At 72.7% G+C, this 54,960-nt stretch carries 51 protein-coding genes and 5 pseudogenes; 23 read left to right on the top strand and 33 right to left on the bottom strand.

Going from position 1 to position 54,960, the window contains the following annotated elements; genetic code table 11:
• The first annotated feature begins 325 nt into the window (after nucleotides 1-325).
• A complete protein-coding gene (locus ACGFYV_RS01985; protein ID WP_393876391.1) occupies nucleotides 326-868 on the top strand; it encodes a hypothetical protein in 543 nt (180 codons plus the stop codon).
• A gap of 276 nt (nucleotides 869-1,144) precedes the next feature.
• Here the strand turns inward: ACGFYV_RS01985 and ACGFYV_RS01980 are convergent.
• A pseudogene (locus ACGFYV_RS01980) lies at nucleotides 1,145-1,345 on the bottom strand (NAD-binding protein); the annotation flags it as partial.
• Between ACGFYV_RS01980 and ACGFYV_RS01975 the strand changes: the two are divergent.
• Nucleotides 1,338-1,727 (top strand): hypothetical protein, encoded by a 390-nt coding sequence (locus tag ACGFYV_RS01975; protein WP_393876357.1) that lies wholly within the window; start codon nucleotides 1,338-1,340, stop codon nucleotides 1,725-1,727. The pseudogene ACGFYV_RS01980 and the gene ACGFYV_RS01975 overlap by 8 nt on opposite strands.
• Before the next feature lie 167 nt (nucleotides 1,728-1,894).
• On the opposite strand, the gene ACGFYV_RS01970 is transcribed toward ACGFYV_RS01975, so the two are convergent.
• Nucleotides 1,895-2,218: a bifunctional 3-phenylpropionate/cinnamic acid dioxygenase ferredoxin subunit gene (locus ACGFYV_RS01970; protein ID WP_393876356.1), complete on the bottom strand. Its 324-nt coding sequence runs from the start codon at nucleotides 2,216-2,218 to the stop codon at nucleotides 1,895-1,897.
• A 328-nt stretch (nucleotides 2,219-2,546) separates the two neighbouring features.
• On the opposite strand from ACGFYV_RS01970, the gene ACGFYV_RS01965 reads away from it, so the two are divergent.
• Both ACGFYV_RS01965 and ACGFYV_RS01960 read left to right on the top strand, forming a co-directional pair.
• Nucleotides 2,547-3,386: an IclR family transcriptional regulator gene (locus ACGFYV_RS01965; RefSeq protein WP_393876355.1), complete on the top strand. Its 840-nt coding sequence runs from the start codon at nucleotides 2,547-2,549 to the stop codon at nucleotides 3,384-3,386.
• Between the two features lie 284 nt (nucleotides 3,387-3,670).
• Nucleotides 3,671-3,930: pseudogene (locus ACGFYV_RS01960) on the top strand (alcohol dehydrogenase catalytic domain-containing protein); the annotation flags it as partial.
• A 199-nt stretch (nucleotides 3,931-4,129) separates the two neighbouring features.
• Here ACGFYV_RS01960 and ACGFYV_RS01955 read toward each other — a convergent pair.
• From ACGFYV_RS01955 to ACGFYV_RS01940, 4 genes are all read right to left on the bottom strand, one after another.
• On the bottom strand, nucleotides 4,130-4,339 hold the full coding sequence (locus ACGFYV_RS01955) for a hypothetical protein (RefSeq protein WP_393876394.1): 210 nt from the start codon (nucleotides 4,337-4,339) through the stop codon (nucleotides 4,130-4,132).
• Nucleotides 4,340-4,420: 81 nt separating this feature from the next.
• Nucleotides 4,421-4,852 carry a hypothetical protein gene (locus tag ACGFYV_RS01950; RefSeq protein WP_393876393.1) on the bottom strand — a complete coding sequence of 144 codons (432 nt, stop codon included), beginning with the start codon at nucleotides 4,850-4,852 and terminating at the stop codon, nucleotides 4,421-4,423.
• A gap of 100 nt (nucleotides 4,853-4,952) precedes the next feature.
• A complete protein-coding gene (locus ACGFYV_RS01945; RefSeq protein ID WP_393876354.1) occupies nucleotides 4,953-5,252 on the bottom strand; it encodes an IS30 family transposase in 300 nt (99 codons plus the stop codon).
• Between the two features lie 151 nt (nucleotides 5,253-5,403).
• Entirely contained in the window at nucleotides 5,404-6,132 is a 729-nt protein-coding gene (locus tag ACGFYV_RS01940) for an IS30 family transposase (protein WP_393876353.1), read from the bottom strand.
• A gap of 196 nt (nucleotides 6,133-6,328) precedes the next feature.
• On the opposite strand from ACGFYV_RS01940, the pseudogene ACGFYV_RS01935 reads away from it, so the two are divergent.
• A pseudogene (locus tag ACGFYV_RS01935) lies at nucleotides 6,329-6,472 on the top strand (recombinase family protein); the annotation flags it as partial.
• Nucleotides 6,473-6,498: 26 nt separating this feature from the next.
• Here the strand turns inward: ACGFYV_RS01935 and ACGFYV_RS01930 are convergent.
• The gene (locus ACGFYV_RS01930; RefSeq protein ID WP_393876392.1) at nucleotides 6,499-6,900 is read right to left on the bottom strand and encodes a hypothetical protein; all 402 of its coding nucleotides are present in this window, start codon (nucleotides 6,898-6,900) and stop codon (nucleotides 6,499-6,501) included.
• Nucleotides 6,901-7,003: 103 nt separating this feature from the next.
• Here ACGFYV_RS01930 and ACGFYV_RS01925 point away from each other — a divergent pair, with 103 nt between their 5' ends.
• Complete coding sequence (locus ACGFYV_RS01925; RefSeq protein ID WP_393876352.1) at nucleotides 7,004-7,135, top strand: hypothetical protein; 132 nt, start codon at nucleotides 7,004-7,006, stop codon at nucleotides 7,133-7,135.
• A 47-nt stretch (nucleotides 7,136-7,182) separates the two neighbouring features.
• The gene (locus ACGFYV_RS01920; RefSeq protein WP_393876351.1) at nucleotides 7,183-7,323 is read left to right on the top strand and encodes a hypothetical protein; all 141 of its coding nucleotides are present in this window, start codon (nucleotides 7,183-7,185) and stop codon (nucleotides 7,321-7,323) included.
• Here the strand turns inward: ACGFYV_RS01920 and ACGFYV_RS01915 are convergent.
• A complete protein-coding gene (locus ACGFYV_RS01915) occupies nucleotides 7,313-7,726 on the bottom strand; it encodes a PQQ-binding-like beta-propeller repeat protein (RefSeq protein WP_393876390.1) in 414 nt (137 codons plus the stop codon). The two genes, ACGFYV_RS01920 and ACGFYV_RS01915, sit on opposite strands and share 11 nt — an antisense overlap.
• Nucleotides 7,718-8,371: pseudogene (locus tag ACGFYV_RS01910) on the bottom strand (PQQ-binding-like beta-propeller repeat protein); the annotation flags it as partial. The gene ACGFYV_RS01915 and the pseudogene ACGFYV_RS01910, both read right to left, overlap by 9 nt.
• An 803-nt stretch (nucleotides 8,372-9,174) precedes the next feature.
• Between ACGFYV_RS01910 and ACGFYV_RS01905 the strand changes: the two are divergent.
• Entirely contained in the window at nucleotides 9,175-9,435 is a 261-nt protein-coding gene (locus ACGFYV_RS01905) for a hypothetical protein (protein WP_393876350.1), read from the top strand.
• A gap of 6 nt (nucleotides 9,436-9,441) precedes the next feature.
• Here the strand turns inward: ACGFYV_RS01905 and ACGFYV_RS01900 are convergent, their stop codons facing one another.
• The 5 genes from ACGFYV_RS01900 to ACGFYV_RS01880 form a co-directional block, all read right to left on the bottom strand.
• Entirely contained in the window at nucleotides 9,442-9,588 is a 147-nt protein-coding gene (locus ACGFYV_RS01900; protein WP_393876349.1) for a hypothetical protein, read from the bottom strand.
• A gap of 67 nt (nucleotides 9,589-9,655) precedes the next feature.
• A complete protein-coding gene (locus ACGFYV_RS01895) occupies nucleotides 9,656-14,593 on the bottom strand; it encodes a hypothetical protein (RefSeq protein ID WP_393876348.1) in 4,938 nt (1,645 codons plus the stop codon).
• Nucleotides 14,594-14,665: 72 nt separating this feature from the next.
• On the bottom strand, nucleotides 14,666-15,544 hold the full coding sequence (locus ACGFYV_RS01890) for a hypothetical protein (protein WP_393876347.1): 879 nt from the start codon (nucleotides 15,542-15,544) through the stop codon (nucleotides 14,666-14,668).
• Nucleotides 15,545-15,677: 133 nt separating this feature from the next.
• On the bottom strand, nucleotides 15,678-17,207 hold the full coding sequence (locus tag ACGFYV_RS01885) for a hypothetical protein (protein ID WP_393876346.1): 1,530 nt from the start codon (nucleotides 17,205-17,207) through the stop codon (nucleotides 15,678-15,680).
• A gap of 264 nt (nucleotides 17,208-17,471) precedes the next feature.
• Entirely contained in the window at nucleotides 17,472-18,191 is a 720-nt protein-coding gene (locus ACGFYV_RS01880; protein ID WP_393876345.1) for a GntR family transcriptional regulator, read from the bottom strand.
• A 208-nt stretch (nucleotides 18,192-18,399) separates the two neighbouring features.
• On the opposite strand from ACGFYV_RS01880, the gene ACGFYV_RS01875 reads away from it, so the two are divergent.
• The 5 genes from ACGFYV_RS01875 (at nucleotide 18,400) to ACGFYV_RS01855 (ending at nucleotide 23,106) form a co-directional block, all read left to right on the top strand.
• Entirely contained in the window at nucleotides 18,400-19,719 is a 1,320-nt protein-coding gene (locus ACGFYV_RS01875; protein WP_393876344.1) for an MFS transporter, read from the top strand.
• Nucleotides 19,716-20,555 (top strand): putative hydro-lyase, encoded by an 840-nt coding sequence (locus ACGFYV_RS01870; protein WP_393876343.1) that lies wholly within the window; start codon nucleotides 19,716-19,718, stop codon nucleotides 20,553-20,555. The genes ACGFYV_RS01875 and ACGFYV_RS01870 overlap by 4 nt, the downstream gene beginning before the upstream one ends.
• Nucleotides 20,556-20,675: 120 nt before the next feature.
• Nucleotides 20,676-21,434, top strand: coding sequence for a LamB/YcsF family protein (locus tag ACGFYV_RS01865; RefSeq protein ID WP_393876342.1), 759 nt, complete (start codon nucleotides 20,676-20,678; stop codon nucleotides 21,432-21,434).
• A 188-nt stretch (nucleotides 21,435-21,622) separates the two neighbouring features.
• On the top strand, nucleotides 21,623-22,240 hold the full coding sequence (locus ACGFYV_RS01860; protein WP_393876389.1) for an allophanate hydrolase subunit 1: 618 nt from the start codon (nucleotides 21,623-21,625) through the stop codon (nucleotides 22,238-22,240).
• Nucleotides 22,237-23,106, top strand: a complete 870-nt coding sequence (locus tag ACGFYV_RS01855) for a biotin-dependent carboxyltransferase family protein (RefSeq protein WP_393876341.1) — start codon at nucleotides 22,237-22,239, stop codon at nucleotides 23,104-23,106. Before ACGFYV_RS01860 ends, ACGFYV_RS01855 begins: the two co-directional genes overlap by 4 nt.
• On the opposite strand, the gene ACGFYV_RS01850 is transcribed toward ACGFYV_RS01855, so the two are convergent.
• The 5 genes from ACGFYV_RS01850 to ACGFYV_RS01830 all read right to left on the bottom strand — a co-directional run bounded on the left by ACGFYV_RS01850 (nucleotide 23,007) and on the right by ACGFYV_RS01830 (nucleotide 28,540).
• On the bottom strand, nucleotides 23,007-23,975 hold the full coding sequence (locus ACGFYV_RS01850) for an SGNH/GDSL hydrolase family protein (RefSeq protein WP_393876340.1): 969 nt from the start codon (nucleotides 23,973-23,975) through the stop codon (nucleotides 23,007-23,009). The genes ACGFYV_RS01855 and ACGFYV_RS01850 overlap by 100 nt on opposite strands.
• A complete protein-coding gene (locus ACGFYV_RS01845; RefSeq protein ID WP_393876339.1) occupies nucleotides 23,972-25,153 on the bottom strand; it encodes a glycosyltransferase in 1,182 nt (393 codons plus the stop codon). Before ACGFYV_RS01845 ends, ACGFYV_RS01850 begins: the two co-directional genes overlap by 4 nt.
• Nucleotides 25,150-26,280, bottom strand: coding sequence for a glycosyltransferase family 4 protein (locus ACGFYV_RS01840; protein WP_393876338.1), 1,131 nt, complete (start codon nucleotides 26,278-26,280; stop codon nucleotides 25,150-25,152). The genes ACGFYV_RS01845 and ACGFYV_RS01840 overlap by 4 nt, the downstream gene beginning before the upstream one ends.
• A 149-nt stretch (nucleotides 26,281-26,429) precedes the next feature.
• Nucleotides 26,430-27,848: a HEAT repeat domain-containing protein gene (locus tag ACGFYV_RS01835; protein ID WP_393876337.1), complete on the bottom strand. Its 1,419-nt coding sequence runs from the start codon at nucleotides 27,846-27,848 to the stop codon at nucleotides 26,430-26,432.
• Nucleotides 27,849-28,147: 299 nt separating this feature from the next.
• Nucleotides 28,148-28,540, bottom strand: coding sequence for an ankyrin repeat domain-containing protein (locus ACGFYV_RS01830; RefSeq protein ID WP_393876336.1), 393 nt, complete (start codon nucleotides 28,538-28,540; stop codon nucleotides 28,148-28,150).
• A 263-nt stretch (nucleotides 28,541-28,803) separates the two neighbouring features.
• On the opposite strand from ACGFYV_RS01830, the gene ACGFYV_RS01825 reads away from it, so the two are divergent.
• Together ACGFYV_RS01825 and ACGFYV_RS01820 are read left to right on the top strand one after the other, a co-directional pair.
• Nucleotides 28,804-28,998 carry a hypothetical protein gene (locus ACGFYV_RS01825; protein WP_393876335.1) on the top strand — a complete coding sequence of 65 codons (195 nt, stop codon included), beginning with the start codon at nucleotides 28,804-28,806 and terminating at the stop codon, nucleotides 28,996-28,998.
• A 91-nt stretch (nucleotides 28,999-29,089) separates the two neighbouring features.
• Nucleotides 29,090-30,649, top strand: a complete 1,560-nt coding sequence (locus ACGFYV_RS01820) for an ABC transporter ATP-binding protein (RefSeq protein ID WP_393876388.1) — start codon at nucleotides 29,090-29,092, stop codon at nucleotides 30,647-30,649.
• A gap of 194 nt (nucleotides 30,650-30,843) precedes the next feature.
• On the opposite strand, the gene ACGFYV_RS01815 is transcribed toward ACGFYV_RS01820, so the two are convergent.
• A complete protein-coding gene (locus tag ACGFYV_RS01815; RefSeq protein ID WP_393876334.1) occupies nucleotides 30,844-32,352 on the bottom strand; it encodes a PLP-dependent aminotransferase family protein in 1,509 nt (502 codons plus the stop codon).
• Nucleotides 32,353-32,586: 234 nt separating this feature from the next.
• Here ACGFYV_RS01815 and ACGFYV_RS01810 point away from each other — a divergent pair, with 234 nt between their 5' ends.
• The 4 genes from ACGFYV_RS01810 (at nucleotide 32,587) to ACGFYV_RS01795 (ending at nucleotide 36,087) form a co-directional block, all read left to right on the top strand.
• The gene (locus ACGFYV_RS01810; protein WP_393876387.1) at nucleotides 32,587-33,276 is read left to right on the top strand and encodes a YitT family protein; all 690 of its coding nucleotides are present in this window, start codon (nucleotides 32,587-32,589) and stop codon (nucleotides 33,274-33,276) included.
• 5 nt (nucleotides 33,277-33,281) lie between these two features.
• On the top strand, nucleotides 33,282-34,049 hold the full coding sequence (locus ACGFYV_RS01805) for a glycerophosphodiester phosphodiesterase (protein WP_393876386.1): 768 nt from the start codon (nucleotides 33,282-33,284) through the stop codon (nucleotides 34,047-34,049).
• 61 nt (nucleotides 34,050-34,110) lie between these two features.
• Nucleotides 34,111-35,457 (top strand): MFS transporter, encoded by a 1,347-nt coding sequence (locus ACGFYV_RS01800; protein WP_393876333.1) that lies wholly within the window; start codon nucleotides 34,111-34,113, stop codon nucleotides 35,455-35,457.
• Between the two features lie 255 nt (nucleotides 35,458-35,712).
• Nucleotides 35,713-36,087: an RNA polymerase-binding protein RbpA gene (locus ACGFYV_RS01795; RefSeq protein WP_003977404.1), complete on the top strand. Its 375-nt coding sequence runs from the start codon at nucleotides 35,713-35,715 to the stop codon at nucleotides 36,085-36,087.
• A gap of 237 nt (nucleotides 36,088-36,324) precedes the next feature.
• Here ACGFYV_RS01795 and fxsA read toward each other — a convergent pair whose 3' ends face one another.
• The 4 genes from fxsA to ACGFYV_RS01775 form a co-directional block, all read right to left on the bottom strand.
• Nucleotides 36,325-36,879 carry an FxsA family membrane protein gene (gene fxsA, locus ACGFYV_RS01790; protein WP_393876332.1) on the bottom strand — a complete coding sequence of 185 codons (555 nt, stop codon included), beginning with the start codon at nucleotides 36,877-36,879 and terminating at the stop codon, nucleotides 36,325-36,327.
• Nucleotides 36,880-36,924: 45 nt separating this feature from the next.
• Complete coding sequence (locus tag ACGFYV_RS01785) at nucleotides 36,925-37,719, bottom strand: polyprenol monophosphomannose synthase (protein WP_393876331.1); 795 nt, start codon at nucleotides 37,717-37,719, stop codon at nucleotides 36,925-36,927.
• A gap of 544 nt (nucleotides 37,720-38,263) precedes the next feature.
• Nucleotides 38,264-39,877, bottom strand: a complete 1,614-nt coding sequence (locus ACGFYV_RS01780) for an amidohydrolase (protein WP_393876330.1) — start codon at nucleotides 39,875-39,877, stop codon at nucleotides 38,264-38,266.
• 110 nt (nucleotides 39,878-39,987) lie between these two features.
• The gene (locus ACGFYV_RS01775) at nucleotides 39,988-40,428 is read right to left on the bottom strand and encodes an Lrp/AsnC family transcriptional regulator (protein WP_393876329.1); all 441 of its coding nucleotides are present in this window, start codon (nucleotides 40,426-40,428) and stop codon (nucleotides 39,988-39,990) included.
• Nucleotides 40,429-40,756: 328 nt separating this feature from the next.
• Between ACGFYV_RS01775 and ACGFYV_RS01770 the strand changes: the two genes are divergently transcribed.
• The gene (locus ACGFYV_RS01770; protein ID WP_393876328.1) at nucleotides 40,757-41,206 is read left to right on the top strand and encodes a hypothetical protein; all 450 of its coding nucleotides are present in this window, start codon (nucleotides 40,757-40,759) and stop codon (nucleotides 41,204-41,206) included.
• 22 nt (nucleotides 41,207-41,228) lie between these two features.
• Here ACGFYV_RS01770 and ACGFYV_RS01765 read toward each other — a convergent pair whose 3' ends face one another.
• A complete protein-coding gene (locus ACGFYV_RS01765; protein ID WP_393876327.1) occupies nucleotides 41,229-42,191 on the bottom strand; it encodes a phosphotransferase family protein in 963 nt (320 codons plus the stop codon).
• 181 nt (nucleotides 42,192-42,372) lie between these two features.
• Nucleotides 42,373-43,469 (bottom strand): annotated as a pseudogene (locus ACGFYV_RS01760) (hypothetical protein).
• Nucleotides 43,470-43,605: 136 nt separating this feature from the next.
• On the opposite strand from ACGFYV_RS01760, the gene ACGFYV_RS01755 reads away from it, so the two are divergent.
• A complete protein-coding gene (locus tag ACGFYV_RS01755; protein ID WP_393876326.1) occupies nucleotides 43,606-43,848 on the top strand; it encodes a hypothetical protein in 243 nt (80 codons plus the stop codon).
• Here the strand turns inward: ACGFYV_RS01755 and ACGFYV_RS01750 are convergent.
• The 4 genes from ACGFYV_RS01750 to ACGFYV_RS01735 form a co-directional block, all read right to left on the bottom strand.
• Entirely contained in the window at nucleotides 43,811-44,983 is a 1,173-nt protein-coding gene (locus ACGFYV_RS01750) for an acyl-CoA dehydrogenase family protein (protein WP_393876325.1), read from the bottom strand. The genes ACGFYV_RS01755 and ACGFYV_RS01750 overlap by 38 nt on opposite strands.
• 913 nt (nucleotides 44,984-45,896) lie before the next feature.
• Complete coding sequence (locus tag ACGFYV_RS01745) at nucleotides 45,897-46,589, bottom strand: TetR/AcrR family transcriptional regulator (RefSeq protein ID WP_393876324.1); 693 nt, start codon at nucleotides 46,587-46,589, stop codon at nucleotides 45,897-45,899.
• 80 nt (nucleotides 46,590-46,669) lie between these two features.
• Nucleotides 46,670-46,840, bottom strand: a complete 171-nt coding sequence (locus ACGFYV_RS01740; RefSeq protein ID WP_393876323.1) for an SCO1431 family membrane protein — start codon at nucleotides 46,838-46,840, stop codon at nucleotides 46,670-46,672.
• Between the two features lie 99 nt (nucleotides 46,841-46,939).
• Nucleotides 46,940-48,304, bottom strand: a complete 1,365-nt coding sequence (locus ACGFYV_RS01735) for a peptidase C39 family protein (RefSeq protein WP_393876322.1) — start codon at nucleotides 48,302-48,304, stop codon at nucleotides 46,940-46,942.
• 323 nt (nucleotides 48,305-48,627) lie between these two features.
• Here ACGFYV_RS01735 and ACGFYV_RS01730 point away from each other — a divergent pair, with 323 nt between their 5' ends.
• Both ACGFYV_RS01730 and ACGFYV_RS01725 read left to right on the top strand, forming a co-directional pair.
• Complete coding sequence (locus ACGFYV_RS01730; protein ID WP_393876385.1) at nucleotides 48,628-49,248, top strand: hypothetical protein; 621 nt, start codon at nucleotides 48,628-48,630, stop codon at nucleotides 49,246-49,248.
• 439 nt (nucleotides 49,249-49,687) lie between these two features.
• Nucleotides 49,688-51,556: an AAA family ATPase gene (locus tag ACGFYV_RS01725; protein WP_393876321.1), complete on the top strand. Its 1,869-nt coding sequence runs from the start codon at nucleotides 49,688-49,690 to the stop codon at nucleotides 51,554-51,556.
• A gap of 286 nt (nucleotides 51,557-51,842) precedes the next feature.
• Here the strand turns inward: ACGFYV_RS01725 and ACGFYV_RS01720 are convergent, their stop codons facing one another.
• The 3 genes from ACGFYV_RS01720 to ACGFYV_RS01710 all read right to left on the bottom strand — a co-directional run bounded on the left by ACGFYV_RS01720 (nucleotide 51,843) and on the right by ACGFYV_RS01710 (nucleotide 54,936).
• Entirely contained in the window at nucleotides 51,843-52,937 is a 1,095-nt protein-coding gene (locus tag ACGFYV_RS01720; RefSeq protein ID WP_393876320.1) for a hemolysin family protein, read from the bottom strand.
• Entirely contained in the window at nucleotides 52,934-54,268 is a 1,335-nt protein-coding gene (locus ACGFYV_RS01715; RefSeq protein ID WP_393876319.1) for a hemolysin family protein, read from the bottom strand. Before ACGFYV_RS01715 ends, ACGFYV_RS01720 begins: the two co-directional genes overlap by 4 nt.
• A gap of 206 nt (nucleotides 54,269-54,474) precedes the next feature.
• Nucleotides 54,475-54,936: a PH domain-containing protein gene (locus ACGFYV_RS01710; RefSeq protein ID WP_393876384.1), complete on the bottom strand. Its 462-nt coding sequence runs from the start codon at nucleotides 54,934-54,936 to the stop codon at nucleotides 54,475-54,477.
• Nucleotides 54,937-54,960: the final 24 nt, after the last annotated feature.

The raw sequence follows: 54,960 nt of genomic DNA, 5'->3' as shown, positions 1-54,960 counted from the left end.
TGTCCGGAGATTGAACTCCCGCATCAGCGAAAGGACATGGCGACTTGTCCGGAGATGATGGGAGATCGCCGCCACGGCACGCGGGTCCCCGGGAACACCGACCGAAGCGGTACGGACAGTCGATCGACCGAAATTTTTCGCAGGACGGGAATCTTCGGGGCGAGTCGTTCGTCCCTCTCCATAGGTAATGGGGGGCGGAATCGGCCACAGGCGCCGCATTCCGCGTCCCGGCCGCGTAAATGAGCGCAAGCCGGGCAGCCACTGGGGGTCGGTGCCTTCGGGCACCGGGGCGAGCGGTCTGCCTGCGGTGGGGAGTGACACGGTGATGGGCACGGCGGAGCGGCGCGAGGCGCCCGAGGAGAGCATGTACCCGCGCTCGGCGGTGTGGCGGGAGCGGGAGGCGCCCATGGGCGGCATTCCGGCGAGCCGGCAGGCCGGGGAGCACGCGTCGCGGTCCACTGACGCGCGGACGTCGCCGTACCGGCCGCTGTGGGTCGAGGAGCCCGCACGGCGGCACCCGATGCCCGACCCGGTGCGCACGGCGGCGGTGCGGGCGGTGCTGATCGTCGCGGTGACGCTGATCCAGGCCATGGTGGCGTTCCTGTGCACACTGGCCGGGTCCTGGCTCGCGTTCCCGATGATGATCAGCAGTCTTGCCGCCACGGTGGTGGCCACCTGGGTGGTGGTCGATGTCTGGGTGACCCGCCAGGTGTGGAACCAGCGCAACGGCGTGGTCTCCGAGCCGAGCAGCACGGCCCGGTCGCTCCGCCGGGAGCGCCGTGCCGCCCGGCGACGGGAGCGGTCCGCCCAGCGGGATCAGGAGCGGATACCCCAGCCCGGCGACACCGGGCAGTTGTCCCACTCCTGAACCTCGCATCCTGATCTCACAGCACAGCCGGCTCCGCCTTCCTCTGTTCCCGCCCGAGTTCCCGCCGGGCGCGCATGAAGGCGCGGGGGCGGTCCACGGAGAGCACGGCGACCGTACGGCCGTCGCGCCCGTAGTCGGGCCAGGAAACCGTCCTCGCCGGGGGCGCAGGTGGTGAAGTGACCCTCCGTCACCTGGACGGTGTCGCCGTCGCGGTGCAACGACGTCGGCCGGCGGGGTGCGGCCGTCGGCGAGGTCGACGGCGCTGACCGAAACGGCGCCACGCAGGCCTGCCACACCGGTGCCGGTGACCAGATCGATTCCGCCGCAGCGGTGCAGAGCGGCGCACACGGAGGCCATCCGCGCACCGAGTTGGGGAACCAGCGGGAGCCGGGCGGCTTCGACGACCGTGACGTCGTGGCCGAGTTCGGCGCACGAGGAGGCGGTCTCGGCGCCGATGAAGCCGCCTCCGATGACCACGACCCGGCGTGGACTCCGGGTGAGGTCGGTGCGCAGGGCGCGGGGCGTCGTCCAGGGTGCGCAGCGTGTGGACCCCGGCGAGGGCGGCGCCGGGCAGGCGGCGGGCGGCGCCGGGCAGGCGGCGGGCCGTGGAGCCGGTCGCGATGACGGGGCCGTCGGTGGGCACCGTACGGCCGTCGTCCAGGAGCAGGGTGCTGCCGCGGGTGTCGAGACCGCGGGCGCGGACACCGAGCAGCCACTCGGCGTCGAGTCCGGCTGTCTCGTCGGCGTCGGTGAGGGCGATCCCGTCCTCGTCGGCGCGGCCGGTCAGGAAGTCAGCGTGGCGAAGTCCTGCGGCGACGGAGGGGGCCGGTACGGGGGCGAGCGCCACGGGCACGGTTAAAGGAGCTGCCGGTGCGAAGGCGGCCGGCACGGCGAGAGGAGCGGTAGCCGCGCAGACGGGCGAGGCCTGCGGGGCGGACGGCGAGACCCGCGCGCAGGAGGGCGGAGCCGACACGGCGGGAGGAGAGAGCAGTACGGTGGTGGGCCCGTGCCGGTCGGTGAGGGTGGTCATGCGGCCGTGTCCTCCTCCGCGGTGAGGTGGACGTGGATGACGCCTTCGTCGACGGTGACACGGTGAGTGCGCACGGGGCGCCGGGCCGGGGGACAGGTCGGTTCGCCGCTGCGCGGGTCGAAGGACGCGGCGTGCAGCGGGAATTCGACCGAGCAGCCCTCCAGCCAGCCCTCGGAGAGGGAGGCGTCCTGGTGGGTACAGGTGTCGTCGATGGCGTACAACTCGCCGTCGTCGGTGCGGAACACAGCGATCGGCGGTGTGGTCCCGACGCGGACGGACTCCCCCTCGGGGAGGTCTTCGAGGCGGCAGACGGGAATCACGGGCCCCTCTCGGTCCGGGACACGGGGTCCGGGACCTGCTCGATGCAGGCAGGAGGGATTCAGGCAGTAGGGATGCAGGCGGAAGCGGTGCGGGCTGGGGTCCGGACCGTCGCCCGGTCCGGGCGGTACGGCGGTGCGGGAGTGGCGGACCGAGACGGTCCGGGCGGTCGGGGACCCTTCCGGGATCCCGACGCTTGGGTAACATGATGTTTCGCATGGTGCACTATCCAGCGCTATGCGCAACAGAATCCGCGCGGGACGCCCGTCGCGTCAAGGGCCTCCCGCAGATGCGGCCCGAACCGGGCCGACAGGTGGTGAGAGTCGAGTCATGACCGGCACGCAGAAGCGGCCTGACCGCGGCGAGGAGACCACGCAGGACCCGAGAACCACGGAGAGGCGGAACGGCCGCGGCGCGGCCAGCGCGGTGCAGTCGGTGGACCGCGCCGTGAGCGTCCTGGAGATCCTCGCGCGGCACGGCGAGGCGGGCGTCACCGAGATCGCCGAGGAGCTGGACGTGCACAAGTCCACGGCGTTCCGGCTGCTCGGTGTCCTGGAGAACCGCGGCCTGGTGGCCCAGGCCAAGGACCGCGGCAAGTACTACCTGGGTGCCGGCGTCCTGCGCCTGGCGGGAGCGGCGGCCGTCCGGCTGGACATCTCCCAGGAAGGCGTCCCGATCTGCCGCGAGGTCGCGGACGAGCTGGGCGAGACGGTGAACATCGCCGTGCACGACGACGACGCGGCGGTCAACATCATGCAGGCGAGGGGCACCGCCTCGGTGACCGCGCAGAACTGGCTGGGCAGACGCACCCCGCTGCACGCCACCTCCAGCGGCAAGGTGCTGTTCGCCCACCTGCCGCCGACCCTGCGCGAGGGTCTTCTGGCCAGGCCGTTGCCACGGTTCACGGACCACACGCTGACCGGTGCCGCGATGCTGCGGGCCGAGCTGGAGACGGTGATCGAGCAGGGCTACGCCACCACGGTCGAGGAGCTGGAGCTGGGGCTCGCCGCCGTGGCGGCGCCCGTCCGCGCGCACGACGGCAAGGTCATCGCGGCGATCAGCGTGTCGGGGCCGGTGTACCGGCTGAATTCCGACCGTCTGCCGGAGGTGGCGAAGCGGACGGTGGCGGCCGGCGCCGAGCTGTCGCGTCGCATGGGTTACGGCTTCTGAGGGAGCGGCGAGGAGATGTCCGCGAGGGCCGCACCGGCGCGTGAGGGCGTCGGACGAGCAGACGCCAGGCTGACGCCGACCAGATCCCGCACGGAGCGGGCGGGGCGGACGGGGCGGACGGGGCGGACGGGGCGGACGCAGGACGAGAGCTTTCGCGTCGCGGATTCCCTTTGCCTCAGGTTGGCGCGCACCCCGTTGACGGCTCCGTGACGGCGTTCTCAGTACGTTCCCCATCGCGCAACCCATCGCGTAACACGCAACGCACAACAGCAGAAGAGCTTGTCGTGTCACACGAGGCCCGTGCCGTAGTCGCCGTGTGCCACACGGACCTCCACTACGGGGAAGGTGCGATCAACGACGACTCCCGTTCCCGCTGGGCCACGAGGCCGCGGGGACGGTCGAGTCCGTCGGAGCCGGTGTCACCGATCTGCGGCCGGGTGACTACGTGGTCCTGGCCTGGCGGGCACCCTGCGGCAGTTGCCGCTCCTGTCGCCGCGGCCGGCCCTGGTACTGCTTCGACTCGCGCAACACCGCCCAGCCGATGCCCCCATGTTCGACCACACGATCTTCGAGGACAGCCTGGTGTTCGTGGACTTCTGCGAGGCGATAGCCAAGGCCACCAACCCTCTCTCCTCACCCGCGCCGAGCGCACCGCCGCGCCCCGCCGCACCCCGCCGCACCCCGCCGCACCCGCCCGGCCATGCCTCCACCGTACGCCGGCCGCCACCGGCCGCCCGGCGGGGCTACGCGGACTTGTCGATCTCGGCCCGCAGCCAGGCGGCGAGGGCGCGGGCCTCCTCCGCCTGGGCGGCGGCTTCGGGGCGGCCCTCCTCGACGGCGATCCGGTCGAGCAGGGCCGCCTTACGCTCGGTCAGCCGGAGACGGGCAACGGGGTCCGGGCCCTTGGACATGTCCCGGTACAGGTACTTGAGGCCGTCAAGGAGCTGGCTCATCTCGTCCAGCAGCGAGAGCGTGGGCAGGCCGCAGGTAACGGCGTGCTCGCCCCGGCCCCGCTCCTTCGCCCACTCGTCCAGCTACCGCCCGGCGTCGATCGGCGCGTACGCGGCCTCGTGCAGCCGCAGGAAGTCGGTGGGGACCCGGGCGCCGGGCGGGATCGGGTTGAACGGCTCGTGCAGGGCGTCCTTCCACTCCTGCTCGGCCTCGCGGTACCGCTCGTGCGCGGACTGCCGCTTGTTGCCCATCTGCTCGGCGATGGCCTCCCAGCTGGTGCCCTTCGCCCGCTCGAAGAGCACAGCGCGGGTCAGCACTTCCTGCGCCTGGTGCACCAGGCCGAGTGCGTCGCCGACCTCCTCGCCCGGCTCGGCGCAGTCGTCGCTCCCGGTCGGCACGCCGGCCTCGGCCCGGTCGGCGAGTTCACGCAGTTCGTACGAGAGAACGAGGCGGGCGAAAGCCTTCGGGCTGTACGCGTACCGCTCGGTCTCGGGATCGTGCTCAACATCCGCCATGTCGTCATGGCTATGCCTGACAAGCTGTGAATGTCAGGTAGAACCTGACACCTTCGGGGAGAGCCTCCCGAGTCCTGTCTGTCGCCAAACGGTGGCGAGCTCAAGCGGTCAGCGCATCACCGCTGTTCAGGAGGTCAGCGTAGACCTCTGCCGGAGTCCGGTAGCCATGGGTCTTCCGCGGACGATGGTTGAGCTCTTGGGCGATGGCATCCAGGTCGGCTTGGCTGAAGGTGCGGAGGTCTGCGCCCTTCGGGAGGTACTGCCGAAGCAGCCGGTTCGTGTTCTCGTTTGTGCCGCGCTGCCACGGGCTCCGCGGCTCGCAGAGGTAGACCGGCATCCCGGTATCGGCGGTGATGGCCTGGTGCTCGGCCATCTCCCGGCCCCGGTCCCAGGTGAGCATCCGCCGCAGTTGGGGCGGGATACCGAAAGGAGACTCCTGGTGAGGTGCGGAGTGACCTGCTCAGCCTTGATGCCATCCGGCAGCGCAACGATGGCCGTGTAGCGGCTGGTGCGCTCGACGAGCGTGGCGACCGCCGAGGGCCGGGTGCCCATCACGAGATCGCCCCCCAATGGCCGGGAACCGTGCGGTCCTCGACCTCGGCGGGACGGGCGCTGATGGAGACCATGCCGCGGATGATGCCCCGCCCGGTGGGCCGACGGGCGATCTTCGGGCGGTGCATGGGCCTGGCTGACCGCAGCCGCTGAGTCAGGCTCCGATCGATCGCCTGGCGCCGACGCGGGTCGTAGAGCGAGAGGTAGATCGCTTCATGTGAGATCTGCGTGGAGGCGTCACCGGGGAACTGGCGTCGCAGCCATCCTGAGATCTGCTCGGGAGACCAGCACAGAGCCAACTTGGCCTCCACCAGCGCGCGCAGAGCGGGCCGTTGGGCGAGCTTGGCCTGCTTGGGCCGGCGCCCGCGCGCGTAAGCGGCCGTATCGGCGGACGCGGCACGGTAGCGGTCCCGGCCGCCGTTGCGGGCGATCTCACGGGAGACGGTCGAAGGCGATCTGCCCAGCCGGCTGGCCAACTGCCGGGCAGATTCCCCGGCAGCGATGCCGCAGGATATCTCTTCGCGCTCGCTGCCGGTCAGATGGTGCTCTGATCGCTGCTGCGGGGCGAGGCGGATGCCGCCGCTCTGGTACAGGAACTGGCGGACGTGGTGCATCGGCGCCCCGAGCGCCCGCCCGATCAAGCTGAACGACTGCCCCTCGCGCCGGCGTCTCCAAAGCTCGTCCTGCTGAGCTGGCGAAAACCCGTAATCACGCACCTGTGCCTCCACGACCACGTGATCATCTGTGGGTGGTGCGTTGATTGCTTGAGGGTGCCATCGTTTACCGACAGGCACCCCGAGCGTCCGATGAACCCGGACATTCCGGGGCTCCGGGGCGGCTCGAATCCAATCGGATCCGATGGTGATTGATGACAGGGGTTGACGACAGATAGGGACCATTCCTCCGAACGGAAGGGACCTCTCGGTGGCGAACCTCGTTTACAAGCGCGTGTCGACCGACCAGCAGTCGACCGCCCGCCAGGACCTCGTCCTTGCCGAGGCCGGGATCGAGGACCCGGTCGTCTTCGAGGAGGAGGGCGGCACCTCCAGCCGACTCCACCCGCTCCGGCGGCCGAAGTTCCGCGCGCTCCTCGACTACGCCCGGCCTGGCGATACCGTGCACCTTCCCAGATGTTCCGCCTCGTGCGCGGCAACCAGCACATCCTCGACGTGCTCGACGTCCTCCAATCGGGTCGCCTCGCCCTGCGCATCCACGACGGCGCGTTCTCCGCCATGGACCTCACCGCCCGTCACCCGCGCACCGGCGAGCTGCTGTCCACGGTGAAGTTCATGGTGCAGACCCTCACTGCCGCCGGCGAACTTCAGCGCGACCTCCAGCACGACCTCCAGCGCGAGCTGACCTACGACGGGCTGCGCGCCGCGGCGGCCAAGGGCAACAAGGGCGGGCGTCGCCCCGCCGTCCCGGCCGACAAGACCGACGCCGTTCGCACCGCGTACCTGGAAGGCCGATCCATCACCGCCCTCGCCCGCGACCACGGCGTCAGCCGCGGTGCTATCCGCGCTGCCGTCGCCGACCTGCTGCCCGAGTGCACGGCCGACCGTACGGCGTGGCCAGGGGTACACGCTGCGCGTCGGCGCCGTGCCCTTGGTCCACCCCGCACTCCTCGCCCGCTGCCAGCCCCTCGACGGCACCCAGGGCATCTTGGTCGTCCCGGCACAGCGCAAGGCCCGCGGCGAGTACGAGAACCGCGTCAACACCCTCAGCCAGTGATGACGTCCGGTACGTAGGACGCCTGGACTGTCGCGAAGGAGCCCCGCGTGTACGTCGACGTGACCGTCCTCGATCAGGAGTGTGTCCCCCTGGCCTGTCTGATGGCCGACCGCGGCATGGAGCACCTCATCACCCCTCCGGCAAGGTCCCCGCAGGAGAAAGCGGATGGCGATGGCCTCAGCGATTGAATGCGGTGAGGGTGCTCTTGCCCGACTCCTCGCCAGCGCAGACGAAGACGGCCTCTTTGGATACGACTGGTGCCGAATACCAGAAGCCATGGCCGAGCGTCGCCGTCCATAGCGTTTGGGCGGAGGCGGGGTCGACAGCGTGCAGGACAGCGGGACCTCCGTTACCGCTGCTGAAGTAGACGGCCTCGTCGGAGGGGACCGTCGTGGAGCGTACGGCGCGGTCGGTGCGGAGCTTCCACCGCTGTTTACCGGACCTGCCGTCGACCGCGTAGAGCGTGCTGCCGTAGCTGCTTCCGTCGGATACGGCGGCGTAGAGGGTTCCGCCGTGTTCGGACAGTGACTGGCTCAGCCCGTCGCTGCCCACGGGGAACATCGCCTGCGGTCTGCCGGTGGCCGCGTCCAAGAAGTGCAGCCCGTCTCTTGCATGGGAGTACACCGACCCCCCTGCGACGACCAGCGGCGGAACGGGTGAGTCGGCGGACACGCGGAACACCCAGCGTTGTCGGTGTGTCACGATGTCAACCGCATAGACGGAACCGCTGAGGTCCCGGAAGTACACGACGCCGTCGGAGACCACAGGTGTTCCGCCGACCGCTTCGTCGTTGTCGAGGAGGAACCTCCACCGCTCCTGCCCTGTCGTGGCGTCGAGCGCGGCCAGGTAGCGATCCTCACGGCCGCCGTCGCGCACGGTGAAGGTGCCCGCGTACACGGTTCCGTGGTCGACCGTGAGTTCGGCGAAGGACCAGTCCGGTACGGGCACGTTCCAGCGGATATGGCCTGTTGCGGCATCGATCGCGTACAAGCGCCCGTCGAGGCCAGTCCCCAAGTTGCCGCTCGACCGTACGTACACCGCACCGTCCGAAACCACGGGGGCAGAAAGATAGTTCGCATCGAGACTGGTGTTCCAGATCATCTGTCCAGTGGCGGCATTGACGGCGTACAGATGCGTACTGTCCTCGGATTCAGCCGCGTCGCCGGCGATGTACACGCGTTCGTCGGCGAAGGCCAACTCTGCATCCCCTGCTGAGAAGGGAAAGGACCAGAGCTGTCGGCCCGCTGCGGTCCGGGAACCGCCAGGGCTGCCCGACGAGGCTCATGACGTCCCCGTCCCACCCGGGGCAGTACTTCCGGGTAAGTCCCCGGACGAGAAAAAACGCACCCCGCCGTACGTCAGCAGCGCCAGGAGGGCGAGGACCAGAGCTCCGGCCAAGGCCAGGACCAGTCGGCCAGAGCGGGTGTTGTTCACCGTGATGGGACCCAGTGAGATCTGGCTGCGGGAAACCGTGCTCCCTGCGATCACAACGCTGCCGGTGTTCTGTGACCGGGAGTGACTCAGGTGAATCCGCAGCTGCTGACGCAAGTCGGGATCCGCCTCGATCTCCGCCTGCAGAGCTTCCGCCGCGGCCTGCCGAGCAGCAGGATCCGCCGGGGCGGCGACCAGCCCGGCAAGCGTCGCCCGGCCTCGCTCCGTGGACGACATACGACTGCGTACGAGATCGGCAACCAGCCCCCCGGCTCCCGCACCTACAGCTCCAGCCGCACTGCTCATGGCCGCGCCGACCACTCCGATCGCCAGGCGCGCAAGATCCGCTGCCTCCATCGTTCCCCCCATCCCGAAGCCGCCATGTGCACGCCATGCCGGCATGTCGGATCAACCTGTGCAGGACATACGACCTCCCTACCCGCAGCCCCCTACCGACGACAGTTGGATACGCGAGCCCACCAATGCCACGGCCGTCAACACCCTCGCGGCTGACACCCAGCGCTGAGCGGACACCGTCGAAGTAATGGCCCGAGCATCGCAGAAAGCTACATTTTCCCTGAGGGCAGAGCTGGGAGTCCTGGGCCGACATGCCGGGCAAGGTCGCCGACTTCCTCCGCGCCGCCGAGCTGGAGCCCGCCGAGCGCGCCGCGCCCGACCACGGCATCCCCGTACGACGCGGCCAGGGCTACACCCTGCGTGCCACCGCCGCGCCCGCGGTCCACCGTCGGCTCCTCGGCCTCTGCCAGCCCCTCGACGGCACCCAGGGCGCCCCGGCAGTCCCGGCGCAGCGCAAGGCCCGCCGCCAGTACGAGAACCGCGTCACCGCGCTCACGACGACCGGACCATGATCGTTCTCACCGGTAACCGCTGTGCCGATGTTCCCCGGGGCCGGCCCCGCTCGACGCGCGGCTCCGGGCCGCGGACGGGTCGGCGATGCCGGACTTGATCGCGGTCAACCCGTGCATCACGACCATGATGATCGGCGAGAAGTGTGCCGACATGATCAAGGAGGATTCCTGATCAATGAGTTGGTCAACCTCTCGATCAACCTGTTGATCAGCCTGTTGGTCAACTGGTCGTCGGCGCCGGCCGCTTGTACATCCGGGTCGCCGTGATCTCGCTGTGCACCGCTTCTCCGGCCTGGGTCTGCTGAGGCAGTCCGGGCCGGAGGTGTTCCTCCACGCTGATGTACTTCAGGCCGGCCCTGAGGTCGGCGTCGTTGCGCAGGCGGATGACCAGCGGGAACTCGGCGAGAGCGGTCGTGTCGAAGAGACCTGTGGTGTACAGCAGCTGCACGCCCAGCGCGTCGGACACGGCCCGCTGGAGCTCCAGCAGGTAGGTCGCGTTGGCGCGGCCGATGGGGTTGTCCAGGAACAGCGTGCCCGCGTGCCGGTGCTTGTCGCGTCCCCGGTCGTTGGAGCGCAGGGCGGCCATCGTGCAGTACAGGGCGATCGCGGCGGTGAGCAGCTGGCCACCCGAGAACACGTCACCCATCTGTCCGACGGGGACCCGCTCGGCGCGCAGCACGGCGTCCGGCTTGAGGATCTCGACGGCCACGCCCTTGGGCTGGAGGGCCGCCGCGACTCCCCGCAGCAGCAGGGACATGCCGTCGCGGCGCATGTCGGAGTTCTTCTTGACGGCCGCGCGCGTGGCGTCGTCGACGACCTCGCCGAGGCGTTCGGTGAGGGTCGCCTGGTCGGGTTCCTCGAAGCGGATGCGCAGGAACTCCTGCCCGGACCACTCCCCGAGCCCCTCGGGGAGCCGGGACAGCCGCTGGGCGGACCTGAGCGTCGTCAGCGCCGATTCCACGAGCCCGCGCAGCCGGTCCACGATCGAGTCCCGGTTGCGTTCCAGCTGGGCCAGTTCGTCGGTGAGGACACGCAGGCGGGGCGCGAAGGCGTCGGCCCACTTCTGGGCGTGCTCGGGCAGCGCGGAGGCGGGGAGCTCCCGGATCTGCTGCCGAGCGGGGGTGCGGACCTGTTCGTAGCGCGTGGAGTTGGCGTGCCGGACGAGGATGTCGCTCGCCTCGCGCACGGCCGCCTCGGCGGCGGACAGGTCGGCGGCGCAGCCGCGCAGCGACCGGCGGACCTCGGCGGCCGCGTGCCGGGCCTCCTCCGGGCCGCCGGGGTACGGCTCCGGCTGCTCCTGCTCCTCCTCCACGGTGTGCTCGCGCAGCAGGTCGCGGAGCATCGCGGCGATCTCGTCGAAGCCGCCGGCCGCGTCCTCGGCGGCGCGGTGGGCATCCAGCAGCTCGGCGTGCGCCTCGCGGGCCTCGGTCAGCGCGCCGGTACGGGCGGCGAGTTCGCCGGTGGCGGTGCGCAGCAGGGCCTGGGCGTGCTCGGCGTCGCGTGGGACGAGTTCCTCGGGCAGCTCGGTGTGCGCCTCCCCGTCCGCGGGTGCGTGCCGCTCGGCTTCGCCGCGCAGCCGTCCCAGCTGCTCGCTCGCGGTCGACATGCGGGTCTCCAGGAGCTGCACCAGCTCCTCCGCGCGCGCGGAGGCGGCCTGCCGGGAGGGGCCGTCCGAGCCGTCGGGCGACTGGAGCAGCTGCTCGGCGCGGGTGCGGACCTTGTTGCTGAGCCGGTCCAGTTCGGCGTGCGCGGCGCTCTCGTCGCTCTCCGCGCGGGCCTGTTCGGCGCGCAGGTCGGCGCCGACGCCGACCTTCTCGTACACCTGGGAGGCGGCCCGGTAGGCCTCACGGAGGGCCGGCAGGGACGCCTTCGGCGCGTCCGCGTCGTTCTCCGGTACGTCGTCGGGCGCGCCCGCGATCTCGGAGCGTTCGGCGCGCAGCGCACGCGCGGTGCGGCGGGCGTCGTCGGCGGCGCGCTGGGCGGCACGGCGGTCCTCGTCCACTGCGCGGGCGCGGTCCAGGCAGGTCTGGGCGCGGGCCTCCGACTCGGCGGCCTCGTCGGCGAGTTCGCGGAGCCTGACCTGCCAGCCGGCGCGCTCGCGCAGCCGGTAGGCGAGCCCTGCGAGAACGTCGGCGGCGCGGCGGGCCTTCTGCGCCGCCTCCTGGCGCTCGTCGCGGACCTGGGTGGCCTCGGCGGCGGCCTCGTCGGCCTCCGCGCGCGCGGTGCGCGTCTCGGCCAGTTCGGCCTCGGCCTCCTCGGCGAAGGCGCGGGCCTCCTGCGCGGTCTCGGCGAGTTCGGTGAGGCGTCCGGCCGGGCAGCCGGTGCGCCAGGAGGAGAGCCGGGCGGCCAGTTCGCGGTCCTTGCCGAGCCGGGCGGCGCGTGTGCGGATCTCCTCGTCGCGCTCGCCGGCGCGGGCGCGCAGTGCCTGCCGCTCCTCGTCGGCGGCGTGCTCGTCGTGCATGGCCGGGTTCGGCGGTACGAGGAAGACGTCACCGGGGCCGGCGTCGGGGCCCGGGGTGGGGGCGAGCAGGGCGGCGGCCGTGCCGACGGCCACGGTCGAGCGCGGCAGCAGGGCGGCGTCGCTGAGCGCGTCGCGGGCACGCGCGTGCGTGTCCGGGTCGGTGATGATGACGCCGTCGACCAGTTCGGGGCGGGCGGCGAGCACGCGCGCGTGGTCGACGGGGTCGACGGCCTGGGCGAGGTAGCGCCAGCCGGGCAGCGCGGGAATGCCGTGCTCGCCGAGGAACTCCACGGTGGCCAGCACGTCCGGTCCGGGCGGCAGCAGCCCGCCGTCGCCGAGGGCACCGAGGATGCGGGCGTCGTCGGCGGCGGCGGTGCGCAGTTCGAAGAGGTGCCGTTCGGCGGAGGTGACGGCGTCGTCGAGCAGCGCGCGCAGTTCGTCGGCGAAGCGGTCCAGCTCCTCCGGGGTGAGAGGGCCCTCGTCGGCGGGCCGCGGGGTGCCGTCGGCACCCGGGCCGAACACCTGGGCGCCTGCCGCACTGCCGGTCCCGTGTACCCCACCGCCGGTCCCGTGTACCCCACCGCCGGTCCCGTGAGCCCCACCGCCGGTCCCGTGAGCCCCACCGCCGGTCCCGTGTGCCCCACCGCCGGTCCCGTGTGCCCCACCGCCGGTTCCGTGTGCCCCACCGCCGAGGTCGGGTTCCCCGCCGCCGGCCATGCGTGCCCCACCATCGGGGCCGCGTGTCCCGGCGTCGGTTCCGCCGGTCGCCGGGCCGTGCGGTGTCCCGTCGGCGGCGGCCATGTCGTCGGCTCCCGTCCGGGGGCCCGGTACTCCGGGCCGTCCGGCGGTGGCGCCTGGCAGGCTCAGCAGTTCCGCGAGCCGTTCCTCGGCGGCCAGGGCCTCGGCGAGACGGCGCTCGGCCTCGTGGGCCCGTTCGGACGCGGTCGCGGCGTCGGCGGCGCGGGCCGCGGTCAGTTCGGCGCGTGACTCGGCGGAGGCCGCCTCGCGCGCGTGCTCGCTCACCTTGCGGGCGGCCTCGCGGGCCGTGTCCCAGGCGGCCACGGCGGTCTTCTCGGCGTCGCTCGCGGCCAGCGCGGCGCGCGCGGGGTCCGCGTCCGGGGCGCTGTCGTCGAGCCAGCCCGCGCGTACGGCCTCGGCCGTCTCCTGCTCGACCTCGGTCAGGCGCTGGCGCAGATGCCCGGCCTCGCTGCGGGCGCGCTGCGCCTCGGTGGCGGCGGTCGTGGAGTCGCGGTGGGCGCTGTCGCTGACCTCCTGGAGGGCGGCGGAGCGCTCCTCCCCCTCGTTGGCGAGGGCCTCGGCGCTCTCGGCGGCCGCGTGCAGGGCCCGTACCAGGTCCACGGCGGCCTTGGCGCGGGCGGCGAGCGCGGGCGCGGCGTCCCGCTCGGCCTCCTGGATCGCGGTGGACACGCGGGCGACGCGGTCGGCGGCGGCGCGGTGGCGCAGCACGGCCTCGGCGGCCTGCCAGGCGGAGTGCAGGGTGCGCGCGTCGGCCAGTTCGCGTTTCTGCGCGGCGGCGGTCTTCTCGGCGGCGGCGAGTGCCAGGGAGGCGTGCCGGTAGGCGAGTTCGGCGGCGACCAGGGAGCTGCGCTCGCGGGCGCCCTCGGAGTGCGTGACGGCGTAGGCGGCGGCCGTGACGCGCTGGGCGAGGTCGGCGGCCCGCACCCGCTCCCGCACGGCCCGCGCGGACAGCCGCCGGGCGAGCGTGCGGGTACGGCGCTCGGCGCCGGCGTGGATGTCACGCGCGCGTGAGCGGGTGTCGGCGGCCTCGACGATCCGTCCGAGGAGGTCGGCGGAGCCCGCCGTGAAGTCGCGTTCGGCGATCAGTTCGGCGCGCCGGCCCAGCTTGTTGCCGAATCCGCCGACGAGGTCGGCGAGGCCGTCGGTGTCACGGGTGTCGGTGACGGCGCGCAGCAGCAGGTCGGTGAAGTCGGAGTCCTTCTTGACCGCGAAGAGACCGGCCGCCTCGCCCTCGTCGGCGTTCATCTCGCGCTGGTAGCGGAAGAGTTCGGGGTCGAGGCCGAGGTCGCCGAGGTGCTCGATCCAGCGGTCGTGGATCTCCTCCCAGTGCACCTCCAGGTGCGGGTAGGCCTTGCCGGCCTCGGTGAGGGCGTCGCGGAAGCCCTTCATGGTGCGGCGGCGGCCCTGGGCTCCGGAGGCGCCCTCGACGGGCGGCCGTACGGCGGTGGACTCGGCGACGGGCAGGTTGTCCAGGCTCAGGCCGGGGCCGGGCCGGAAGGAGTACCAGGCCTCGGCGAACTTGCGCGGGTCGTTGGAGACCTGGCGCCCGCGCCATTCGCTGGCCTTGCCGACGACCACGCACTCGCCGGTCTGCACGTGCTGCCACTCCAGCGCGACGTGCCCGCAGTCGTCGGCGAGCAGGAACTTGCGCAGCACGCCGGAGCTGGCGCCGCCGAGGGTGTTGCGGTGGCCGGGCAGCATCACCGAGAAGATCAACTTGAGAAGGACGGACTTGCCGCCGCCGTTCTCCAGGAACAGCACGCCCGCGGGCGCGGGGCGGCGCGGCGGGCCGACCGGCTCCTCCTCGAAGAACTCCGCCTGCGTGGGCGCCGGGTCGGGCACGGGCTGGCCCACGCCCCGCAGGTCAAGCACGGTGTCGGCATAGCGCGCACCGGCGGGCCCGATGGAGTAGAGGCGGACCCGGGACAGCTCGTACATGGCGGACTCTCGCGTTAAGTCTTCGGAAGGGTGCGGTGGTTCAGGGGCTCGGCTTCGGACGCCGGGGAGGCTTCAGGAGTGGAACGGCAGCCCGGCGTCGGCCACCAGGTCCAGGTCTTCGGTCTCCTCGGCGGGCAGCAGGCTCGCCGTGCCGTCGGTGACCGGGACGACGCCCAGTTCCAGCAGTTCGGCCATGGCGGCGGCGCCGGCCATGTCGCGCACCTGGAGCTGGTAACGGGCCGTGGTGCGGTAGGTGCCGCCGCTGTCGTCGCCGGTGCGCTGGAGGAAGCCCGAGTCGGTCAGGAAGGCCACGGCCTTCGCCACGATGCCCGTGGTCGAGGCGGCCGGCCGGCGGGCGTCCTTCGTGGCGCCGGTGGCGCTGCGTCTCGCCCAGATCCGCCACGCGGCCTCCAGGCCGGGGGCGTCGGTCGCCGGGTCGGTGTTCTCGCCCAGCTCCTCCGCGCGCTCCTCCAGACGGCGGCAGGCCTGCCGTACGAAGGCGTCGACGCCGTTGACGGTGACCCGGCCGATGTAGGAGTCGTCGGCCAGGTCCTCGGGGCGCGGGAACGCCAGCGCGGCGACGGCGAGATGTGCGAGACCGTGCAGGAAGCGGTCGCCGGAGTCGGCGGCGGTGCGACGCGCGTAGTCGCCCATGCGAACGGCGAACACCGAGTCCTCGGCGGCCGTCACGGCCATCCCCGCGCGCGGGGACACCTCCAGCACGACGAGCCCGAGGCCGGCCGCGACGGCGTCGGCGAGCCGGGCGAACGCCGGGTCGTCGCGGTGGCGGCGCAGCAGTTCCGTGTACTCCTGGTCGCGCGCGGGCTGCAGTTTGGGCTGCAGCCCGAAGGCGACGAGCCGCGCCGCGTCGGCGGCGTCGGCGGGGGTGACGGCGGTGGTCGCCTGCGGGGCCGGGGCCTCCGCGTCACTCCACTCGACGTGCTCGGTCACGACGGCAACTCCTTGAACGCGAAACGTGGGTGGCTCCCGACTCGCTCGGGGGCGTGGGGCGGCATGGGTCCGCGGCTCCGTCGCGGGGCGCGCCCGGCCATGGCGGACCCGCGCCCGCCCGCCGGCACAGCCATCACGCGGCCTCCGTCCTGTCCGCGGCCATCCCCGCCGCGTCCAGCAGCGCGGTCCCCACGATCAGGTCGGCGCCGCCGAACTCGGGATCGTCCAGCTCGGTCCCGTCGTCCACGGCGAACAGCAGCTTCTCCTCGCCCTGGCGGTAGGCCGTGCCCACGGCGGGGCTGGCCGCGTGCACCGCCAACAGGGCGACCAGGTAGGCCAGATCGGGATCCCTGGTGCGCCGTGCCTGCGCCAGCAGTCCCGACAGTCTGCGCGGCGCGTCGGCCGGCAGGTCCAGCAGTTCCGTGGCGACGGCCAGCTGCTCCTCGCTGAACCGGCTGTCGTCCGGCGTGGCGATCAGATCGGGCTCGGGCATCTCCGCGCCCAGGTGCTCCCGCTCGACCGGCGGGGTCAGCAGGATGTCGACGAGGTCGCCGACCCGTACGGACACCGGGGTGCGCAGACCCGTGCCGCGGGCGAAGAACGCGTCCGTGACCCGGATCGCCTGCTCCAGGGGCAGTGCGAGCACCGGCGCGACCAGGTGGCCGTACAGGTCGATCCCGGAGGTGGCCGTGGGCGTGGCGAAGGCCTGCCGGTCCTGTTCGGCGCGGAAGAGCGGGCCGGCCTCCAGCAGGCGGGACTGGAGCTGGGTGTGCCGCCGGATGCAGTCCTTGACGATGTCCACCAGCTCGGCGGCGCGGCGCTTGTGCTCGGGGTCCTCGGTCTCGTCGCGGGCCTTGCGGATGTTGGTGAGGATCGCGTTCTCGTGGCGGTACCGGTCCGCCACGTGGTCCAGGGCCTCGGCGATCATGTCGGGCACGGCGCTGAGCCAGTCGACCGCGCGGACGTTGCGCCGGGTGGCCTCCAGGGCGCGGCGCAGGGTCTCGGAGTACTGCACGGTGCGGTAGCGGGCCTGCTCGGCGGCGAGCTGGGCGTCGGCGAGCCGGCCGCGGTTGATCAGCACCTCGAGCTTGACCTCGGCGGCGATCTGGGCACTGGTGACGTCGGTGTCCAGGGCGCCGACCAGGACGTTGACCGCCTCGTCGGTGGTGCGCAGGTACACGGTGCCGCCGGGGCCGGGGACCTCCTCGATCAGCTTGAAGTCGTAGTCACGGCGGACATAGGTGCCGTCCGGCGCGAACGTGCCGTACACCGCGCGGAAGCCGCGGTCCACGCTGCCGACGTTGATCAGGTTCTCCAGGACCCAGCGGGCCACCCGCTCGTGCTCACCGGTGGGCCGGTGCGGGGCCTGAGCGGCGATGCGCGGGACCAGCCGGGCGATTATCTGCTCGTGGTCGGCGCCCGTGTCGAAGTCCATGTTCAGCGTGACCAGGTCGATGGCGGACAGGGCCACCTCGGCCATGCCGTACACCGAGTACTCGCCGGCCAGGTTGGCCTTGCGCGCGTCCAGATCGTGCAGCGGCGCGGTGCAGGCGAGCGCGCGCAGCCGCCGCGCCAGCCCCTCGTCGGCGGCCGGGCCCGGTGCCGGGCGCGGCCCCGCGCTGAGCTGGGGCGGAACGCTGTCCGTCGATGCAGGCGAAGTCACGGTGCACAGAGTAGGTCCTCGGTCTGACATCGACCCAAACGACGCAGAAGCGGCGGGCGTCACAGTGACGCGCGACACCTGCGGAAACCGGCGCCCGGACGCCCTCCGGCAGCGACCGGCTCCGGGACCCGTCCGGCACCGCCCGGCTCCCGGACGCCGTCCCGCACCAACCAGCTCCCGCACGCCGTCCCGCACCGCCCGATTCCCGGACGCCGTCCCGCACCAACCGGCGCCCGCACGCCCGCCGTCAGCCCGCCCCGTCCGTCAGCCCGCCCCGTTACCCTCCCCGTTCCCTTCCTCGCCGACCCGTCGCCGGTAGACCTCCACGACCCTCAGCAGCGAATCGGCGAGGTAGGTCTCCAGCAGCCGTTCGGCCTCGCGCCGGTCCCCGGCCTGGAGTGCCTGCAGGATCTGGCGGTTGCGCAGGAGGTAGGGCTCGTGCAGCCGGCGCGGGTCGTCCACGACGTGGAAGGCGAGCCGCAGTTCGGCGAAGACACTGCGCATCAGTTCGTCGGTGCGCTCGCTGCCGGCGAGCGCTACCAGTTCCCGGTGGAAGTGGATGTTGGCCGTACCCAACGATTTCCAGTCATTCTCGTGCGCGGCCAACTGCCCCTCGGTGACGGCGGCGGCCAGCCGGTCGAGGGCGTACGGGGGCTCGCCGAGCGCCCGGACGACGGCGCACTCCACCAGGGAGCGGGTGCGGTAGATGTCCTCGACGTCGTCCACGGTCAGCACCCGGACGAAGACACCGCGATTGAGTTCGTGCACGAGCAGTCGCTCATGGGTGAGCAGCCGGAACGCCTCGCGCAGGGTGTTGCGGGACACCCCGAGCGCCCCGCCGATGCTGTCCTCCGACAGGCGTGTGCCTGGCGGGAAATACCCCTCGGCGATCCGGCTCCTGAGGATGTCGGAGACGCGTTCGGCGGTGCTGGTGCGCCCCAGAAGGGCGCGGTCGTCGGCCAGTCCCGTCAGCTGCTCTGCCATGCCCGGAATTCAATCGCAGACCCAGGAACGAAACAACATGGGTATTGAAGGATCGTTGAACGATCCTCTACGGTGCTCCGCACGGCCCGCACCACATGCGACCACCGCACTGCCGGCCCCACCGCTCGCCCCAACTCACCGCTGCTCACCCCAGCTCGCCCGCACTGCTCAGTTCCCGCACCCTCCGTCTCCTCTCTGCGAGGTGCCCATGAGCACGACCCCTCCGCCCCGGTCCACGAGGTCAGGCGTACGGCCGCCGCGCGATGAACGCCCGGCCGACGACGGCGCGTTCGGCTGGCTGCACACCCTCGGTCCGCGCGGCCGACGCGCGTTCGCCGGCGCTTTCGGCGGATATGCCCTGGATTCCTACGACTACTTCACGCTGCCGCTGAGCATGGTGGCCATCGCGTCCGCCTTCGGTCTGAACAGCGGCCAGACCGGCCTGATCACCACCGTCACGCTGGTGGTCTCCGCGATCGGCGGCGCCGTGGCGGGCGTGGTCGCGGACCGGGTGGGCCGGGTCCGGGCGCTGATGATCACGGTGATCACGTACGCGGTGTTCACCGTGGCCTGCGGTTTCGCGCCCGACTACGAGACGCTGCTGGTCTTCCGCGCCCTCCAGGGGCTCGGCTTCGGCGGCGAGTGGGCGGTCGGGGCGGTCCTGGTCGCCGAGTACGCGAGCGCGCGGCACCGGGGCCGTACGCTCGGCGCGGTCCAGAGCTCCTGGGCGGTCGGCTGGGCGCTGGCCGCGGTCGTCTACACGCTGGTCTTCTCCGTCGCCGGCGACGATCTGGCCTGGCGCGTCATGTTCTGGACCGGGGCGCTGCCCGCGCTCCTCGTGGTGTGGCTGCGCCGCCGGGTGCACGACGCGCCCGAGGCGACGGCGGCCCGTGAACAGAGCCCGGCGCGCGGCTCGTTCGCGGCGATCTTCCGCCCCGGCGGGGACGGCGAGCCCGGCCTGCTGCGCACGACGGTCTTCGCGGGCCTGCTGTCCACGGGGGTGCAGGGCGGCTACTACACGCTGGCGACCTGGGTGCCGACGTACCTGAAGTCCGAGCGGGGCCTGTCCGTCGTCGGAACCGGCGGCTATCTGACCTTCCTGATCTCCGGGGCCTTCCTCGGCTATCTGACCGGCGGCCACCTCACCGACCGGCTCGGCCGGCGCCGCAACATCTGGCTGTTCGCGCTGCTGTCGGCAATCTGCGTCCTGGCCTACGCCAACATCCCGCACGGCGCCGACACCCTGCTGCTGGTGCTGGGGTTCCCGCTCGGCTTCTGCATGTCGGCCATCTTCAGCGGCTTCGGCTCCTACCTGAGCGAGCTGTACCCGACGGCGCTGCGCGGCACCGGGCAGGGCTTCACGTACAACACCGGCCGCGCGGTGGGCGCGGTCTTCCCGACCCTGGTGGGCTTCCTGGCCGACAGCTGGGGCGTGGGCGGTGCGCTGGTCTTCGGCGCGATCGGCTACGGCCTCGCGGCGCTGGCGCTGCTCGGGCTCCCCGAGACGCGCGGAAAGGAACTGGCATGACGCGGCCGAACCGTACCGACGACCGCCCCGTCGCCCTCGTCGAGGAGCACGCGCACGCGTGGAGCCCGAAAATCGCCCGGCTCCGCTTCCGGGAGGGCCTGACGGGCCCCACGGCCGGGGTCGCGGCCGGCCACACCCAGGCCAACCTGATCTCGGTCCCGGCCGACTGGGCGTACGACATGCTGCTGTTCTGCCAGCGCAACCCCAAGCCCTGCCCGGTTCTCGACGTCACGGACGCGGGTTCCACCACGACCCCCCTCGCGCCCGGCGCGGACCTGCGCACCGACCTGCCGCGCTACCGGGTGTGGCAGGACGGCGAGTTGGTGGACGAACCGACGGACGTGCGGGCGTACTGGCGGGACGACCTGGTGTCGTTCCTGCTCGGATGCAGCTTCACCTTCGAGTGGGCCCTCGCCGCGGCGGGCGTCCCGATCCGGCATGTCGAGCAGGGCCGCAACGTGCCGATGTACGTGACCGGACGGCAGTGCCGTCCGGCGGGCCGGCTGCGCGGGCCGATGGTGGTGTCCATGCGCCCGGTGCCGCCGCAGCACATCCGCGCGGCGATCCGGGAGAGCAGCCTGCTCCCCGCCGTCCACGGCGGCCCCGTGCACTGCGGCGACCCGGCGTCCCTCGGCATCGAGGACCTCGGCCGGCCCGACTTCGGCGATCCGGTGGACGCCGGTCCCGACGACATCCCGGTGTTCTGGGCCTGCGGGGTCACCCCGCAGGCGGCGGTCATGGCCTCCCGGCCGCCGTTCGCCATCACCCACGCACCGGGCGGCATGTTCCTGACCGACGCCCGCGACGAGCAGTACCGCGTGGCCGGCGTCGACTGAACCCGGCCGGCGGCACCCGCGGCATACGCACCCCCAGTACCCACGGCATACGTACCGGCAGCACCCACGGCACCCGTACCGGCAGCACCCACCACACACGTACCGGAGACACGCACACCCATGACCACGATCGATCTGAACGCCGACCTCGGCGAGGGCTTCGGCCGCTGGCGGCTCACCGACGACGAGCAGTTGCTGTCCGTCGTCACCAGCGCCAACGTGGCCTGCGGGTTCCACGCCGGGGACGCGGCCACCATGCGCCGGGTGTGCGAGCTGGCCGCCGAGCGCGGGGTGACGATCGGCGCGCAGGTCTCGTACCGGGACCTGGCCGGGTTCGGGCGGCGCCCGATGGACGTGCCGCCCGCCGAACTGGCGGCGGAAGTGGCCTACCAGATCGGCGCGTTGGAGGTGTTCGCACGGGCGGCGGGCGCGCGCGTGGCGTACGTCAAGCCGCACGGCGCGCTCTACAACCGGGTCGTGCACGACGAGGAGCAGGCCCGCGCGGTGGTCGACGGCGTGCTCCTGGCCGACGGCTCCCTGCCGGTGCTGGGCCTGCCCGGCTCGCGCCTGCTGGAGCTGGCCGGGAAGGCGGGGCTGCGGGGCGTCACGGAGGCCTTCGCGGACCGTGCCTACACCGACGACGGCACGCTGGTGCCGCGCGACCGGGACGGCGCCGTGGTGAGCGACCCGGACGCCGTCGTGGACCGCTCGCTGAGCCTCGCGCGCTCCGGCGAGGTCACCGCGCACTCCGGCGCGCGGATCCCCGTGCGGGCGCGCTCGCTGTGCCTGCACGGCGACACGCCCGGCGCGGTGGAACTGGCCCGCCGGGTGCGCGAGCGGCTGATCACGTCGGGTGTGCGGGTGGAGGCCTTCGCATGACGGACCTGCCCACCGACCCCGGCAGAACCCTGCCCATCGGCCTCCCGACAGCCACGCCCGTCGGCCCCACCACGCCAACACCCGTTGACCTCACCACGGCAACACCCGTTGACCTCACCACGGCAACGCCCGTCGGCCTCACCGCAGCCACGTCCGTCGACCTCACGACAACCACCCCCGTCAACCGTATGCGCACCCTTCCCGTCGGCGAGGACGCCCTGCTCGTGGAGGTCACCTCGGGCGAGCAGGCACAGGCGCTGCACGCGGAGCTGCTGCGCCGCCGCGCGGAGGGCTCGCTGACCGTCCAGGAGATCGTCCCGGCGGCGCGTACGGTCCTGCTCGACGGCCTGGACGACCCGGTCCGCCTGGCTGCCGAACTGACCTCCGCCGAGGTGCCGCCCGCTCCCCCACGCGCGCGTGAGCTGATCGAGCTGCCCGTGCGCTACGACGGCCCCGACCTCGCCGACGTCGCGGCCCACTGGCGGGTGGCCGAGCACGACGTGGCCCGCATCCACGCGGGCACCGAGTTCACCGTGGCCTTCTGCGGCTTCGCGCCCGGCTTCGGCTACCTCACCGGACTGCCCGCCCGCTACGACGTCCCGCGCCGGGCCACCCCGCGCACAGCCGTACCGGCCGGTGCCGTGGCCCTCGCGGGCCCGTACACCGGCGTGTACCCGCGCTCCTCGCCGGGCGGCTGGCAGCTGATCGGCACGACGGACGTGCCGTTGTGGGACCACGCGCGCGTACCGGCCGCCCTGCTGTCGCCGGGCACGCGCGTGCGGTTCGTCCCGGTGGAGGGCACATGAGCGACCGTGCGCTCCTCGTCGTACGGGCCGGGGCGCTGACCACCGTGCAGGACCGGGGGCGGCCCGGGTACGCGCACCTCGGCGTGCCCCGCTCCGGGGCGCTCGACCCGGGCGCGGCGGCGCTCGTCAACCGGCTGGTCGGCAACGCGCCGGACGCGGCCGTCCTGGAGACCACCCTCAACGGCTGTGCGGTGCGCCCCCGTTCGACCGTGACCGTCGCGGTGGGCGGCGCGCCCTGTGCCGTCACGGTGGGCGGCCGTCCGGCGGCGTGGGGCGGCCCGGTCGTCGTACCCGCCGGTGAAGTGCTGGAGGTGGGGGCGGCCGTCGCGGGCGTCCGCGCCTATGTGGCCGTCGCGGGTGGCATCGCCGTGGAGCCGGTGCTCGGCAGCCGTGCCACGGATCTGCTGTCCGGGCTCGGACCGGCGCCGCTCGCCGACGGCACGGTGCTGCCGCTCGGCGCCCCGGCCGGGCCGCCCGCGCGCGTGGACGTCGTCCCGCAGCCGCGCCCGCCGGCCGAACTCGTGCTCCGGGTGACACCGGGGCCGCGCGTGGACTGGTTCACGGCACGGGCGGTCCGGGACCTGACCACGCGCGGGTACCGGGTGTCGGCGGCGAGCAACCGCATCGGTCTGCGCACGGAGGGACCCGCGCTGGAGCGGGCCCGGACCGGTGAACTGCCCAGCGAGGGCATGGTGCTCGGCGCGGTCCAGGTCCCGCCGGACGGCCGCCCGGTCGTCTTCCTGGCCGACCATCCGACCACCGGGGGCTACCCGGTGATCGCCGTGGCCTGTGCCGCCGACCTCCCGGCGGCGGCGCAGGCGGTCCCGGGCACGCCCGTCAGGTTCGTCTCCGTGCGGCGCCGCTGAGCCTCGGCGCCGGTCTCGGGACGGTCCGGCAGCTCCGCCACCGTGAGGGCGGACAGGGCCGCCGACACCGCGTCGGAGGCGTGCAGGTCGAGGCGGGAGCCGGTGCCCCGCGCGCGGTGGCGCAGTTCGTCGCCGGCCAGCCGCAGCAGTTGGGGCAGCAGGTCGGTGCAGCGCCGTACCACCCAGCCGGTGCCCGCGGTGGCCAGCCACAGCAGGCTGGCCGAGCGGGTCGGCGCGGGGAACTCCGGTTCGGGCGAGGGCGGCGCCCCGGTGGCCAGGCCAGCCTCCGCGAGCAGGGCGTGGAAGCGGACGGCGAGCTGCCGGTGGCCGCGCTCACCCGGGTGCAGCCGGTCCGCGCTCCACAGGGCGCGGTCGGTGAGCCAGACGCCCTCGGACGCGTGCAGGTGGATCGCGCCGTACCGGTCGGACAGCGCGTGGACGACCGTGTTGACCGCCCGCTGCCTGCGCGCCAGCGGGCGGGCGAGGGCCGCCGGGAGGCGCAGCATCGCGCCGGGGTCGGGCAGGCAGGCGGTGAGCAGGGTGGTGCCCTGGGCGGTGAGGGCCGAGTACACGCGGTCGAGGCGGGTGGCCACGGCGTGGATGTCGTAGGTGTTGCGCAGGGTGTCGTTGACTCCGATGACCACGGAGGCGAGGTCCGGGCGCAGGGCGAGGGCGGCCGGGGTCTGGCGCTCCAGCACGTCCACCGTCTGGGCACCGCTCACCGCGAGGTTGGTGAACTCGGTGTGCCCGGTGCCGGCCGTGAGGCCGCCGGCCAGCAGGGCGGCCCAGCCCCGCCAGCCGTCACCGACCGGGTCGCCCACGCCCTCGGTGAGCGAGTCACCGAGGGCCACGAAGCGCACGCGTCTCATGCCACGCCCTCCCGGACCGCGCGGCGGGCCGTGGTGTCGTCGCGCCGGAGCACCTCGGCGTCGTGCGCGGCCAGGAACGCCTCCACGGCCGCTCCCCATCCGAAGCACTCCGCACGCGCGCGTGCCGCCTCCCGCCGCTCGGACTCGGGACGGGCCAGGAGTTGTTCGACGGCGTCGGCGAACGCGTCGCCGTGGTCGGCCGCCGTCGCTCCGGCGGTGCCGATCACCTCGGGGAGCGCGGAGGACGCGCTCGCCACCACGGGCGTCCCTGAGGCCATGGCCTCCAGTGCGGCCAGACCGAAGGTCTCGGCGGGCCCGGGGGCCAGGCACACGTCCGCCGAGGCCTGGAGCGCGCCGAGGGCCCTGCGGTCGGAGAGGTGGCCCAGGAAGGTCACCGGCAGGCCGCGTTCCCGTGCGCGCTGTTCCAGCCGGGGGCGCAGCGGTCCGTCGCCGGCCACCACCAGGACCGCCTGCCGTCCGCGCCGCAGCAGCGCCTCCAGGCCGTCCAGGGCGGTGCCGGGCCGCTTCTCGACGGACAGCCGGGAGCACATCACGAGCAGTGTCTCGTCCCCGCGCGCGTGCGTGGTGCGCACGCCGGGGTCGCGCAGGTCCGGGTGGCGTTCCGTCAGGTCGACGCCCAGGGGGGCGCGTACGACGTTGCGCGCGCCGATGCGGACGAACTCGCGCTCGGCGAACTCCGTGGTGCACACGATCCGCGAGTAGACGTGCGCGGTGCGGGTGTTGAGGGCGTCGGCGGTGCGCCGGGAGAGGTTCTCGGGCAGGCCCCAGGTGCGCAGGACGCCGTCGGCGGTCTCGTGGGAGACCATCACGGCGGGCACCCGGGCGCGCCGGGCCCATCGGCCGGTCCACCGCAGCGTCGTGCGGTCGGAGACCTCGAGGCGGTCCGGGGCCAGTTCCTCCAGGAGGTCGGCGACACGCCGCTTGTCGGTCAGGACGCGGTAGCCGCCGGTGCCGGGCAGCAGCGGGCCGGGCAGGGTGATGACCCGGCCCTGCTCGGTGTCGCTGTCGGTGTGCCGCTCGCCGGGCACGATCAGCACCGGGTCGTGCCCGGCCGCCAGGAAGCCCCGGCCCAGTTCGCGCAGGGCGGTGCGCAGGCCGCCGGAGGACGGGGCGACGAAGTTGGCGAGCCGGACGATGCGCAGCGGTCGGCCGGTCATACCGCCACCGCCGTCTTCCGCGTCACGAGCACGTCCTCGTAGTGGGCGATGAGCTGGTCGCCGACGGCGGCCCAGGTGCGCCCCTCGACGGTGGCGCGTCCGGCGGCGCCGTACGCGATGCGGCGGGCCGGGTCGGTGACCAGGGTGCGTACGGCCTCCTCCACCGCGGCCGCGTCGCGCGGCGGGACGAGCAGTCCGGTGCGGCCGTGGTCGACCAGGTCGAGCGGGCCGCCGGCGGCGGGCGCGACGACCGGCACACCGCTGGCCATGGCCTCCTGGACGGTCTGGCAGAACGTCTCGAAGGGGCCGGTGTGCACGAACAGGTCCAGCGAGGCGAAGATCCGGGCGAGTTCGTCCCCGGTGCGCCGGCCCAGGAAGACCGCGCCGGGCAGGGCCTCGGTGAGGTGGGCGTGGCTGGGTCCGTCGCCGACGATCACGACCCGCACGCCGGGCAGCCCGCAGGCTCCGGCGAGGAGTTCGACCTGCTTCTCGGGCGCGAGCCGGCCGACGTAGCCGACGATCACCTCGCCGTTCGGGGCGAGCTCACGGCGCAGCGCCTCGTCGCGCAGATCTGGCCGGAAACGGGCGGTGTCCACGCCGCGCGGCCACAGCCGCACCCGGGGCACGCCGTGTTCCTCCAGGTCGCGCTGGGCGGCGCTGGACGGGGCGAGGGTGCGGTCGGCGGCGGAGTGCACGGAGCGGATCCGGCGCCAGGCGGCCGTCTCGCCGGCACCCACGTAGGTGCGGGCGTAACCGGCCAGGTCGGTCTGGTAGACGGCGACGGCGGGGATGCCGAGCCGGGCGGCGGCGGCCATGCCGCGGACGCCGAGGATGAAGGGGCTTGCCAGGTGGACCACGTCGGCGCGGTGCTCGGTGAGCGCGGCGGCGAGGCGTCGGCTGGGGAGGGCGACGCGCACCTGGGGGTAGCCGGGGAGGGGGAGGGAGGGGACACGGACGACAGGGCAGGGCTCCGCCAGCGCGTCGGGCCTGGTGCCGGGCGCGGTGCTGGGGGCGACGACGAGCGGGAGGTGACCGCGATCTACGAGGTGCCGGGCGGTCTGGAACGCGCAGTGAGCCACGCCGTTCACATCGGGGGGAAAGGATTCGGTCACGATGACGACACGCATACGGGTGTTGTCGCCGTACCGGACGTGGCCGCGTCAACGTCGATCTTTCCGGACGGGGAACGATCCGTGAGCGTTGTGCGGCCCACCCTCGCAGGTCAGGACGTGTCCCCCGTTGTCCACGTCCACCTGGTGCGCGGGTCACGCGCTGTTCATGAACCCGACCCCTCGGATGCGATACGGCTGCGCACCGCCGTCTGCACCTCGTCCTCCTCGGCCGGATCGGCGGCGAGGCGGCGCAGGCGCTCGACGACCCGGGCGTCACCGGTCTCGGCGTGCCGGGCGGCGATCTCGCGGGTGGTCTCCTCGCAGTCCCACAGGCATTCGACGGCGAAGCCGGTGGCGAAGGAGGGATCGGTGACGGCCAGGGCGCGGGCCGCGCGGCCGCGCAGATGGGACGAGGCCGTCTCCCGGTAGATGTGGCGCAGCACGGGGGCCGCGCACGCGATGCCGAGGCGTCCGGCGCCGTCGACGAGGGTCCACAGGGTCGGCGCGTCGGGTCCGTCGCCGCGTACGGCCTCGCGGAGCGCGCCGAGGACGAGGTCGCTGTCCTGCGCCCCGCCGCGGCAGGCGAGCATGCGTCCGGCGGCGGCGCCGAGCGCGTCGGGGCGTTGGGCCCAGCGGCGTGCGCGGTCGACGGCGGCGACGCTGCGCATCCGCTCGAAGGCGTCCACGGCGGCCTCCACGACAGGCGTGGAGCCGTCGGCGACCGCGGCCTCGACCAGGGCGAGGGCGTCGGGGTCGTTGCTGTCGGCGAGGTAGCGCAACGCCGTGCAGCGGGCGCCCTCGGTGCCGGTCCGGGCGGCCCGCAGGATCTCGGGCCGGTCCTCGGGTCCGGCCACGGCGGCCAGACAGCGGGCGGCCGGGACGTGGAGGACGGCACCGCGTTCGACGCCCTGCTGGGCCCACTCGAAGACGGCGCCCACGCTCCATCCGGGGCGCGGTCCGCTGGGCCGCATCTGGCGCTGCCAGCGGTCGAAACAGCCGGCCTCCTGGGCGGCACGCACGCGCGTGGCGATCGCCGCGCGCGGATCCTCGGCCCACAGCCGCCAGGGCCGCGGTTCGAAGGCGTCCCGTACGGCGACGGCCAGTTCGGCGTCGCCCTCCGGGTCGGCGGGGAAGCGGGCCAGGACGGGGGCGGCGAGGGCGCGCAGGCCCGCGTCGTCGTCCCTGAGGGCCAGTTCGTCCAGGGCCCAGGCCCAGTTGGAGCCGTGCGCGGCGTACCTGCGCAGCAGTTCGAGCGCGTCCCGCCTGCCGTAGGAGGCGAGGTGCCCGAGGACCGCGAGGGCGAGGCCGGTGCGGGACTCGTCGGTGTCGAGAGCGTCCTCCGGGTCGAAGAGGTGCGCCTCGACGGCGTCCAGCTCGCTGTTCAGGTCGAGGTGGAGCCGGGCGTAGTAGAGGGAGCGGTTCTCGACCTGCCAGTCGCGACGGGGGTCGTGGAACACGCAGTGGTCGAGGGCCGCGAGCGCTTCCGCGCGCGGGGCGGTGAGTGCGTGCAGCGTGCCGTCGCCGCGGCCTCGCTGGAGCAGGCCGAGCAGCGTACCGCTGGGCGCTATGACCGGATCGAACATGGGAAACAGCCTCACATCAAGCGTCGACGCAACCGGGAAACACGCACTACCTGGCCGCGTGACACAACGTCGGAGCGCCCGCCGTCTCTTGCTTGCTGTAGACCATCTCTCTCTGCCTCTCGTCGGTGGCCCATGCGGGCCGATCACGGCCCGCGCGGTGCGGCAACACCTGCCCAGCCATCGCGTCCGTGAATCACGACGTCATGATGACCCGCGGTGTGTGCTGCCGCGACCGTATTTCCGGCGGCCCTGTACCGCCTCCCCCGTTTTCCTTGTCGTACCTGGTCAGGACGTTCGCATCAGTGCGCGCCGAACATTTCCAGGAGGTCGGTCTTGCCGAACATGCGCGCCGTGTCCACGGCCGACGGTGTGCCCGCCGCGGGGTCGGCGCCGCCCTTGAGGAGGGCTTCGATCACGTCCGTCTCGCCCTTGAAGACGGCTCCGGCGAGCGGGGTCTGACCCCGGTCGTTGATCCGGTTCGCCTCCGCGCCGCGGGAGAGCAGCTCGCGCACCGCGTCGGCGTGGCCGTGGTAGGCCGCGAGCATCACCAGTGAGTCACCGCGGCCGTTGGTGAGGTTGGCGGGAACGCCCGCGTCGACGTACGCCACGAGCGCCTCGGTCTGCCCCTGCCGGGCCAGATCGAAGATCTTGGTCGCCAGCTCCACGACCTCGGGGTCGGGGGCTTCACTCATCGCCGGACCGCCTCTCGTTACAACCGTTCAGGTGAATCGCAAGCGTACTGGCTCGCGCGGCACATGAGCCGAAGTGCCCGAGGTAAAGATCACCGCACACTCCACCGGACGCAAACAACCTGATCAACCGGCGTATCAAACCTCCACCACTCGAAGGAAAAGCGCCGGAATTCACCCAGTTGCACCTTTTATCTTATGGATACATCCTGTGATCCTGGAAGTACTCATGGTGACTGTCCCCACCTCTACACCAGGAGCCTCAAATGATCCTCTCCATGTCCGGCGTCGTCCTGCTCGGCATCATCGTCTTCCTCTTCTTCCGGAAGGACGGACTCAAGGGCTCGCACGCCACCATCTCGGCACTCTTCGGCTTCTACCTGGCCAGCACGGCCATCGCCCCCAGCATCAAGGCCGGCGGCGAAAGCCTGGCGAGCCTCCTCGGCGGCATCAAGTTCTAGTCCCCGTCCCGCCCGTACGCACCAACAGGAGACAGCAGTGGCCCGGCCTCTCCCCCGCATTCTGAGCAAGGACAGCGCGCAGATCGCCCGGATGCAGATCACCCGGAGCCGGGAGTTGGCCCGGACGGCGGCCGACAGCGCCACCGATGTCCTCCACCCGCTGATCACCATCTCCCGCGGTCTGCGCCGGCTGGCCTCGGCCGGGCGGCGCAAGTGGGCCGAGACCCCCAAGGACAAGCGCGGGCCGCTGCTGTTCCTGGCGGCCTCCCTGGTCCTGGTCCTGGGAGTGGTGCCGTACGGACCGCTGCTGGCCGCCATCAGCCTGATGGCGGCGGCGGCCTGGCACGGCCGAGACCGCACCCCGACGGCGCCCGAGGGGCCCGACGAGTCGCAGAGCGAACGGCTCCAGTCCCTGTACGAGGCCCTGGTGCCCTACTTCTCGACCTCCGAGGACCCGGCACCGCTGTACACACACGGCGGGGAGTGGGAAAAGGCCTACGCGACCCACGAGTTCGACGACGCCGGGCGCATCGGTCACCTCGTGATCCGCTACCCGGCCTACTTCCCCGACGGCAGGTCCGAGGCCCGCGCGCGGATCGAGCAGTTGCTCACCGCGAAGGCCGGGCGCGGCCGTGAGTACCACTTCAGCTGGGACGAGGAGGGCAACCGGCTCACGGTGAACGTCCTCGCCCCGCTGCCCACCGACATCACCGCCCAGCGCTTCGTCACCGCGCCGGGCGAGACCGTGCTCGGGTTCACCGACCCGACCGAGGTCCAGCGCACCCTCCCCCTCTCCTACGGAGAGGAACAGCGCGACGTCCCGCCGGTCGTCTGGCGCACCGGCATCCGCTCCACCGAGCCGCACCTGCTGGCCATGGGCCACCCCGGCAGCGGCACCTCCACCCTGCTGCGCTCCATCGCCCTGCAGGCCCTCCAGTACGGCGACGTCCTCGTCGTCGACGGCGGGGGCACCGGCGAGTACACGTGCCTGGCCGGCCGGGACGGCGTACTGGCCGTGGAGTGCGCGCCGGCCGGCGCGGTGGCGAGCCTGGAGTGGGCCACGCACGAGACCGAGCGGCGGCTCATCGCCGTCAACCGGGCGCGTCAGGCGGGCGACCCGCCGCCGGAGGACACCAGGCGGCCGTTGTGGATCCTCCTGGACCGCCCGACCGTCTTCACGCATCTCGCCGAGGCGGACCACCGCACCGATCCGCAGGCGCTGCTCCAGGTGCCGCTGCGGCACGGCCGCACGGCGAACGTCACCGTCGTCGTGGCCGAGCAGTTCGACAGCGCGGAGAACCTGAGCGAGGCGGTACTCCAGCACACGCGCGCGCGTGTCGTCCTCGGGCCCGCCGCGCCCCAGCAGGTCGAGGCCGTCCTGGGGGCTCCGCCGCACACGACCCCCCTGACCCAGGTGCCGGCCGGCCGCGGCTACGCCCGCCTCGGCTCCGGGCCCGTCCACCGTCTCCAGGTCCCCTTCACCCCGGACCCCTACGACGACGCGACCAGCGAGGTGGACCGCCAGGCGGTGCTGTCGTTGCTGCCGCCACGGACGTCCACGCCTCCTGCGGATGCGGGGGCGACGGAGACGGTCGGGGCGATCGAAGCGGCGCCGGTAGCGGTGGAGGCCGTGGCTGCGGAGAGTTCTTGAGCGTGCGGGTGGGTGGGGGCCGAGCGCGCAGTTCCCCGCGCCCCTAGGGAACTGCAGCACCGTCAGTTGCATCCGACCCCCGCGTTCGGCCCTCGCTGCCGAAAAGTCGTCACGTGCGGGACCGTGGGGCCGAGCGCGCAGTTCCCCGTGTCCCTGGGGAACTGCCGGGGCGGTGGCGCGGGGTGTCGGGTTGGTTAGGCCACGAAGGTGCGGGGGGGTTCTGTGCCGCCGGTTGCGCCGGTTTCGACCAGGTGGGCGGCGGCGGCCAGGCGGGTGGCGGCTTCTTCGGCCACGGCGCCGCCGACGGTGAAGGGGAGGCGGACGTAGCCCTCGAAGGCGCCGTCGACGCCGAAGCGGGGGCCGGAGGGGACGCGGACGCCGACGCGCTCGCCGGCTTCGGCCAGCCGCGAGCCGGACAGGCCGCCGGCGCGGACCCAGAGGGTCAGGCCGCCCCGGGGGACCTCGAACTCCCAGTCGGGCAGTTCACGGCGGACCGCGGCGACCAGGGCGTCACGGTTCTCACGGGCCTGGCCCCGGCGCAGGGCCACGGCCTGCGCCCAGCCTCCCGTGCTGAACAGCCAGTTGACGGCCAGCTGCTCCAGGACGGGCGTACCGAGGTCGGCGTACGCACGGGCGGCGACCAGGCTGCGGATGACGTCCGGAGCCGCGCGCACCCAGCCGATGCGCATGCCGGCCCAGAAGGCCTTGCTCGCGGAGCCGACCGTGATGACCGTCGAGCCGGCCGGGTCGAAGCCGCACACCGGGCGGGGCATCCCGCCACGCCCGTACTCCTCCTCGAGCCACAGCTCGCTCATCGTCTCGTCCGCGACCAGCACGGTCCCGGCGGAGCGCGCCGCGTCCACCAGCCGGCGCCGCTGGTCCTCGTCGGCGAGCGCGCCGGTCGGGTTGTGGAAGTCGGCGACGACGTAGGCGAGCCGGGGCGCCGCCTCACGCAGCACCTGGCGCCAGCGGTCCATGTCCCAGCCGGACAGCCCCTCGGCCATCGCGACGGGCACGAGCCGCGCACCCCCCTCACGCATCAGCTGGAGGATGTTCGCGTACGACGGGGACTCGACGGCGATGCGTTCGCCGCGGCCCGCGAAGAGATGGCAGATGGCGTCGATGGCACCCATGGCCCCGGTGGTCACCATGATCTGCTCGGGCATGGTGGGGATCCCGCGCGCGGTGTAGCGCTCGGCGATCATCGCGCGCAGGGCCGGCAGCCCGGCCGGGTAGTCGCCGTGCGTGTGGGCGTACGGTGGCAGTTCCTCAAGGGCGCCCTGGACGGCGCGGGTCAGCCAGGGTTCCGGGGCCGGGAGAGCCGCGCAGCCCAGGTCGATCATCGAACCGAGTGCCTCGGGCGGCAGGGGTTCGAGACCGCGCGCGGGCAGCGGGTTGCCCGCCGGGACCGCCGTCCAGCTGCCCGCGCCGCGCCGGGACTCCAGGAACCCCTCGGTGCGCAGCGCCTCGTAGGCGGCGGCGACGGTGGTGCGGCTGACGGAGAGGGAGAGGGCCAGCTCCCGTTCGGCGGGCAGCCGGGCGGCCACCGGGACGCGCCCTTCGAGCACGAGGAGCCGGATACCGTCGGCGAGGGCACGGTAGGCGGGGGGACGGCGTGTACCGGGGCCTGCGGGGCGGTCCTGCTGGGAGTTGAGGAGCCGGGCGAGCTGCGCGGCCCCTACCGCCGAGGTCCACTGCGCCATGACAATCAGTCCACCTTCCCCGAATTGGCCATGGATGGCGTTCCATCCCAAGCCACAGAGTGTCACGAGTCAGGCCACAGTCACCACACAGGGGGGTATGTCGTGTCCACCACCGGGTCCACCAACGGATCCGCCGCCGAGTCCACCGCCGAGTCCACCGTCGCGTCCGCCAACGGTTCCGCCGCCGGTTCCGCCGCAATGTCCAGCACCGGATCCGCCACCGATTCCACTGCCATGTCCGGCACCGGATCCGCCGCCGAGTCCACCGTCACCTCCGCCACCGGCCACCTCGCGCGCCGGTTGATCCAGCTGTACGTCGGGCTCGCGCTGTACGGCGCGAGTTCGGCGTTGCTCGTCGAGGCGGGGCTCGGCCTGGAGCCCTGGAACGTGCTGCACCAGGGCCTCGCGGAACTCACCGGGATGACCATCGGCGTGGTGTCGATCTTCGTGGGCGCTGCGGTGCTGCTGCTGTGGATCCCGCTGCGCCAGCGGCCCGGCCTCGGCACCGTCTCCAACGTCTTCGTCGTCGGGCTCGCGATGGACGGCACCCTCGCCCTCGTCCCGGACGCGCACAGCCTCGCCGTACGCATCCCGCTGATGGTGGCCGGCATCGTGCTGAACGGCGCGGCGACCGGCCTGTACATATCGGCGAGGTTCGGGCCCGGTCCCCGTGACGGTCTGATGACCGGCCTGCACCAGCGCACGGGCCGCTCGATCCGGCTGATGCGCACGGCCATCGAGGTCGCGGTGGTGGTCACCGGATTCGCGCTGGGCGGCACCATCGGCGTCGGCACCCTGCTGTACGCGGTGTCGATCGGGCCGCTGGCCCAGCTGTTCCTGAAGATGTTCGCCGTCCCGGCGGCATCGCACGGCAGGACGGCCGTTGCCGGGCCGACACCCGAGGGAGCGATACTGCGTCCGTGACCACCGTGACACCTCCCGTACGCCACCCGTATCTGGACCATCCCGGCCCGATCCCGTTCGCCCACCGCGGCGGGGCCGCCGACGGGCTGGAGAACACCGCGGCGCAGTTCCGGCGCGCGGTCGAGATGGGCTACCGGTACATCGAGACCGACGTCCACACGACGACGGACGGCAAGCTGGTCGCCTTCCACGACTCCACGCTGGACCGGGTCACCGACGGGGCCGGCCGCATCGCCGATCTGTCGTGGGAGGACGTACGGCACGCACGCGTGGGCGGACGGGAACCCGTGCCGCTCTTCGAGGAGCTGCTGGAGACCTTCCCCGGGGTCCGCTGGAACGTGGACCTCAAGGCGGAGTCCGCCCTGCGCCCCTTCCTGGAGCTGATCGAGCGCACGGACGCCTGGGACCGGGTCTGCGTGGGCTCCTTCTCCGAGGCGCGGGTGCTGCGCGCGCAGCGGCTGGCCGGCCCGCGGCTGGCCACCTCGTTCGGCACGCGCGGGGTGCTCAATCTGCGGCTGCGCTCCTGGGGGCTGCCCGCTTCCGTGCGCCGCTCCGCGGTCGCCGCGCAGGTGCCCGAGGCCCAGTCGGGCGTCCCCGTGGTCGACGAACGCTTCGTACGCGCCGCCCACGCGCGCGGGCTCCAGGTGCACGTGTGGACGATCAACGAACCGGATCGGATGCACCGGCTGCTGGACCTGGGAGTCGATGGCATCATGACCGATCACATCGACACGTTGCGCAAGGTCATGCAGGACCGCGGACTCTGGGTCTGACCACCCGGAACGGCCGGGCCGCGCCTTCGCACGGCACCAGGGCGGGGAAGCGAGGGCACGGGTGGGCACCGACACCCTTCATGCGCAGGCGGCCGGGGAGGCCGCCGGGCTGCGGCGCGAACAGCGCGGCTGGTACTTCTACGACTGGGCGTGCTCGGTCTACTCGACGAGCGTCCTGACCGTGTTCCTCGGCCCGTACCTGACCGCGGTCGCCGAACACGCGGCCGACGCGGACGGCTACGTCCACCCGCTGGGCATCCCGGTCCGCGCGGGCTCCTTCTTCGCGTACTCCGTGTCCCTGTCGGTGATCCTCGCGGTCGTGGTGATGCCCCTGGTGGGCAGTGTGGCCGACCGCACGGGCCGCAAGAAGCCGCTGCTCGCCGCCGCTGCCTACACCGGGGCTGCCGCCACGACCGGCATGTTCTTCCTGGACGGCGACCGGTATCTGCTCGGCGGGCTGCTCCTCGTCGTGGCCAACGGGGCGCAGTCGGTCGGGATGATGCTCTACAACTCCTACCTTCCGCAGATCGCGCCGCCCGAGCAGCGTGACGCGGTCTCCTCCCGGGGCTGGGCCTTCGGCTACGCGGCGGGCTCGATCGTCCTCGTCGCCAACCTGGTCCTCTATTCGGGGCACGACTCCTTCGGACTGTCCGAGGGTGCGGCCGTCCGGGTGTGCCTGGCCTCGGCCGGACTGTGGTGGGGCGCCTTCACGCTCGTACCGCTGCGCAGGCTGCGCGACCGGCACGCGCGCGTGGAGCGCGCCACCGCACCCGGACTGAAGCAGCTGAAGGCGACCGTCCGGGACATGCGCCGGCACCCGCTGACCCTCGGCTTCCTGCTGGCCTACCTCGTCTACAACGACGGCATCCAGACGGTGATCTCCCAGGCCTCCGTCTACGGCTCCGAGGAGCTGGGGCTCGGGCAGTCGACGCTCATCGGCGCGGTGCTGCTGGTGCAGGTGCTGGCGGTGGCGGGAGCGCTCGCGATGGGACGGCTGGCGCGGGTCTACGGCGCGCAGCGCACGATCCTCGGCTCGCTGGTCGCCTGGACGCTCACACTCGCCGCCGGCTATTTCCTGCCCGCCGGGGCACCGGTGTGGTTCTTCGTGCTGGCCGCCGGTATCGGGCTGGTCCTCGGCGGCAGCCAGGCGCTGTCCCGGTCGCTGTTCTCGCATCTCGTGCCGCCCGGCAAGGAGGCGGAGTACTTCTCCGCGTACGAGGTGAGCGACCGCGGGATGAGCTGGCTCGGCCCGCTGCTGTTCGGTGTGACCTACCAGGTGACCGGCAGCTACCGCTCCGCGATCATCTCCCTGGTGGCCTTCTTCGTCATCGGTTTCGTCCTGCTCGCGCGGGTTCCGGTGCGGCGGGCGATCGGCGACGCGGGGAACCCGGTTCCGGACAGGATTTAGCGTTCGGCGCGAAAGGGCGGTAGTGTACGCGTTTGGCCTGCCAGGCGTAGCGTTACTGCGCGTCAAAGACGACGAAACGCTGGGTGACATCTGCTAGCAGATGTGACAAACCGGGCGCTGGTGGGTACAACAAGGGGCGGCTACGACGGCGACGCATGACCCGGAACGGGAATCTTTACCGCCGACCGGACGTTGACCGGATGACGACGACAGCGACACCTGTCCTGTGGGCGACAAGCCCGGGAGGCACGATTCATGAGTGAGCGAGCTCTTCGCGGTACGCGCCTCGTAGTGACCAGCTACGAGACGGACCGCGGCATCGACCTGGCTCCGCGCCAGGCCGTGGAGTACGCATGTGAGAAGGGGCACCGTTTCGAGATGCCCTTCTCCGTCGAGGCGGAGATTCCGCCGGAGTGGGAGTGCAAGGTCTGCGGGGCCCAGGCACTCCTCGTTGACGGCGACGGCCCTGAGGAGAAGAAGGCCAAGCCTGCGCGTACCCACTGGGACATGCTGATGGAGCGGCGCACCCGTGAGGAGCTCGAAGAGGTCCTCGAGGAGCGCCTGGCGGTTCTGCGCTCGGGAGCGATGAACATCGCGGTACACCCCCGGGACAGCCGCAAGTCCGCTTAGTCCCTGCGGGGCCAGGCCGGAAGCACAGCGCACGTGAGTGACCGCGGGCGCCGTACGTGAATCGACGTACGGCGCCCGCGGTCTTTTGCTCGGGTGCGGATCTGCGGGTGCGGATCTGCGGGTACGGGTGCCCGGGTGCGGATCTGTGGGGTGCCGGCCTGCGCCGGGCAGGCCCAGCCGGTCACACCGAGCAGGCTCAGCCGGCCACCCCGGTCACCCCAGGCAGGCCGGGCAGGCTCAGCTGGTCAGGGGTGGCCGCTGCTGCTCCGCCTCGCGGTTGTCCTGCCGGATCACCTCGCCCTGGACCACCTTCCCGTCCGGACGGTGTATGCGAGCCTGCTGGACGGCGTCGCCGAGGGTGCCGGGGGCGGACTTGCGCAGGGTGCGCTCGAAGGCTCGCCCCGCGAGGCGGCCGACGGCCTTCTGGACCGGGGGAAGCAGCAGGAGCAGGCCGACCACGTCGGAGACCATGCCCGGGATGATCAGCAGCAGGCCGCCGAGCATCACCAGGGCGTTGCCCTCGCTCCGGGTCGGGGCCGCACCGCTCTGGAGCGATTCGTTGAGGTTGCGGAAGGCACGGCGGCCCGCACGCTTGATGACCACCGAGCCGACGACGACGCCCGCCACCAGCAGCAGGAACACGGTCAGCCCGCCCGCCGCACCCGCGACCTGGGTCAGCAGCCAGATCTCCAGCACCAGCCACGCGGCGATGCCCAGCGGCAGATACCTGCGCAGCCGGGAGCGCCGGGGCCGGTCGGTGGAGGGAGTGGTGGGTGCGCCGCCAGTCGTCATGGTCCCAGTGTGCCTGGGCGCGACTCAGGGCGGGATAAGGGGGGCCTACTCCCGCCTGCCCCTGCCAGTGATCTTGCCGACACGGTCCTTGGCGCCCCAGGCGGTGACCCGCCACAGCGCCTCGACAAGGATGTCCTTGCTCATCTTGGAGTCGCCGAGTTCGCGCTCGACGAAGGTGATGGGCACCTCGACCACGTGGTAGCCGGCCTTGACCGCACGGCGGGCCAGGTCGACCTGGAAGCAGTAGCCCTGCGAGGCGACCTCGTCCAGGCCCAGGCCCTCCAGCGTCTCGCGGCGGAAGGCGCGGTAGCCGCCGGTGATGTCGCGCAGCGGCAGGTCGAGGGCGATGCGGGAGTAGAGGCTGCCGCCGCGGGAGATGAACTCGCGGGACTTGGGCCAGTTGACCACGCGTCCGCCGGGCACCCAGCGGGAGCCCAGGACCAGATCGGCGCCTTTGAGCGCCGTCAGCAGGCGGGGCAGTTCCTCGGGCTGGTGGGAGCCGTCGGCGTCCATCTCGACCAGCACGCCGTAACCGTGCTCCATGCCCCAGCGAAAGCCCGCGAGGTAGGCGGCGCCCAGGCCCTCCTTGCCCTTGCGGTGCAGTACCTGCACCTGCTCGTCCTCGGCTGCCAGTTCGTCCGCGAGCTTGCCGGTGCCGTCCGGGCTGTTGTCGTCCGCCACCAGGACGTGTGCCTCGGGGACGGCCTTGCGCACCCGGCCGACGATGGTCTTGATGTTCTCCGCCTCGTTATAGGTCGGAATGATCACCAAGGCCGTGCCGAGCGGACCGAACTGCCTCCCCTGGGCCTTGGCCGCGAGGGTCCCGTCGCCGTCGTTCACTGCTGCCCCTTCATGTCGTACGCAGGCGTCCACCATAGTGGCCGCAGCCTGCGCTGACGTCCCGGCACGTTCGTACAGTGGTGTCGATTCCGCAAGAGCGGGGTAAGAGGGTACTTTTCGGCACCGACGTCTGCACCCACGCCTGCGGCGGATGGGGGCCCGGCGCCCTTCGGGCCGACCCGGGACCCGCTGGCTGTGGGTCTACCGAAGCCGTTGTCTACTGAGCCCGGGCCCCACCCGGGTCACACCTTGCCGACCGGCGGGACCGTTCCCCCGTCGGCGCGGGCGCTGAGCCTGGCTCCCAGTGACGGTGCCCCGGTGCGGCACACCGTCCCTGACTCAGCGGCGCTGCGACGAGTTGCGTGAACGCTCCCCGGTCGGACGTCCGGTGGTGGACTCGGACGAACCTACCGGCCCCCCGCCGCCGACTGTCAACACCCCTCTGACCTGCGCAGAGGCACGCCTTTGGCGGATCTGCGCGGAGGATGCGCAGGTCGGGAGACAGAGCGGCGGGGCGGGCCCGGCAGCGCGCCACCCCAGGAGATCACTCGCCCGGCCGTACGAACGCCGTCCGTCCGCCGACCACCGTGCGCAGGCAGACCGGCAGGTCACCGCCCGGGGTCAGGTCGGGCAGGCCGGGGGTGCCGGAGCGGGGGTCGGTCGACCAGCGGGCGACGCGGTCGTCGGGGGCCTGGACGACGAGTTCGCCGGTGCGCCAGACCGCGTAGTCGGCGGGCGCTCCCGGCACCAGGACGCCCGCGTCGTCCCGGCCGATGGCGCGCCAGCCGCCGCGCGCGTGCGCGGTGAACGCGGCGCGCACCGACACCCGGTGCTCGGGGGTGCGGTGGAAGGCGGCGGCGCGGACCGTGCCCCAGGGGTCGAGCGGGGTGACCGGGCTGTCCGAGCCGAACGCGAGGGGGACGCCGGCCCGCAGGAGGGCCGCGAAGGGGTTCAGGGTGCGGGCCCGCCCGGCGCCCAGCCGCTGGACGTACATGCCGTCCTCGCCGCCCCACAGCGCGTCGAACGCGGGCTGCACGGAGGCGATCAGACCCAGCTCGGCGAAGGCGGCGACGGAGTCGGGGGTGAGCATCTCGGCGTGCTCGACACGGTGCCGGGCGGCCCGGACCCGGGCGAGGCCGACCTTGTCGGCGGCGGCGCGCACGCCCTCCACGACGGCGGTGACGGCGGCGTCGCCGATGGCGTGGAAACCCGCCTGGAGGCCCGCCTCGGTGCAGGCGACGACATGGGCGGCGACCGTGTCGGCGTCCAGGTAGGCGGTGCCGGTGTGGCCGGCGTCGGCGTAGGGCTCGTGCAGGCAGGCGGTGTGCGAGCCGAGGGCGCCGTCCACGAAGAGGTCGCCGGCGGCGCCGGCGGCGCCCAGTTCGCGGGCCTTCGCCACGCCCTCGTCGCCCGCCTCGGCCCAGTAGCCGACCACGCGCGGCCCCGGGAGGTCGGCGGCGAGCCGCATCAGGTCCCTGAAGTCGTCCTCGGAGGAGATCCGCGGTCCGCCGCACTCGTGCACCGAGCCGATGCCGAGGGAGGCGGCGTGGGCCAGGGCGGTGCGCTGGGCCTCGGCGCGCTGGGCGGGGGTGACCGCGGCGAACGCGGCCTCACGGGCGGCGTGGTGGGCGTCGCGGGTGAGCGGCGCGTCCTCGCGCGGAAGGCCGCCGGGCACCAGGTCGAGCAGGGCGGTGGTGACGACGGCGGAGTGGACGTCGATGCGGGACAGGTACAGGGGGCGGCCACCGGTGGCCGCGTCGAGTTCGGCGCGGGCCGGCGGGCGTCCGCCGGGCCAGCGGGCGGCGTCCCAGCCGTGGCCCAGCAGGACCCGGTCGTCGGGGCGGGCGGCGGCGAAGTCGCGGACGAGCGCGAGGGCCGCCTCCAGGGACGGCGCGCCGGACAGGTCGAGGCCGGTCAGGGCGAGGCCCGTGGCGGTGGTGTGCACATGGGCGTCGGTGAAGGCGGGGGTGACGAGGGCGCCGTCGAGGTCGATCACCTCGTCCACGCCGTCGGCGAAGGCGTCCGCGGCGCCCTCGGAGCCGACCCAGGCGACCTGGCCCCGCTCCACCACCATCGCGGTGGCGAAGGGATCGGCGGGGCTGTGGACCTCTCCGCGGCGCAGGAGGACGGTCTGGGGGGCGGCGGACTGCTCACTCATGCCCGACAGTCTCTCGCGTCCCCGGCCGCTGCCCGGCACCGGGGCGTCCGCGATCCGGATGCCCAGGGGGCCTCTCCTCGCGGCGCCGGGGTGCCCGCGGCCGGTGCGCGTCAGATCTTCGGCGCACGTGCCTCGTACGGCGTGGACAGCACGACCGTGGTCCGGGTGGAGACCCCGGCCAGGGAGCGCAGCCGGGTCAGCAGTTCCTCCAGTTCGTGCGGGGTCGCCACACGCACCTTGAGGATGTAGTTCTCGTCGCCGGCGACGCTGTGGCAGGCCTCGATCTCGTGGACGCCGGCGAGGCGGTCCGCGATGTCGTCGGGGGCGCTGGGGTCGAACGGTTTCACCGAGATGAAGGCGGTGAGCGGCAGCCCGACGGCCTCGGGGTCGACCACCGCGGCATAGCCGCGGATGACACCACGCTGTTCGAGCCGGCGCACCCGCTGGTGCACGGCCGACGTCGACAGGCCCGTGGCCTTGCCCAGGTCTGTGTAGCTCATCCGCCCGTCCTTGACGAGCAGCTGCACGATTTGACGGTCCAGCTCCTCCATGGCGTCAGAACCTACAGTGCGTCTGATCTCCTCGGATACCTCTGCGGCGCAGGTCATGCCCAGTTCGTGATGTTCCCGGGAGCACTACGTGAGCGGCCCGGGGCATGGAAGGGGGCCTTTCCGGGGGATGAACGGCGGGCCTTGGCACGAACGGGAGAGGCGGACAAACGGCGCCGCACCGGGCACCTGCACAAGGCATGTGACGAACGCCACATCACTTGGACGCCCTCCGTGATGCTCCCGTGATTACCCCGCAGACGCTGCGGGAAGTGCTTGCTGTGGTCGAGGCCGCAGTGCCTGACCGGCCCAGTCTTAGGGGGAGAATCCCATGCAGAGTGTCAAGCGCCCCGGCCGTTCCGTGTCCAAGCGCCGGCAGCCGGCCGTCGAGCCCGAGCCGGAGGGCGTCGAACCCGAGTTCTTCGAGGTCGAGAACGCCCAGACGGACGACGACGACTACGACACCTTCGAGATGTTCCGCGTGATCTGCCCGGACTGCGCGCAGCCCATCGCGCTGCTGGCGGACGAGGAGATCCTGCCGGAGCACGCGCTGTGCGCCTCGCCGTGGAACCCGTTCGGACTGACGGTCTGCGCGGGCACGGGCCGCAGGGCGACGGAGGCCCGCCCCGCGGACGAGTCCTTCGCCCCACAGGAGCAGGACACCGCCCTGCTGCTGACGCTCCCCCAGGGTCTCGACTGGCGGACGCAGCCCTTCTCGCACGCCGGCGGTCCGGGCTCGCGCCCGATGCGCGTACCGGCGATGCGCCGCCAGGCCGCCTGAGTCCCGCGCGGACCGGCCCGGCTCAGTCCCAGTAGCCGCCCTGCACCATGGCGCGCAGACTGCCGTGGTGCAGGATCAGTGTGTCCGGTTCCGACGGGACGGCGGCCTCGCCGAAGTGGGCCCGGCGGTAGGCGATGCGCAGCATGACGATCGCGTGCCGCAGGGCGGCGTAGAGGGTGTAGAAGTCCATGTCGCGCGGGGTGTGGCCGGTCAGGTCCGCGTAGCGGGCCTCGACGCGGTCGCGGCGCAGGAAGTCGGGCAGACCGCGCTGCCCGGAGGCGACCGTGAGGTCGTGGAAGAAGCGGTGCAGGTAGACGGTCCAGCCGAGATCGACCTCGCGCGGGGCGAGGGCCGCCATCTCCCAGTCGAGGACGGCGACGGGGTCGACGCCGTCGTAGACGACGTTCCCGATGCGCGCGTCCCCCCAGTTGAGGACGGGTTCGCCCGGCTCGTGCGGCCACAGCTGTTCCAGCCGTTCGAAGGCGGCCTCGATGAGCGGCGAGGGGGCCAGCCCGTCGATCACCCAGTGGTAGTAGGCCCGTTGGGTGCCGACGTGCCGGCGCAGGGCGTCACCGTCGCCGGGGGAGGCCAGGAACTCGGCCTCTGTGAGCGGGACTTGGTCGTGCAGCCGGCCGAGCAGCCCGATCGTCGCCGCTTCCAGGTGCTCACACTCGGCGTCGCTCGCGGTGTGCAGCCAACTGCGCTCGTACGTGTACGGCATGACGTCGGGCGGCACGCGTCCTGGCGCGCGTTCCATGACGAAGAACGGTGCCCCGAGGGGGCCGGGGTCCTCCTCCAGCCACAGCACGCGGGGCACCGGAACGTCGGTGTGCTCGGCGACGAGGCGCAGCGTGCGGTACTGGCGGGCCATGTCGTACTCCGGGAAGACGGTGTACGCCGCCGGGTCCGCCGCGAGTCGCGACACGCAGGCGCGCAGGGGTGGTCGGGGGTGCTCGACGTCGAACAGCAGGGTCTCGCTGGACATGCCGTTGGAGGCGGGGACGCTGACGCCGGTGGCCTTCGCTCCGGGCAGCCGGGTGCCGAGCCAGGCGGTGAGACGCCGGGCGAGTTCCTCCGGGGTGGGGTCCCCTCGCGCGAGCGAAGCCGAGCGTGGGGGAGGGTGCCGGCGCGTGGACGGGGAGCCGTGGCCATCTCGCCCTCCTTCCTCAGGGTGCGACCGAGTCGAAGCCGGTGAAGCCGCTCGGGTCGTGGCGGCCGAACGAGCCGTGCTCGAAGATGCCGTGGCCCGTGCGGCCGTCGAGCAGGAAGCGGGCGGCGTGGTCGGTGACGCCGTGGCCGGCGAGGGGGTGCGGTGCCGTCATGTCGTAGACGCGGCGGTCGACCCAGCCGGGTCCCTGCCAGGTGCCGTGCTGCCAGTCGTCGGCCGGTGGACAGCCCGCGCCGACCGCGAGCGGTGAGGAGGTCAGGATCTCCACCTCCAACTCGGCCGGTTCGCGGGGGTCGCCGAGGTGGACGAGGCCGCGTTCGGGGTGACGGGTGCCGGGACGGTAGCCGATCTCGGCCCGGGGCCAGCCCAGTGGCGGTCGCGGTGGCCGGGGCGGACCAGAGTGGCGTCGTTCAGGGAGCGGTAGCCGTCGGCGTCCTCCTGGACGACGACCATCAGGAAGCGGTCCTCGAAGCGGACCGGGCACCAGATCCAGTGGAAGCCCTCGGGCCGGTGCTCCTCGGCGAGCCGGCCGCCGTCCTCGCCGGGCACCGGCCGCACGCCCCAGCTGCGGTCCCGGGTGCCGGTCCAGTCCGCGGCGGTGACCTGGAACTCCTCTCCCCCGGCCCGGATCACGCCCTCGGCCGTGCCCGCCTGCACGAAGCGGCACCCCTCCAGGATGAGCCGGTCTCCGCGGCGCTGCAGGTGGTGCGGCTCCCACAGGGCGGGAAAGGCCGCGGTCCAGGTCAGGTCGTACGACAGCTCGTCCTCGCAGACCAGGCGCAGGCGCCGCAGCGGCTCCAGGACCTCGATGCGCAGCGGGCCCACGGTGAGCCGCGTCCGGTCCTCGCCCAGGGCGTCAGAGGCGCGGACGGCGCGCAGGGTGTTCCCGGTGCGCAGGGTGGCGTAGGCGTCGATCACACCCAGGTTGGGGTGGACACCGAGGCCGAGGATGAGCAGGGCGCGGCCGGTGTGGTCGAAGACGTGGACGATGCAGCGGTCGTAGGCGTTGCGGTCGCCGGTCGCCACGTGCTTCATGGACAGCGGGACCTGGTGGACCGGGTACTCGTCGAGCGGTACGGGACGGTCGTCGGCCATGGGCACCCCCTGGGGACAGTTCGCTGACGGTACGTCAGGTAGTCGCAGGAGGCCGGAGAGCCGACGGGACGGGCGTGAACTCACGCTCGATTCCGCCGGGCGGTGACCTGCGCGGGAGGCACCGCGTTGACCAGGCATGACCCCCACGTACTCGGCCACCGGGCGTCAGCGCCGGATCTTCGTCCCGCGGCCCGCGGAATCGGCTCCGCCGCCGCAGCCGCAGGACCCGCCGATCTACCGCGAGCTGATGCGCGCCTGGGCCGACCGGGGCCGCGCCCTGCCCGGCCGCCAGGATCCGGAATGGATCAGGCTGGCGGCCCCGACGGTGCGCAGGGGGCAGTTCAGCGACCCTCCGGTCCCGCCACGTGACGGGCGATGACCATCCGCTGGATCTGATTGGTGCCCTCGACGATCTGCAGCACCTTGGCCTCGCGCATGTAGCGCTCGGCCGGGAAGTCGGCGGTGAAGCCGTAGCCGCCGAGGATCTGCACGGCGTCGGTGGTGACCCGCATGGCCGTGTCGGTGCAGTGCAGCTTGGCCATGGCGGCCTGCTTGGCGAACGGCTTGCCGGCGTCGCGCAGCCGGGCTGCGGTGAGGTAGAGGGCACGGCCGGCCTCGATCTGGGTGGCCATGTCGGCGATCATGAAGCGCAGGCCCTGGAAGTCGGCGATGGGGCGGCCGAACTGCCGGCGCTGGGTGGCGTAGGAGACCGCCTCGTCCAGCGCCGCCTGGGCCACGCCGACGGCGCACGCCGCGATGCCGAGCCGGCCGGAGTCGAGGGCGGACAGGGCGATGGGGAAGCCCTGGCCCTCCTCGCCGATGCGCCGGTCGTCGGCGACGCGGACGCCGTCGAGGTGCACCTGGGCGGTGGGGCTGCCCTTCATCCCCATCTTCTTCTCGGGCGCCGCGGCGCTCAGCCCCTCGGCGTCGCCCGGCACCAGGAACGCGGTGATCCCGCGCGGGCCGCTCTCGCCGGTGCGGGCCATCACGGTGTAGAAGTCGGCGATGCCGCCGTGGGTGATCCAGGCCTTGGTGCCGGTGAGCACCCAGCTGTCGCCCTCCCGGACGGCCTTGGTGCGCAGCGAGGCGGCGTCCGAGCCGGAGGACGGTTCGGAGAGGCAGTAGGCGCCCAGCAGACCGCCGCCGAGCATCGCGGGCAGGTACTCGACCTGCTGCTGCTTGGTGCCGAACGCGGCGAGGGCGTAGGAGGCGAGCGTGTGCACGCTGACGCCGAGACCGACGGTGAGGCGGGCCATGGCCAGCTCCTCCAGGACCTGGAGGTAGACCTCGTAGGGCTGGTCGCCGCCGCCGTACTCGGCGTCGTACGGCAGGCCCAGCAGGCCGGACTCCGAGAGCAGGGTGAAGACCTCGCGCGGGAAGCGTCCGGTGTCCTCCTCCTCGGCCGCCTTCGGCGCGATCTCGCGCTGCGCGATCTCCCGGACGAGCGCGAGCAGGTCCCGCGCCTCCTCCGTCGGCAGTTGACGCTCCACCGGCTGCGGGTCGCGGTCGGACATGGCGTCGGTCTCCTCCCTGTTCGGGCACATCGGCGGATGTGCGCCTTGGGTGGGGCGGCTCCGCCTGATCGATCCGGTACGTCCGAAGGCGTCCGCTCCCGGGTCTCGGAAGGGGCTGACCAGCGGCTCCGTGCCGTGAGTATGCCCGATCGGGAACCTCCCGTCACCAGTTAACGACCGCTTACTTCAAGAATCCAGCCGGAACCTCACAGGCACCGACATTGGTCCGAACCATTGACCTGCCGGTCCACTCCTGCCACGGGGGCCAGGGGGCGGGTCGAGGCGTGCGGCGGTGGGGCGGCGGAGGGGTGCGGTGGCGGGTCGGCCGAGAGGAGCGGCAGTGGGCCGGCCGAGGCGTGCGACGGTGGGCCGGCCGAGGCATGCGGCAGCGGGTCAGCCGCGGCGTGCGGCAGCAGGCCGATCGAGGCAGGCACCGGCTGATCCGATCGAGGCGCGCGACGGCGGTCCGGGCAAGGCACACGGCAGCAGGCCCGGCCGAGGCATGCGGCGAGGGGCGAGCAAGGCGAGCGACGGTGGGCCGTGCGACGGGGGCCGACCAAGGCGTGCGGCGGTGGGCCGATCGAGGCGAGCGACAGCGGACCGGCCGAAGCGCGCAACAGCAGGCTGATCAAGACATGCGACGGCGGGCCAACCAAGACACACAACGGCGGGCCGGTCCAGGCATGCGGCACCATGCCGACCAAAGCGCACGGCAGCGGGCCGACCGAGGCTTGCGACAGCGGGCCGATCAAGACATACGGCAGTAGGCCAGCCGAGGCACGCGACGGTGGGCCGGTCGACGCATGCGGCGCCAGGCCCACCAAAGCGCACGACAGCAGGCCGGCCAAGGCATACGGCGCCAGGCCGGCCGCGGCACGCGGCACGCGGCAGCAGGGCCGTCGAAGTGTGGTCGTCAGTTGGCGCGGCGGGCCGGTGGTGGGGCTGGGTGAGAAGGGGAGAGTTCCTCGACTGCGCGCAGGACGCCGCCCAGGGTCTTCACCAGCAGTTCGCGCATGGTGTCGCGGGAGAGTCCGGGGCGGTCGATCCAGTCGAGGGTGGCCCCCTCGACGCTGCACACCCAGGAGAGCAGCCCCATGTGGGCCACGGGGGCGATGTCGCCGCGGCCGTAGGCGCCCTCGGCGATGGTGTGGACGATCGCCTCGCGGACCCCGTCCCGGATGGCGTGCACCTCGGCGTCGAAGCCCACACCGCCGCTGACGATGGTGCGGTACGCGGCCTGGTGGTCCTCGGCGAAGCGCAGATAGCTGTCGATGGTGCGGTGGACGCGGTCGACGGCGGGCAGTTCGAGGCCGCTCGCGGCGAAGGTGACCAGATCGGCGACGGAGTCCTGGATGATCGCCAGGTAGTAGCCGCGCTTGGACCCGAAGTAGTAGTAGATCAGCCCCTTGGCGACCCGCGCCTGCCGGGCGATGTCGTCCATGGACAGCGCGTCGTAGGACGTGTCCGCGAACAACGTGCGTCCGATGGCGATCAGTTCGGTGCGGCGCGCCACGGAGCGCTCGGTTCCGCGCACCCGGGTCCGGGAACCCCCCGCGGGAGCGGAACCCGGCGCTTCGGGAAGGGCGGCGGCACGCTGCTGACGCATAGTCAATTTCGACCCTGGTCTGGGAGTCGGCGGGACCTCCGCAGTATGTCAGAACATGCCGCCCGGATGACCGGGCCGGTTCAGAGCAGCCCGAGCTGCGTCACGAGCATCGCGACCACGACGACGAGCGTCCAGCCCATCACGTGCTCGAGGATCTTCGGGCCGTCTTCGCGCGGGCCGCCGGTGCGGGCGCGGGTGCCGAAGCGGGTGACGGTGCCGACGCGGGTGGCGGTGGCCTGGTGTGCGGTCATGGTTTCTCGCAGAGGTCGGACGTACAGAGCGGAGCCCCCACCCATTTGTCCACCTTGCCACCCGCGACGGCGTTTGCGGCGGAGACGTTGCTCACACGCTCAGCGCACACCCACCGCGGCGAGTGCCTTGCGCTGGCACGGGCTGGGGTCGGCCGGGAAGTACAGGTAGCAGACCCCGCCGGTGCCCGAGGAGACGCCGCCCGAGGCGTTGTGGCGCTTGGTCCGCAGCCAGATGTTCTCCCACTCGCGCCGCAGGTAGACCCGCCGCACGGCGGGATCGTCCGGCGAGGCCGGGTCGTTGGCGATCACGTCGCCGTCCGCCGTGAAGCCGATCACCGTCATCAGATGGCCGGAGGTGCCGTAGCCGGCGCCGGTCAGCTCGGTCTTCAGGAAGGACTGGGACGTTATGGCCGGGATGCCGGCCGCGATCAGGGTCTCCAGCTCGGTGAGTGAGGCGAGGCGGGTGACCACGCCCTGGAGCCCTGGGTAACTGGCCGCGTAGGCGGCGTTGAAGGGCCAGTTGCCGCAGCCGCCGTACTGGTAGTCGTAGGTGAAGCGGGCCGCGTGGTCCACCTGCGGGTCGGCGTAGGCCGGGTCGACCCAGGACAGCTGCTCGGGGGTGAGCCGGCCGCCCCAGTACTCGATGATCATCTGCGAGGAGGTGGGGCTGCACCAGGCCTCGCCGCCGTTGTCGTACTCCGGGTACTGCCCCTTGTGGATCTCCTGGGAGAAGCGCGGGACGGCCAGTTCCTGGGCGAGACCAGGGGTGGAGGCGGGGACCGTGAAGCGGTCGGGGATGTCGGAGCCCATGGCGCCGAGACGCCAGACCGTCGGAGTGAGGTGGGTGCCCGGCGTGCGGTAGAGGGTCAGCCGCAGCCGGTACGAGACCAGGCGCAGACCGGTGCTCGCATCGTCGATGGCGAAGGTGTCGGTCCAGATGCTGCTCTTGCCGTCGGTCTGGTCGTCGACCGAGGTCCGCTTGATGTCCTGGTCGCCGGCCGCCCAGCGGCCCATCACGTACCAGGGGGTGGCGGTGCCGTCGGTGTACGTGCCCTGCAGTTCGACCTGGAGCCAGGTGCCGTCCGGGGTGTGCGCGTTCCAGGAGGCGATGACCTCGGTGGCGGGCACGCCCAGCCGGTGGACCGGGGAGGTCCAGGTGGCGTACTCCCAGGTGGCGGTGGTGCCGGTGTGCGGGTCGGTGTAGTCGGTGCTGCCCGCGGCGGCGCCGATCACGGCTCCGGGCCGCCGGCCGGAGACCAGCCGCACGCCCTGCGCGGCGCCGCTGCGCCAGTCGCTGTACGTGGTCCAGGACTGGTAGTCGATGGGCCGGCTCGGGGCCCCCTTGGCGTCGTCGTCGGCGACCGAGGCGGTGACGGCGGCCGCGGGGGACGTTCCCGCGGCCACCGCGGCGGCGACGGCAACGGCGAGAACGGTTCTGCGGGACGGCTGTTGGGCTCTGCTCATGGGCGTGCTTACCCCCAGGTGGGCGAGTCGGGGCCGGTGCGGTGCACGGTGTGTGGGCCAACTATGGAGCAGGCGCGACGGCCCCTGCCAGCGCTTCGCCGCATGCCGCGCCACCAATTTTGGTCTGGACCACTGAAGGGGAAGCGGGCAGCACCCGGCCCGTCCGAGCAGGTCCAGCGCCATTAGGCTGGCCCCTGAGAGCCTCCCCCTTCACCGCACCACTTCCTAAGAACCTCGCCACACCGCACCACTCCCTAAGAGCCACCCCACGCCGCACCACTCCCCCAGAGCCCCCCACACCGCACCACCCCTCGGGATTCGCCATTCACGACCTCGCCGCCCGGCTGCGCGGGCTTCCCCCTTCCCTGGGGCCGGTCCGTCTCGTCGGCGTCGACGGGCACGCCGGTTCCGGGAAGTCGACCTTCGCCGGCCGGCTGGCCGCCGCGCTGGGCGGGGCCCCGGTGCTGCGCCTCGACGACATCGCCAGCCACGAGGAGCTGTTCGGCTGGACCGACCGGCTCATGACCCAGGTGATCGAGCCCCTCGGCCGCGGCGAGAGCGCGCGGTACACCCCCTACGACTGGGTCGCCCGCGCGTTCGGCCCGCCGCGCCCGCTGCCGCCCGCGCCGGTGGTCGTCGTCGAGGGAGTCGGGGCCGGCCGCCGGGCCCTGCGGCCGCATCTGGCGCTGCTGCTGTGGATGGAGCTGCCCCAGGAGCGGTCCTGGGCGCGCGGGCGGCTGCGGGACGGGGACGAGCAGCGGGAGTTCTGGGACGGATGGGTGCGCGCCGAGCACGCGCACTTCACCGAAGACCCCTCGCGCCCCCACGCCGATCTCCTGGTGCGCCAGACGCCCGAGGGGTACGAGATGCTCACGGGGCCCGCGGGCACCCATGGACCGGACCAAGATGTCACCCACCGTGACGGACCGTCGGCAATGTGCTGAACCTGTGAAGACCGTTGCGAGCGAACTTCCGGGAGTGCCTCAACTCCGCTTGACCCGGGGGCCGTACAGGTCTTACGTTCTCAATGTGCGGCTTTCGGAGTCGCCCGCAGACACGAAGCCCCCGGTTGTTCCCCCGTGATCGGGGGCTTCGTTCTGCCCTGGGCCGGTTTTCCGGCCTCCTCGCGCACCGATCCGCGCACCGATCCGCTCACCCTCGGTCACCGTTCATGGGTGCGCCCCATCTGCTCCCACCTCGCAGAACGCCCGGTGCGACACCCTTCGGTGTGCGCACTTCGCACAGGTACGATGCCCTCGGTGCGACCTTCGAGCTGCTGCCTCGCACCTGCAACTCCGGTCCGCGGCACGGCGGTTCGACCGCGGCAACCACCGGGCGCCTGCCCGGTGGCGAACCAACGGGGGTCGGTCTGTGGGGGACGGGATGGACTTCGGCACGCAGGGCCCCGAGGCCCCGGCCGACCTCGCCTGGACGCGAGGTGTGGACGCCTACACGATGGGGGCCTATCCGCAGGCGGAGGAGGAGTTCCGCGCCGCGGTCCGGCTGGACCCAGGGATGGCGGACGCCTGGCTCGGGCTGCACGCGCTGCGCGTGGACACGACGACCGCGCTGCTGCGGATGTTCCGGCACCGGGACCGCTTCGGGCAGCAGCGCGCCCGGCACCGCCGGACCCTCAACTCCTGGTACTGGCTGGGCTGGTGGGTGCAGCCGGTGCTGGAGAGCCCCCGGGACCTGCTGCTGGCGCACGCCTCGCACTGGCTGGACGGCCGGCACGTTCCCGAGCTGGACCGGGCACTGGCCGGGCTGCCGCCGATCGACACCGACCCCCAGGTCCGCTTTCTGCACGCGTGCCGCGCCTATCTGGTCAAGGACTGGGACCAGCTGGTCCGGCACACCGACCCGCTGCTCGACGACCCTCTGCTCGGCATCGAGGCCGGCCTGTTCGGCGGGATGGCCCGGGTGCGGCTGGAGATGTACGGGCACGCGGAGCCACTGCTGTCGGCGGCGCTGATGCGGTGCCGCAGCGAGCAGCCGCAGCGCAAGGAGCTGCGGTACTGGCTGGCGCGCGCGCACGAGGGCACCGGGCGCAGCGCCGCCGCGCTCCCCCTGTACCGGGCGGTGCACCGGGTGGATCCCGCCTTCATGGACACCTCGGCCCGGCTCGCCGCGATCGCCGAGGGCGACGGCTACGAGGATCCGGTCGACTTCGCCGCCGTCACGCTGACCGGCGCAGGGCAGGACGTGGTGGACGGTCCTGACATGCTCGATCCGCTCTTCGGCACCGAGGGCCGGGATCTGCGGCTGCCCGATCCGGATCTGCCGACCGGGCCCATCCCGTCGGTCCCCGACGTGGGGGTGCGGGCGAAGAGCGGTGTGCCGTCCGCGGCCTCGCCGTTACCGGCGGGGCCGACGGATCCCGCGCTGCTGGAGGAGGCGCTCGCGGAGCTGGAGTGCATGGTGGGGCTCGAACCGGTCAAACGCCAGGTCAAGGCGCTCTCCGCGCAGTTGAACATGGCGCGGCTGCGCGCCGGGCAGGGGCTGCCGGTGCAGCCGCCGAAGCGGCACTTCGTCTTCTCCGGGCCCTCGGGCACCGGGAAGACCACGGTGGCCCGGATCCTCGGCCGGGTCTTCTACGCGCTCGGCCTGCTCGGCGGCGACCACCTCGTGGAGGCCCAGCGGGCCGATCTGGTCGGCGAGTATCTGGGGCAGACGGCCGTGAAGGCCAACGAGCTGATCGACTCAGCGATCGGCGGCGTCCTGTTCGTGGACGAGGCGTACTCGCTGTCCAACTCCGGGTACGGCAAGGGGGACGCGTACGGGGACGAGGCGCTGCAGGTGCTGCTGAAGCGCGCCGAGGACAACCGCGACCACCTCGTCGTGATCCTCGCCGGCTACCCGGAGGGCATGGACCGGCTGCTGGCCGCCAACCCCGGTCTGTCCTCCCGTTTCACCACCCGCGTGGACTTCCCCTCCTACCGGCCGGCGGAACTCACCGAGATCGGCAAGGTGCTCGCGGCGGAGAACGGCGATCTGTGGGACGCGGAGGCCCTGGAGGAGCTGCGCTCCATCGCCGGGCACGTGGTCGACCAGGGGTGGCTCGACGAACTGGGCAACGGACGGTTCCTGCGGACCCTGTACGAGAAGAGCTGCGCGTACCGGGATCTGCGGTTGTCGACGTATCCCGGCGCGCTGTCCCGCGACGACCTGGCAACGCTGCGGCTGCCTGATCTGATGCAGGCGTACGGCGAGGTGCTGTCGGGCCGGGGACCACACGATCCGTCGGCCATGTAGGTGCCGCGGGCCGGCGCCGGCCGGGGGTGGGTGTCGCTTGCCCTCGCTTGCGGGGCGCCGCCGCGCCCACCCGTGCCGCCCCAGCGGCACGACTGCCCGCAGCTGTGGCGACGGTACGCCTCCGCAGTCACCTGCGGCCGCATGGCTACGGCGGCCATGCAGCCGCAGGTGACTGCGGAGGCCATGCAGCCGACGAGGCCGCAGCCCCCCAGGGGCGCGGGGAACTGCGCGACCAGCCCCCACGCGCCCGCACCCGGAGTACGACCGTCCCAGCGGCGCGCCACCGCTACGTCGCCAGCGCCTGCTCCGGCTCTCCGCTGGGCCTCGGCTCGGAGAGCCTCACCTCGGCCGGGTGGGGAACGGCCCGGTGCGCGGGATCGCGCACCTCGCCGACCAGGAGTTCGAGGACGTCCTCCATGGCGACCAGGCCGAGGACCCTGCCGGAGGTGTCCGCCACCTGGGCCAGGTGCGTGGCCGCCCGGCGCATGACGGTGAGCGCGTCGTCGAGCGGCAGCTCCGAGCGGAGCGTGGCCATCGGGTGCCATATCTGCTGGGGCACGGCGCGGTCGGAGTCCTCGAGGTCGAGGACGTCCTTGACGTGGACGTAGCCCATGTAGGCGCCCTTGTCGGCGGAGACCGGGAAGCGGGAGTACCCCGTGCGGGCCGTCAGCTGGACGATCTCCCCCGGCGTGACCGACGGGGGCACCGTGACCAGGGACTCGCGCGGCAGGAGGACGTCGGTGACCGGGCGGGAGCCCAGTTCCAGGGCGTCTTCGAGGCGCTCCTGCTCCTCGGGGTCGAGCAGGCCCGCCTGTCCGGAGTCCTCCAGCAGGACGGTGAGCTGCTCGCTGGTGACGACGGCCTCGACCTCGTCTTTGGGGTCGACCCGGAAGAGCCGCAGGATGCCGCGGGCGCAGGCGCCGAGGGACACCGTGATCGGCCTGCAGATACGGGCGAAGTACACCAGGCCGGGGCTGAGCCACAGCGCCGCCTTCTCGGGCGCCGCCATGGCGAGGTTCTTCGGGACCATCTCGCCGACGACGAGGTGGAAGAAGACCACCGCGGCGAGCGCGATCACGTACCCCAGCGGGTGGATCACGCCGTCGGGGAGGTGGGCCGCCTCGAAGACCGGCTCCAGCAGATGGGCCACCGTGGGCTCGGCCACGGCGCCCAGGGTCAGGGAGCAGACGGTGATGCCGAACTGGGCCGCGGCCATCATCTGCGGCAGCCGCTCCAGGCCGTAGAGCACCTGCCGGGCGCGTGCGGTGCCGAGCGGTTCGATCTGGCTGCGGCGCACGGAGACGAGCGCGAACTCGGCGCCGACGAAGAAGCCGTTGGCGAGCACGAGCAGCGCGGCGAAGAACAGTTGGAGGACGCTCATCGGACGGACTCCGCCACGTTCAGGGCCGGGGCCGTGCGGACCAGGCGGACCCGTTCGGCGCGGTAGTGGCCGACCTGGCGCACGGAGAGCCGCCAGCCGGGCAGTTCGGCCCGGTCACCGGGGACCGGGATGCGGCCGAGCAGGTCGGCGACCAGGCCGGCGACGGTCTCGTAGGGGCCCTCGGGCACGTCGAGGCCTATGCGCTGCAGGATGTCGACACGGCAGCTGCCGTCCGCGTCCCAGGCGGGCTTTCCGTCCTCCGGCGGGGCGGCGGCGAGTTCGGGCGTGTCCTGGCGGTCGTGCTCGTCGCGGACCTCGCCGACGAGTTCCTCCACGATGTCCTCCAGCGTGACCACGCCCGCCGTGCCGCCGTACTCGTCGACGACGACGGCGATGGGCTGCTCGCTGCGCAGGCGCGCCAGCAGGGGCTGGACCGGCAGGGTCTCGGGGACGAGCAGGGCCTTGCGGGCGATCCGGCTGACGGGAGTGCGCAGCCGGTCGTGCGCCGGGACGGCCAGGGCGTCCTTGAGGTGGACCATGCCGACGACCTCGTCGATCTTCTCCCGGTAGACGGGGAAGCGGGACAGACCGGTGGCGCGTGTGAGGTTGACCACGTCCTCGGCGGTGGCCGAGTCCTGGAGCGCGCTGACCTTCACGCGCGGGGTCATCACGTGCTGGGCGGTCAGGTCGCCGAGGGACAGGGTGCGCACGAACAGGTCCGCCGTGTCCTGTTCCAGGGCGCCGGCCTGTGCGGAGTGCCTGGCCAGGGAGACCAGCTCGCCGGGGGTGCGGGCGGAGGCCAGTTCCTCGGCGGGTTCCACACCGAGGGCGCGCACCAGCCGGTTGGCGACGGTGTTGAGCGCGGAGATCACCGGGCGGAACAGGTGGGAGAAGCGGCGCTGCGGGCCGGCGACGAAGCGGGCGACCTGCAGCGGCTTGGACACCGCCCAGTTCTTGGGTACGAGTTCGCCGATCACCATCTGCACCGCCGAGGCGAGCAGCATGCCGACGACCACGGCGACACCGGAGACGGCGCCCGCGGGGACGCCGATCGCGGTGAAGGGGCCGCTGAGCAGCCCGGCCAGCGCCGGTTCGGCGAGCATGCCGACGACGAGGGAGGTGATGGTGATGCCGAGCTGGGTGCCGGAGAGCTGGAAGGAGAGTTCCTTCAGCGACTCGACGACCGTCGCGGCGCGTCTGTCGCCCTCGGCGGCGGCCTTCTCGGCGTCCGGTCGCTCGACCGTGACCAGGCCGAACTCGGCGGCGACGAAGAAGCCGTTCGCAAGGATCAACACGAAAGCCGCTCCGAGGAGCAGCAGGGGGATGGTCACGATGCCACCGCCTCCCCGCACGTATGTCGGGTCGGGGCGGCGCAGGTACTGCAGGACGATCCGTCCATCGCTGGAGGGAGTCACTCCTCGGGTAGCAGGAACCCCTGGACGCCGTGTGGCGTGCAGGGATGAAGGCGCGGCGAAACCGCCTCCGTCACCAGATTAATCAAGACACGGGCATCGCGGGCAGGGCAAGTGCCCCGGAGTCAGCCCTGATCTTGTCCCTTCCGGGTCGCCGGGTGGGATTCGACGAGGGTCCGCAGGGCGAGCGCGTCGGCGATGGCGCGCTGCTTGGCGAGGCCCGGCTGGATGCCGAGCGCGGGCAGGCTGGTGCCGTCGCTGAGGTCGAGGAACACCCAGGGGTCGCCCGTACGGAGGTTCACCCGGAGGATCTCCTCCCAGGCCAGGCGCCGCTTGCTGAGGATGTTGACCACGGTGACGCCCGACTCGTCGGCGACGACCCTGACCCGGGAGATCTGGGCCAGTGCCCAGAAGACCAGCGCGCCGGTGAGGAAGAAGCTGAAGCCCTCCCCCGGGCCGAGGCCCAGCAGCACGGCGACCCCGGAGAGGACCAGGAAGATCGCCGCGCCGGCCGTGAGCAGGATCACTCGGGTGTGGCCGGGCCGGAAGGTGACCGGAAGGGCGGGACGATCGGGAAGCTCGGACATCTGACTCTCGGACAGCTGGGTCTC

The sequence above is a fragment of the Streptomyces sp. NPDC048297 genome (genome assembly GCF_043201585.1).
GTDB lineage: Bacteria > Actinomycetota > Actinomycetes > Streptomycetales > Streptomycetaceae > Streptomyces.
This window is presented reverse-complemented; position numbering and strand designations above follow the sequence as displayed.

Bases quoted from the DNA above. Each gene is read 5' to 3' on its own strand.
- ACGFYV_RS01985 (WP_393876391.1), top strand. From the start codon at position 326: ATGGGCACGGCGGAGCGGCGCGAGGCGCCCGAGGAGAGCATGTACCCG.
- ACGFYV_RS01975 (WP_393876357.1), top strand. From the start codon at position 1,338: ATGACCACGACCCGGCGTGGACTCCGGGTGAGGTCGGTGCGCAGGGCG.
- ACGFYV_RS01965 (WP_393876355.1), top strand. From the start codon at position 2,547: ATGACCGGCACGCAGAAGCGGCCTGACCGCGGCGAGGAGACCACGCAG.
- ACGFYV_RS01955 (WP_393876394.1), bottom strand. From the start codon at position 4,339: ATGAGCCAGCTCCTTGACGGCCTCAAGTACCTGTACCGGGACATGTCC.
- ACGFYV_RS01950 (WP_393876393.1), bottom strand. From the start codon at position 4,852: ATGGCGGATGTTGAGCACGATCCCGAGACCGAGCGGTACGCGTACAGC.
- ACGFYV_RS01945 (WP_393876354.1), bottom strand. From the start codon at position 5,252: ATGCTCACCTGGGACCGGGGCCGGGAGATGGCCGAGCACCAGGCCATC.
- ACGFYV_RS01905 (WP_393876350.1), top strand. From the start codon at position 9,175: ATGCCGGGCAAGGTCGCCGACTTCCTCCGCGCCGCCGAGCTGGAGCCC.
- ACGFYV_RS01900 (WP_393876349.1), bottom strand. From the start codon at position 9,588: ATGTCGGCACACTTCTCGCCGATCATCATGGTCGTGATGCACGGGTTG.
- ACGFYV_RS01895 (WP_393876348.1), bottom strand. From the start codon at position 14,593: ATGTACGAGCTGTCCCGGGTCCGCCTCTACTCCATCGGGCCCGCCGGT.
- ACGFYV_RS01880 (WP_393876345.1), bottom strand. From the start codon at position 18,191: ATGGCAGAGCAGCTGACGGGACTGGCCGACGACCGCGCCCTTCTGGGG.
- ACGFYV_RS01875 (WP_393876344.1), top strand. From the start codon at position 18,400: ATGAGCACGACCCCTCCGCCCCGGTCCACGAGGTCAGGCGTACGGCCG.
- ACGFYV_RS01870 (WP_393876343.1), top strand. From the start codon at position 19,716: ATGACGCGGCCGAACCGTACCGACGACCGCCCCGTCGCCCTCGTCGAG.
- ACGFYV_RS01865 (WP_393876342.1), top strand. From the start codon at position 20,676: ATGACCACGATCGATCTGAACGCCGACCTCGGCGAGGGCTTCGGCCGC.
- ACGFYV_RS01860 (WP_393876389.1), top strand. From the start codon at position 21,623: ATGCGCACCCTTCCCGTCGGCGAGGACGCCCTGCTCGTGGAGGTCACC.
- ACGFYV_RS01855 (WP_393876341.1), top strand. From the start codon at position 22,237: ATGAGCGACCGTGCGCTCCTCGTCGTACGGGCCGGGGCGCTGACCACC.
- ACGFYV_RS01850 (WP_393876340.1), bottom strand. From the start codon at position 23,975: ATGAGACGCGTGCGCTTCGTGGCCCTCGGTGACTCGCTCACCGAGGGC.
- ACGFYV_RS01845 (WP_393876339.1), bottom strand. From the start codon at position 25,153: ATGACCGGCCGACCGCTGCGCATCGTCCGGCTCGCCAACTTCGTCGCC.
- ACGFYV_RS01840 (WP_393876338.1), bottom strand. From the start codon at position 26,280: ATGCGTGTCGTCATCGTGACCGAATCCTTTCCCCCCGATGTGAACGGC.
- ACGFYV_RS01835 (WP_393876337.1), bottom strand. From the start codon at position 27,848: ATGTTCGATCCGGTCATAGCGCCCAGCGGTACGCTGCTCGGCCTGCTC.
- ACGFYV_RS01830 (WP_393876336.1), bottom strand. From the start codon at position 28,540: ATGAGTGAAGCCCCCGACCCCGAGGTCGTGGAGCTGGCGACCAAGATC.
- ACGFYV_RS01825 (WP_393876335.1), top strand. From the start codon at position 28,804: ATGATCCTCTCCATGTCCGGCGTCGTCCTGCTCGGCATCATCGTCTTC.
- ACGFYV_RS01820 (WP_393876388.1), top strand. From the start codon at position 29,090: ATGCAGATCACCCGGAGCCGGGAGTTGGCCCGGACGGCGGCCGACAGC.
- ACGFYV_RS01815 (WP_393876334.1), bottom strand. From the start codon at position 32,352: ATGGCGCAGTGGACCTCGGCGGTAGGGGCCGCGCAGCTCGCCCGGCTC.
- ACGFYV_RS01810 (WP_393876387.1), top strand. From the start codon at position 32,587: ATGTCCGGCACCGGATCCGCCGCCGAGTCCACCGTCACCTCCGCCACC.
- ACGFYV_RS01795 (WP_003977404.1), top strand. From the start codon at position 35,713: ATGAGTGAGCGAGCTCTTCGCGGTACGCGCCTCGTAGTGACCAGCTAC.
- fxsA (WP_393876332.1), bottom strand. From the start codon at position 36,879: ATGACGACTGGCGGCGCACCCACCACTCCCTCCACCGACCGGCCCCGG.
- ACGFYV_RS01780 (WP_393876330.1), bottom strand. From the start codon at position 39,877: ATGAGTGAGCAGTCCGCCGCCCCCCAGACCGTCCTCCTGCGCCGCGGA.
- ACGFYV_RS01775 (WP_393876329.1), bottom strand. From the start codon at position 40,428: ATGGAGGAGCTGGACCGTCAAATCGTGCAGCTGCTCGTCAAGGACGGG.
- ACGFYV_RS01770 (WP_393876328.1), top strand. From the start codon at position 40,757: ATGCAGAGTGTCAAGCGCCCCGGCCGTTCCGTGTCCAAGCGCCGGCAG.
- ACGFYV_RS01765 (WP_393876327.1), bottom strand. From the start codon at position 42,191: ATGTCCAGCGAGACCCTGCTGTTCGACGTCGAGCACCCCCGACCACCC.
- ACGFYV_RS01755 (WP_393876326.1), top strand. From the start codon at position 43,606: ATGACCCCCACGTACTCGGCCACCGGGCGTCAGCGCCGGATCTTCGTC.
- ACGFYV_RS01750 (WP_393876325.1), bottom strand. From the start codon at position 44,983: ATGTCCGACCGCGACCCGCAGCCGGTGGAGCGTCAACTGCCGACGGAG.
- ACGFYV_RS01745 (WP_393876324.1), bottom strand. From the start codon at position 46,589: ATGCGTCAGCAGCGTGCCGCCGCCCTTCCCGAAGCGCCGGGTTCCGCT.
- ACGFYV_RS01740 (WP_393876323.1), bottom strand. From the start codon at position 46,840: ATGACCGCACACCAGGCCACCGCCACCCGCGTCGGCACCGTCACCCGC.
- ACGFYV_RS01735 (WP_393876322.1), bottom strand. From the start codon at position 48,304: ATGAGCAGAGCCCAACAGCCGTCCCGCAGAACCGTTCTCGCCGTTGCC.
- ACGFYV_RS01725 (WP_393876321.1), top strand. From the start codon at position 49,688: ATGGACTTCGGCACGCAGGGCCCCGAGGCCCCGGCCGACCTCGCCTGG.
- ACGFYV_RS01720 (WP_393876320.1), bottom strand. From the start codon at position 52,937: ATGAGCGTCCTCCAACTGTTCTTCGCCGCGCTGCTCGTGCTCGCCAAC.
- ACGFYV_RS01710 (WP_393876384.1), bottom strand. From the start codon at position 54,936: ATGTCCGAGCTTCCCGATCGTCCCGCCCTTCCGGTCACCTTCCGGCCC.